Origin of the sequence: Camelimonas lactis (assembly GCF_004342915.1) — a bacterium.
GTDB classification, from domain to species: Bacteria; Pseudomonadota; Alphaproteobacteria; order Rhizobiales; family Beijerinckiaceae; genus Camelimonas; species Camelimonas lactis.
Genome location: NZ_SLWL01000013.1, coordinates 1 through 57,671, shown reverse-complemented (window position 1 = coordinate 57,671; position 57,671 = coordinate 1). Strand labels below are relative to the sequence as shown.

The following is a 57,671-nucleotide window of genomic DNA, read 5'->3' as shown; positions in this document are numbered from 1 at the left end:
CGGCAACTACACGCTCACCGTCAGCTTCGCCATTGGCGCGGACCCGGACAAAAGCCAGATCCTGGTGCAGAACCGGGTTTCCACCGCGCTGGCGCAATTGCCGGTCGTGGTGCAGAACCAGGGCGTGCAGACCAACAAGCGGTCGACCTCGATCCTCCAGATCATCGCGCTGACCTCGACGGACAAGCGCCAGGACAGCCTGTTCCTGTCGAACTACGCCACGATCAATCTGGTGGACGAACTGTCGCGCCTGCCGGGCGTCGGTTCGGTCAGCGTGTTCGGCGCCGGGCAGTACGCCATGCGCATCTGGCTTGATCCGCAGAAAATGCAGGCGCGGGGCCTCGCCCCCGCCGATATCTCCAACGCCATCAACGCCCAGAACCTGCCGATCGCCTCCGGCCAGCTTGGCGCGCCGCCCACCGTTGGCGGCAACGCCTTCCAGTACACCCTGCTGGCCCAGGGCCGGCTTGCGGAGGTCAGCCAGTACGAGAACATCATCATCAAGGCCGACAACGCCGATGGCGGCCAGGTGACGCGACTGCGCGACGTGGCCCGGGTGGACCTGGGCGCCCAGACCTACAGCCAGGACTTCCGGCTGAACGGGCAGCCGGCGGCGGGCGTGGCGATCTTCCAGCTGCCGGAGGCCAACGCCCTCGACGTCGCCGGACGCGTGGAAGCGCGGATGAAGACGCTGGCGAAGGACTTCCCGCCCGGCGTGGCGTGGACCACGCCCTTCAACACCACGCTGTTCGTGAAGGCGTCGGTCAGCGACGTCTACCACACGCTGGTGGAGGCGGCCGTGCTGGTGCTGTTGGTGATCCTGATCTTCCTGCAGGACTGGCGCGCCACTTTGGTGCCGGCCACCACCGTGCCCGTCACCATCATCGGCGCCTTCGCCGCCATGGCGGCGCTCGGCTTCACCATCAACATGTCGACGCTGCTGGCGGTGGTGCTGGCCATCGGCATCGTGGTCGACGACGCCATCGTCGTCGTCGAGAGCGTGACCAAGCACATGGAGCGGGGCCTCACGGCCCATGACGCCACCATCCAGGCCATGAAGGAGCTGACGGGCCCCATCCTCGGCATCACCCTGGTGCTGATGGCGGTGTTCCTGCCGGCGGCGTTCCTCCCCGGGCTCAGCGGCCAGATGTATCGCCAGTTCGCCCTTGTCATCGCCGCGACGGCGCTCATCAGCGCCATCAACGCCATGACCCTGAAGCCGACGCAGAGCGCCCTGTGGCTGCGCCCGCCCAAGCCCGTGCAGGATCGCAACGTGATCTTCCGGGTGTTCGAGCACGGTTACATGGCGTGCGAAAACGCCTATGTGCGGATGATGGCGCGGCTGGTGAAGCACTACCGCGTCGTCTTCGCGCTGACGGTGATCCTCGTCGGCCTTTCCGGCTACGCGCTGAGCCGTGTCCCGACCTCATTCCTGCCGGTCGAGGACCAGGGCTACTTCATCGCATCGGTGCAACTGCCCGACGGCGCCTCACTCGAACGCACCCGCAAGTCCCTGTCCGAACTGTCGGAGCGGTTCAGCAAGGTTCCGGGCGTCGTCAATGTCGTCGCCATCGCCGGCCTTTCGGCCATGAACGACAGCGCCAGCCTGGCGAATGCCGGCGTGCTCTACGTCATGCTGACGGACTGGAGCAAACGCGGCCCGGGAGAGGGCCTGCTCGGCATGTACGAAACCCTGTCAAAGACGGCGAAGGCGTTGCCGGACGGCGTCGCCACCGTGCTGCCGCCGCCGCCGATCCAGGGCATCGGCAACGCCTCCGGCTTCACCATGAAGGTGGAGCTGCGCAATGGGGAGTTCGACTACCAGAAGTTGCAGCGCATCGCCGATGCGATCACCCGGCAGGCCACAGCGTCGGGCAACTTCATGTCCGCCGTCAACACCTTCAGCGCCCAGGCGCCGCAGGTTCTGGTCAACCTCGACCGGACGCGCACCGAAATCATCGGCGTGCCGTTCAACGCGGCGGCCAACACGCTGGGCTCCTACATCGGCTCGTCCTACGTCGGGCAGTTCCTGAAGTTCGGCCGGGTGTTCCAGATCTACATCCAGGCCGACGCGCCATGGCGCATGAACGCGGACGCCATCGGCTCCCTGAAGGTGCGCAGCAACACCGGCCAGATGGTGCCGCTGGGCGCCATCTCCGACATCGACACCAGCATCGGCCCCTCGCTGATCAGCCTGTACAACATGTATCCGGCGGCGACGGTGGTCGGCGCGCCGGTGATGCACGTCAGCTCCGGCCAGGCGATGGCGCAGCTTGAAAACATCGCCGCGCAGGTGCTGCCGCCAGGAACCGGCTTTGACTGGAGCGCCCTCTCCTTCCAGGAGGCGGTGGCAGGCGGGCAGATTTACCTGGTCTATGCGCTGAGCCTGCTGCTGGTTTACCTGGTTCTGGCCGGCCAGTATGAGAGCTGGCTGGCGCCGCTGGCCATCATGCTGTCGGTGCCGCTGGCCCTGCTGGGGACGGCGGCCGGCCTGCTGGCCATCGGCATTCCCAGCAATCTCTACACCCAGATCGGCATGATCCTGCTGATCGCGCTCTCCGCCAAGAACGCCATCCTGATCGTCGGCTTCGCCCGCGACCTGCACCTGCAGGAAGGGCGGGGAGTGGCTGAGGCGGCGGTCGAGGCGGCGCGCCTGCGTCTGCGTCCGATCATCATGACGTCGCTGGCGTTCGGGCTTGGCCTGGCGCCGCTGGTGCTGGCGGACAGCGCCGGCGCCAACGCGCAGAAATCCATCGGCTTCGCCACGCTTACCGGCATGGTGGGATCGACGCTGCTGACCGTCACCGTCGTGCCGTCGGTGTTCATGGCGCTGCAGTATCTGGAAAACCGCAGGAAGCAGAAGAAACAGGCCGCGCCGGCCGTCGCCAGTCCCGGACCGGCGGAAACGTAAGGGAAAGCCGCCGGATCAGGACGCCGGGTTTTGGCCTTGCCGCCGGACCCGGACCAGGCGGCAGCCCCAAGCCGGCGGCAGCTCAAGGCAAGCGGGAGCCCAGGGCCGGCGGGAGCCTGAAGCTGGCGGGAGCCTGAGGCCGGGCCTAACGGATCGGCGCCCGCCCCCCGGCAAGACACGCGGGACGCGAAGCCCCGCGGTTTCGCGTCCGGCAACTTTCCCAGGTCAATCTGCCTGGGTCAGCAGACCGGCGATCCACACGGCCATCAATGCAATGACCGCGGTCATGGCGATAACCCCGGATGTCATGGCAGCCTCCCTGAAGCGTTGCTCATGAAATCGAGGTTACCTGGCCCGGCCGGGCCGGCGCTGTGCGGCCTCACACGGCCGGCGACGCCGGCGCGGCGTCTGGCTGGCGCTGGGCCATGCCCTGATGGTAATCCACACCGACCGCATCAAGCGCTTCATGCAGGGTCGAAAATATCCGGTTCGCGCCGAGCGCCGCGGCGACGCCGTGCCGCTCGAGATCCGCGCGCAGGCCGTTACTGACCCGTCCCAGCACGATCTGGACCCCCTGCTGTTGCAGGTCGGCGATCAGGGCGCGGACAACCTGCGCCGCCGAAAAATCAATATTGGTCGTCGCGGAGGCGTCGATCACCAGATCACGCACCGGCGCCGGCGCGCCCGCGACCAGCGCACGCGCCGTATCGGCGAAGCTGTCGGCGTTGGCGTAGAACAGATCCGCCCCGAACCGGCAAACGATCAGCCCCGGCGCCGTCTGCATACCCGCCCGCGCCCGCGCCGGCTCCCAGCGCCCGGACGCGCCCGGCGCCAGAACCGATACGTGCGGCCGGTAGGAATGGCGGACATGGCGGATGAGCGACAGGGCGATGGCGAGCAGGATGCCCTGCTCCACGCCAATGCAGGGCACGGCCACAGCCGTCAGCACCGCCAGGCCGCATTCGCCGGGGCTCTCCGCGTAGATGGCCCGCAGCCCCCTGATGTCGATCATGTTCACGGCGATGGTGAAAACGATGCCGGCGAGCACCGCATGCGGCAGATATTGCAGGGGGCCGGTGAGAAACAGCAGAATGATCGCCACAACCGCCGCGAAAGTGAGTTGCGCCACCTGGCTGCGGGCGCCGTTGCTGTCCGCCATGGCGGTCTGCGTGGGGCTGCCGTTGACGACAAAAGCGCCGGTGATCGCGGCGCCTGCGTTGGCGGCCGCCAGCCCGAGAATATCGGCGTTGATGTCTGAGCGCTCGCCATATCGGACGGCATAAACGCGGCTGGTGGCGGCGCTCTGGGCGAGAATCATCACCACGCACGACCCGGCGACGGGCAGGAGCGCGAGGGTTTCGGACCAGGAAACATCCGGCCATACCAGCGAAGGCAGCCCTCCAGGCACGACGCCGATGACCGCGACGCCATGGCCGGCGAAATCGAACCAGGCGCTGGCGGCGATCAGGCCGGCGACGACGAGCAGCGGAACCGGGAAACGCGGGATCAGCCAGCGCCCCGCCAGAATCGCGCCGACGGCAACCGCCGCCAGCCCAAGCTCAAGCGGCTGGACGTGCCCCAGCCCCGCCGCCAGTTCCTGGAGCTGGCCGAGGGTCCGGCGCGTATCGACCTTCAGCCCCAGCATGTCCGGCGCCATCGCCACGCTGACCTGGACGCCGACGCCGGTCAGAAAGCCGACCAGGGTGGTGCGGGAGAGGAAATCAGCGAGAAAGCCGAGGCGGAACAGCCGGGCCGCCAGCAGCAGCACAGCGGTTTGCAACGTCAGCATGCCGACCAGCGCCATATATTTCGGGCTGCCCATGGTCGCCATGGGCGCAAGCGCCGTGGAGAAGATTGCGGCCGTCGCCGAATCCGCCGCCACCACCAGATGTCGCGAGGCGCCGAAAATGGCGAACAGCACCAGCGGCAGCAGCACCGTATACAGGCCGGTGACCACCGGCGCGCCGGCGATGCGGGTGTAGCCGAGCACCTGCGGCGCGTTCATCGAGGCAAGGTTGATGCCGGCCATGACATCGCGCAGGGCGCCGCGCGCGGTCAGGGGGAAAACGCCTGGGAACAGCCTGGCCCGCAACCCCGGTTTGCCCTGGAACCAACGCATCTGAATCCTGCCCGCCGCCGCCATTCCCGTCGCCGACCGCCGCGCCTGACCTTCAGGCGCCAGCCTTGCATCGCCTGCCCGTTGCCCCGGTCAAGGCGCCGGACCGTTCCACTCCGGCGATGGGGACCCGGCGCCGGCCAGCGCCGCGACGGCCTCGCGGGCGATCACCTGCTCCTCATCGGTCGCCAGGACGAAAACGCCCCGCTGGCTGTCGGCGCTGGCGATGTCGAAAGCGTTGGCGGCGTTCTTCTCCACGTCCAGCCGCACCCCAAGCCACGCCAGCCGTTCGCAGATCATGGCGCGCATCTGCGGCTGGTGTTCGCCAATGCCGGCGGTAAACACCAGGGCGTCGACGCCGCCGGCGGTGGTCGCCAGCCGCGCCGCCTCTCCGGCGACGCGCAGGGCGAACAGCTCCAGCGCCTCGCGCGCTTCCGCCCGGTCGCTCGCCAGCAGGTCGCGGCTGTCGGCGCTGATTCCCGAGACGCCAAGCAGGCCGGACCGGTGATAGAGCAAATCCTCCACCTGTGGCAGCCCCTGACCCTTCTGGCCAAGCAGATACAGCAGCGCCCCTGGATCGAGCGCGCCGCAGCGGGTCGCCATGGGAACGCCGTCGAGGGTGGAAAAACTCATGCTGCTGTCGCGGCTGAGACCGTTCTCCATGACGCACAGGCTGGCGCCGGAGCCCAGATGCGCCGCGACCACCCGGCCGGCGGCGACGTCAGGCCGGCGACGCGTCAGTTCCCCGGCAATGAAGGCATAGGACAGACCGTGGAAGCCATAGCGCCGCACGCCCGCGTCATGCAGGGCGCGCGGCAGGGCGAAGCGACGGGTGAGGTCGGCGTTCGTGGCGTGGAAGGCTGTGTCGAACGACGCCGTCTGCCGGAGGCCGGGTCGCAGCCGGGCGATCGCCCGGACCAGCTTCAGGGCCTGGGGCTGGTGCAGGGGCGCCAGCGGCGTCAGGCTGTCGATGCGCGCCAAGGCGGCGGCGTCGATCACCACCGGCGCGGTGAACAGGCCGGCGCCGTGCACCACCCGGTGGCCCACCGCCGCCAGCGCATCCAGATCGAAATGCCACGACAACCTGCTGAAAGCTTCCGACAGAACCTCGTCAAGCTCCTCCCCGGCGGGCGCCGCCAGTTCGATGTCGAAATGGTCGGGCCCTTCCGTCAGCTCAAACCGCAACGGCGCGCGGCGAAAGTCGATCATCCCCTTGCCGATGCGGCGCGGGCGCAAGCCATCAGCGCCGGCGTCCAGCGCGAACAGGCCGATCTTCACCGTGGATGAGCCGGCGTTGAAGGTAACGAGCAGTTTTCCGTCCATCGCCGCGCTCCTGGACATGAATGCCGCGGGAGGTGAACGCCGCGGAACGTGAATGGCGCTGGATCTGGACGCCGCAGGACATGGTCGCCGCCGCCGTCCCGACCGCACGGCGACACAACCGCGCCGGCCGCAAAATCCCACCGGGGCAGGACCGGCGCGGACGGGTCGCCGGGCCATCGTCATTTGGCCGTCTGGCATTTGGCCATCGGCCACTCGGCGACGCCAACGGTGCGCTTTTCTCTACCTGGATTGTTACTTTACCGCCCGGCCGGGTCAATCATCGTGGGTCCGCACCGTCATTTCGCCCGCTTTCATTGTGAAGCTGCGCCAGACACGCGGAACCGTTTGGTGGGCGAACAGCTGTTCCACATTGAAATCACCCCACGCCGGTGTAGCCTGATCCCGGCGTGATTCGGCGCATCGCATATCGGAGTTCCGCAGCAATGGCTTCTTCTGGCAAGCGCTGGGCAATACTGGCGCTCGTAATTGCCGTTGCGGCAGGCGGGTATTACGCTTGGCGCAAGTTCGGCCCCCAGGATCTGCCGCCAGGCATCGCCAGCGGCAATGGCCGCATTGAGGCCGTCGAGATCGACATCTCGACCAAATCGCCGGGCCGCATCAAGGACATTCTCGTCGATGAAGGCGATTTCGTCGAAGCGGGACAGGTGCTGGCGCGGATGGACACCGAGCAGCTCGAAAGCCGGCGCAAGCAGGCCGAGGCGGAGAAGCGACGCGCCGAGATCAGCATCGAAACCGCCGGAAACCTGGTGAAACAGCGCGAAGCCGAGCGCGAGGCCGCCGCCGCCGTGGTGGCGCAACGGGAGGCGGAGCTTGACGTCGCCTCGCGCAAATACCAGCGCTCGCAGCGCCTCATCCGCACCAACGCCACCAGCCAGCAGGCGCTGGACGACGACCGCGCCGCCGAGCAGGGCGCGCGCGCGGCGCTGGGCGCGGCGAAGGCGCAACTGGCGGCGACTGAAGCCGGCATCAGCGCCGCGAAAGCCCAGGTGGTGGACGCGAAGGCGGCGGTGGACGCCGCCCAGGCGGCCATCACCACCATTGTCACCGACATCAACGACAGCACCCTCAAGGCGCCGCGCTCCGGGCGAATCCAGTATCGCGTCGCCCAGCCTGGCGAAGTGCTGTCCGCTGGCGGTCGCGTCCTCAACCTGATCGACGTCGGCGATGTGTTCATGACCTTTTTCCTGCCAACCGCCCAGGCGGGACGCGTGGCGCTCGGCAGCGACGCGCGCCTGGTGCTCGACGCGGCGCCGCAATACGTGATCCCGGCCAGGATCAGCTTCGTCTCCGACGTGGCCCAGTTCACGCCGAAATCGGTGGAAACCGAGGAGGAGCGACAAAAACTGATGTTCCGCCTGAAAGCGAAGATCCCTGGGGAACTGCTGAAGAAATACGTGCGCCAGGTCAAAACCGGCCTGCCCGGCATGGCCTATGTCAAGGTCGACCCCGCCGCTGAATGGCCTGCCCACCTCGCCAAAACGGTTCAGTAGTCATGACGGACCCGGCGGCGATGCGCCAGCAGCAGAGCGGACCGCAACCAGCGGCGGAAGCGCCCGCGGTCCGCCTGCGCAATGTCAGCCTTTCCTATGGCGCGACGCAGGCCCTGAAAGACATCACCCTGGATATTCCAGGCGGCTGCATGGTCGGCGTCATCGGACCGGACGGCGTCGGCAAATCAACGCTGATGTCGCTGATCGCCGGCGCCCGCGTCATGCAGCAGGGGCAGATCGAAAGCCTGGGCGCCGATATTGGCGACGCCCGGCAACGGCAGGAGGTGTTGCCGCGCATCGCCTACATGCCCCAGGGGCTTGGCAAGAACCTTTATCCGACGCTGTCGGTATTCGAGAACGTCGATTTCTTCGGCCGCCTGTTCGGCCATAACCGGGCCGAGCGCGAGCGGCGCATCGCCGAACTGCTGGCCCATACGGGCATGTCCCGTTTCGCCGATCGCCCGGCCGGCAAGCTCTCCGGCGGCATGAAACAGAAGGCCAGCCTGTGCTGCTCGCTGATTCACGATCCCGACCTGCTGATCCTGGACGAGCCGACCACGGGCGTTGATCCCCTGTCGCGCCGCCAGTTCTGGGAGCTGATCGACATCATCCGCGCCGGGCGCGCGGGCATGAGCGTCATTGTCTCCACCGCCTACATGGAGGAGGCCGCGCGCTTCGACTGGCTGATCGCCATGAACGCCGGCGAAATCCTCGCCACCGGTTCACCGCAGGAACTGCTGGACCGGACCGGCGCCGCCGACCTGGACGCGGCTTTCGTGGCGCTGTTGCCGGAAGAGGCGCGGCGCGACCACCACGAGGTGGTCATTCCGCCCCGTCCCGCCAGCGAAACGGCGGAGATCGCCATCGAAGCCGAGCATGTCACCGTGAAGTTCGGCGATTTCACCGCCGTCGATGACGTGAGTTTCCGCATCCCGCGCGGCGAGATCTTCGGTTTTCTCGGCTCCAACGGCTGCGGCAAGACCACGACCATGAAGGTGCTGGCCGGCCTGTTGCCGGCAAGCGCGGGCGTGGCGCGGCTGTTCGGCGGCGAGGTTGACCCAAAGGACATGGCCGTGCGCCAGCGCGTCGGCTACATGAGCCAGGCGTTCTCGCTCTACACGGAGCTGACCGTCAGCCAGAACCTGAAGCTGCACGCGGAGCTGTTCGGCATGGAGGCCGCGGCCATCGGCCCGCGCATGCGCGAACTGGCCAGCCGGTTCGATCTTGAGGACGTCATGGACGCCCTGCCGGACGATCTGCCGCTGGGCGTGCGCCAGCGGCTGTCGCTGGCCGTCGCCATCATCCACGGCCCGGACATCCTGATTCTCGATGAACCGACGTCCGGCGTCGATCCGGTGGCGCGCGACAATTTCTGGCGGATTCTGTCCGACCTGTCGCGCCGGGACAACGTCACGATCTTTGTCTCCACCCACTTCATGAACGAGGCGGGCTGGTGCGATCGCATTTCGCTGATGCACGCCGGGCGCGTGCTGATCTCCGATACGCCGGAAGCGATCACCAGGACCTACCACGCCGACACGCTGGAGGACGCCTTCATCGCCTGCCTGGAAGAGGCGGTGAAGCAGACGGACCCCGCCGCCGGACGACCGCCCGCCACGGAGGGGGAAACGGAGGCGGCGACGCCCGAACACGCGAGCCATATCCGGCGCGGCTTCGATCTGCGGCGGATGCTGGCCTACTCCCGGCGCGAGGCGCTCGAACTGCGCCGCGACCCCATCCGCGCCACGCTGGCGATCATCGGCACGGTGCTGCTGATGTTCGTCATCGGCTACGGCGTCAACATGGACGTGGAGAACCTCAGCTTCGCCGTTCTGGACCGGGACAACACCACCACGAGCCGCGATTACGCCCAGCAGATTTCCGGCTCACGCTATTTCACCGAGAAAGCGCCGCTCACCAGTTACGAAGAGCTGGACCGGCGCATGCGCAACGGCGACATCAGCCTGGCCATCGAGATTCCATCAGGTTTCGCCAGGGACGCGGCGCACGGCCGCCCCGTCGAGATCGCCGCCTGGATTGACGGCGCCATGCCGCAACGGGCCGAAACCATTCGCGGCTACGTGCAGGGAATGCACGCCGCCTGGCTGCAACAGAAGACGCGGGAACTGCTGGGCGCCGCCGCCAACGCGGGCGCGTTCGAGGTGGCCATCCGCTATCGTTACAACCCGGACCTGCAAAGCCTGGTGGCCATGGTGCCGGCGGTCATCCCCCTGTTGCTGCTGATGATCCCCTCCATGCTGTCGGCGCTGGCGGTGGTGCGGGAGAAGGAGCTGGGCTCGATCATCAACTTCTACGTGACGCCGGTGACGAAGCTGGAGTTCCTGCTGGGCAAGCAGGCGCCCTATGTGGGGCTGGCGTTCATCAACTTCCTGACGATGACGGCGTTCGCGGTGTTCATCTTCAAGGTGCCGCTGACAGGCAGCTTTCTGACCCTGGCGGCGGCGGCGCTCATCTATGGCTTCATCACCACCGGCATGGGCCTGGTGATCTCCACCTTCATCCGCAGCCAGATCGCGGCGATCTTCGCCACCGCGCTGATCACGCTGATCCCCGCCGTGCAGTACTCCGGCATCATCGATCCGGTATCATCGCTGCAGGGCATCGGCGCCTTCATCGGGCAGGTTTATCCGGCGACCTATTTCGTGACGATCTCGCGCGGCGTGTTCTCAAAGGGCCTCGGCTTTGGAGACCTGGCCGGCTCCTTCATTCCCCTGCTGATCGCGGCGCCCGTGCTCACCGGCCTTGGCGTCGCGCTGCTGAAGAAACAGGCGGGCTGACATGCGCATCGCCAATGTGGCCCGGCTGGGCGTGAAGGAACTGCGCGGCCTCGGACGCGATCCGATGATGCTGCTGCTGATCGTCTACGCTTTCACCCTGGCGATCTACACCGCCGCGAAAGCCATGCCCGAGACGCTCAACCAGGCGGCCATCGCCATCGTCGATGAAGACAATTCGCCGGTGTCCGCCCGCATCGCCACGGCGTTCTATCCGCCCTATTTCACGCCGCCCCGCCACATCTCCACCCATGAGATGGACCGGCGCATGGACTCCGGCCTCGACACCTTCGCCATCGACATTCCCCCCAACTTCCAGCGCGACCTGCTGGCGGGGCGCTCCCCGGCGATCCAGCTCAACATCGACGCCACGCGCATGAGCCAGGCCTTCACCGGCGGCGGCTACATCCAGTCGATCCTGACCAGCGAAATCGCCGAATACCTGAACCGGCGGCGCAGCATCACCGCCCTGCCGGTGGAGCTGACCCTGCGCGCCAGGTTCAATCAGGAGCTGAACAAAAGCTGGTTCGGCGCCATCAACAACATCATCTCGTCGATCACCATGCTGTCGATCATCCTCACCGGCGCGGCGCTGATCCGGGAGCGGGAGCACGGCACCATCGAGCACCTGCTGGTGATGCCGGTGACGCCGGCCGAGATCATGGTGAGCAAGATCTGGTCCATGGGCCTGGTCGTCCTGCTGGCGTCCGCCATGTCATTGACGTTCGTGGTCCAGGGAGCCCTTGGCGTCCCCATCGAAGGCTCGACGCTGCTGTTCCTGGCCGGCGCGGCGCTGATGCTGTTCGCCACCACCAGTCTCGGCATCTTCCTGGCGACCGTGGCGGGCTCCATGCCGCAGTTCGGGCTGCTGCTGATGCTGGTGCTGATTCCGCTGCAACTGCTTTCCGGCGGCGTGACGCCGCGCGAAAGCATGCCGGAGATCATCCAGACCATCATGCTCGCGGCGCCGAACACGCATTTCATCATCCTGTCGCAGGCCATCCTGTTTCGTGGGGCCGGTTTCGAGGTGGTGTGGCCGCAGTTCCTGGCGCTCGCCGGCATCGGGGCCATCCTGTTTTATTTTTCATTGCAGCGGTTCCGGCGCTTCCTGCGGTAGGCGCTGGAACAGCTGGCCGGACGCGCGTGACAGGACGCGATTTCGCGTCCGTTCCTGAACTGACGGAGGCAGCCATGAGCGAGATCCACAGTCACCATGGGGAGCCGGCGCTTGACGCGACGGAACTGTCGCTGATCGACCGCTACTGGCGCGCCGCCAACTACCTGTCGGTGGGCCAGATCTATCTGATGGACAACCCGCTGCTGCGCCAGCCGCTGGCGCCGGAGCACATCAAGCCGCGCCTGCTCGGCCACTGGGGCACGACGCCAGGGCTCAATTTCATCTACGCCCACCTCAACCGCATCATTACCCGGCGCGACGCCAATATCATCTACATCTGCGGCCCCGGCCACGGCGGGCCGGGCATGGTGGCCAACACCTGGCTGGAGGGCGTCTATTCCGAGATCTACCCGCATGTCAGCGCCGATGAAGCGGGCATGCGCCGGCTGTTCAAACAGTTCTCCTTCCCTGGCGGCGTGCCCAGCCACGTGGCGCCGGAGACGCCGGGCTCGATCCACGAAGGCGGCGAACTCGGCTATTCCCTGGCGCACGCCTATGGCGCCGCCTTCGACAACCCGGACCTGGTGGTCGCCTGCGTCGTTGGCGACGGCGAGGCTGAAACCGGGCCGCTGGCCACCGCCTGGCATTCCAACAAGTTCCTCAACCCGGTCCGGGACGGCGTGGTGCTGCCGATCCTGCATCTGAACGGCTACAAGATCGCCAATCCAACCGTGCTGGCGCGCCTGTCAGACGATGATCTGCGCGCCCTGTTCACCGGTTATGGCTATGAGCCGGTGTTCATCGAGGGCCATGAGCCCGAGGCCATGCACCAGCTGATGGCGGCGACGCTCGACCGGATCTTCGACCGCTTCGCCGACATCCGCCGCGCCGCGACGCTGGAATCGCCCGAGCGGCCGCGCTGGCCGATGATCATCCTGCGCAGCCCCAAGGGCTGGACCGGACCGAAGTTCGTCGACGGCAAGATGGTCGAAAACACCTGGCGCGCCCACCAGGTGCCGGTTGACGCCTGCCGGACCAACGCCGGCCACCGCCAGATTCTGGAGGACTGGCTGAAAAGCTACGATCCCCACGACCTGTTCGACGACAGCGGCGCCCTCAGGCCGGAGTTGAAGGCGCTGGCGCCAAAGGGGGTGCGGCGCATGGGCGCCAATCCGCACGCCAATGGCGGCCTGCTGACCCGGCCGCTGGTCACGCCGGATTTCCGCCAGTACGCCGTAGCCGTGGCGGAGCCGGGCGACCGGGAAGACCAGGCGACGCTGATCCTCGGTCAATATCTGCGCGACGTCATGCGCCTCAACGCCGGCACAGCGAATTTCCGCGTCTTCGGCCCCGACGAAACCGCCTCCAACCGCCTGTCGGCGGTGTTCGAGGCCACGGACCGGGTGTGGATGGCGGAGACGCTCGACAGCGACGAACATCTCTCCGCCGACGGGCGGGTGATGGAAATCCTCAGCGAGCACATGTGCCAGGGCTGGCTCGAGGGCTACCTGCTCACCGGCCGCCACGGCTTCTTCTCCTGCTATGAGGCCTTCATCCACATCATCGACTCCATGGTCAGCCAGCACGCCAAATGGCTCCAGGTGTCGCGCGAGCTGGAATGGCGCAAGCCGGTGCCGTCGCTGAACTATCTGCTGACATCCCACGTCTGGCGGCAGGATCACAACGGCTTCTCCCACCAGGATCCGGGCTTCGTCGATCTTGTCGCCAACAAGAACCCGGAGATCGTGCGGGTGTATTTCCCGCCGGACGCCAACACCCTGCTGTGGGTGGGCGATCACTGCCTGAAAACCTGGGACCGGGTGAACGTCATTGTCGCCGGCAAGCAGCCGGAGCCGCAGTGGCTGACCATGGATGAGGCCGTCCGCCACTGCGAGGCGGGCGCCGGCGTCTGGCGCTGGGCGGGAACCGAGGACGGCCTGGAGCCGGACGTGGTGATGGCCTGCGCCGGCGACGTGCCGACCAAGGAGACGCTGGCGGCCATCGACCTGCTGCGCCAGAACCTGCCGCACCTGCGCATCCGCATGGTCAATGTGGTGGACCTGATGACGCTGCAGGACCCGCAACACCACCCGCATGGCATGTCCGACGCGGAATTCGACCGGCTGTTCACGTCCGACCGGCCCGTGATTTTCGCCTATCACGGCTATCCGTACCTGATCCACCGCCTCGTCTACAAACGCCGCAACCACCCCAATTTCCACGTGCGCGGCTACATCGAACAGGGCACGACGACAACGCCGTTCGACATGACCGTGCTGAACGAGCTCGATCGCTACCATCTGGCGATCGAGGCGATCCGCCGGCTGCCGATCCTGGAGGAAAAAGGCGCGGCGGTGATCGCCGGCTTCGAGGAAAAGCTGCGCAAGCACCACGACTGGATTCGCGAACACGGCGAGGACATGCCCGAGGTGCGGGAATGGCGCTGGACCTGGGGCAGGGGCGAGACCGCGTCAGGCTAGAGCACGGGAACGGGCGCGGGAACGGGCCTCTGGCGTCATGGAAAACGGGGTATGGTCAACCGGTTGTGGCAAGCTCCGGGCATGAACGGGGTTTGCCCGGGCGGCAGATTGCAGGGGCGTTCCCATGTCCGGTCTTGTCAGCTTCGACAGCCTCATCGCACGGCTGGGGCTTGCCCTCGCCATCGGCCTGCTCGTCGGCCTGGAGCGCGGCTGGCGCGAGCGCGCCGAGCCGGCCGGCAGCCGCACGGCGGGCATCCGCACCTACGGCGCCGTGGGGCTGCTTGGCGGCGTCACGGCGGCCCTGTCGCAGGCGCTGGCCACTCCGGCGGTGCTGGTGGCCGGGCTGCTTGGCTTCAGCGCGGTTTTCGCCTGGTTCAAACAGCGTGAGGAAGCCCAGGACGGCGGCTTCAGCGTCACCGGCGTGGTGGCGGCCATGCTGGTGTTCTCCCTGGGCGCCCTCGCCGCGCTGGGCGAGGTCCAGGCCGCGGCGGCGGGCGCAGCGCTGCTCGCCGGGTTGCTGGCCAGCCGCGAAACGCTTCATGGCCTGCTGCAGCGCCTCAGCTGGACCGAGGTGCGGTCCGCCCTGACGCTGGCGGTGATGACCGCCGTGGTGCTGCCGCTGCTGCCCAACCGGGCCATCGACCCATGGGGCGGTTTCAATCCGTGGGAAGTCTGGCTGTTCACCGTGCTGATGGCCACCATCTCGTTCATGGGCTATGCGGCGGTGCGCCTGCTTGGTCCGGCGCGCGGCATGGTGGTGAGCGGGATCGCCGGCGCGCTGATTTCCTCCACGGCGGTGACGGTGGCGCTGGCGCGACAAGCGGCTGGCGGCGAGCGGGCGGCGCCGCTGGCCGGCGCGGCCTGCCTCGCGGCGATGACCTCCCTGTTGCGGGTGGCGGCGGTGACGCTGATCCTGCGTCCCCAGATTCTGACGTCGATGGCGCCGGAAACCCTGGCGGCGGCGCTGACCTTCGCCGTCTGCGGCGGCCTGCTGCTGACGCGCGGCAAGGCAAGCAGGGCCGCCGCCACGCCTGGCAACCCCTTCGAACTGGGCTCCCTGCTGCTGTTTGCCCTGATGTTCGCGCTGATCTCGACCATCAGCGCAGCTGTGGTCGGGCGTTTTGGCGGCGGCAGCCTGGTGGCGACCTCGGCCCTGTCAGGGATGTTCGACGTGGACGTGGCGGTGCTGAGCGCCCTGCGGCTCACCGACCAGGGCGTCGCCGCGGGCGTGATCGGCCATGGGGTGCTCGCCGCTCTCTGCGCCAACGCGGTGGGGCGGCTGGCGCTGGCGATCGCTGCTGGCCCGGCCAGCTTCTGGTTGCCGCTGCTGGGCGCGACCATCGCCGCCGCCACGGCTGGCGGGTTCGTGCTGTTCACAACCGGTTAGGGTGTTTCCGGCGTCCGGGTCCCCGAAGCCGCGCAAGCTGTTTTCACGCGGTCCAGCCTCCGCAGGGTGCGGAACTGTCAGGCGTTTACAGCCCTCCCCCTTGTCGCATGTCCATGGCCGCCGCTGGCGTGCACCGGCGCACCTCACGCAACGGGCGCGCCGGCTAACTTGCTTGTGAAGCAGGATGCTTCTTGAGGGACAGGGACATGAACGCCATCAAATCCGCAAGCTCGATCATTTTCGCCACGCCCATCGGTTGGGCCATGATGGCGGTGGGCCTGATCGTGACGGTGCAGCTGGCGGGCGCCTGACCAGGACGACCGGCGACCGCCTGAAAAAAATCACAGCCAGACATGAAAAGGCGGCGCATCCGGGATGCGCCGCCTGATGACGGTCCGGGTCAGGAGCCCATCCGGCAACGCCCTGCCTGGCAACGCTCCAGCCAGGTTATTCGGCTGCCTGGCGCGCCGGCTTGCTCTGGATGACCTCGAAACCCTCGAATTCCGGATGACCAGTGGTCATCGGGCCGTTACCCGGCTGGGCGGCGCGCTGGTGCGATTTCTTGAACTGCACGGACTGGGTCCAGGCGTCGAAGTGCGCCTTCGAAGCCCACAGCGTGTAGGACGAATAGAGGATGTGATCCTCCTTCTCCGGGCCACGCAGCATGTGGAATTCGATAAAACCATCGAGCTCGTGCAGATAGGATTCGCGACTGAGCCATACCTGCTCAAAATCTCCGGCCCTGTCCTTGAGGACCTTGAAACGGTTCATGCCAATGTACATTCAGGCTCTCCTGCTCAGCCGACGGCCCCGCTTCGCTTCACCGGTCTGATCCAGACCAGCCCGACGCCAGACACACGCGGCCCCAACACATATATATTCTGACGCCGATCCTAACAGAAAACGGCGCGTGTCGCGTGACAAAACGGGGCGCAGTCGCCCCACTTCGCGCCTCAATGGGAGGCAAACCTGATCGTCAGCCCGGCCTTGGCCTGCATGCCGGCGCTTGACGTATAGTTCAGGTACTGGGTGTAACGCTTGTCAAACAGGTTCTGCACCGACACGTCCGCCCGCACCCAGTCATTGAAGCTGTAGGAGGCGAACAGATCGACAAGACCGTAACCAGGCGTCGCCAGATCCACCTGATCCGGCGGCAGATTGCGGCGACTCTTGCCGAAGACCCCGGTGACGCGGCCGCCCACCGTCAGGCGGTTATCGAGGAAGCGGAAGCCGAGCGTGCCGGAGATCCGGTTCGGCGGCACGGATGCAAGGCCATATCCGGTTTCCTGATCCTTGCCGCGCACATAGGTTCCGGCAATGGTGGTGAAGCCCCAGCCCCAGTCATAGGCTGCTTCAAGCTCGGCGCCGGTGAGGCGGACCTTGGCGAAGTTCTGATACTGCTGGTCCGGCATCAGCGCGCACATGCGCCGCGCCTGGGCTGGGGGAAGCCGCGAGCACACGGAGTTGGGCATGCCGGGAATGAAGGCGACCAGGGTCGAGGTGTCGGCGTTGGTGAAACCGATATAGTCGTCGATCTCGTTGCGGAACACCGTCGCCTTGGCGCGGAAGGTGTCCCCGGCCTTCAGCACGTCATTGTACTTCAGGTTGACGCCCGCCTCGAGATTGTGCGCCACCTCGGGCCTGAGATTCGGGTTGGGCAACATGCGGAACGCGGGGAACGGGTGATATCCCTCGATCAGCGTTTCAGTGATGGTGGGCGCGCGATAGGCCTCGGCGTAGGTGGCGTACAGTTCAAGGCCGGTGACGGGCGTGACGCCAATGGTGAACTTGGGCGACGCCCGGCCGCCGTCGCTGCCGGTCGTGGGGCTGGACAGTTCGTAATGGTCGTAACGCACGCCGCCGACCACGCGCAGCCAGCTGCTGTAGCGGATCTCGTCCTGGACATAGACGCCGAACAGGGTGCGCTCGCCGCCCGGCGTGAAGGCCGAGCCATAGCCGCCGGCGGTGTCCCAGGTGTGAACCTTGTCCCAGACACCGTCGCCGCCATAGGTCAGCGTATGGGACAGGGCGCCGGTCTGGAACTTCGACGTGTTGAAGATGTCGAAGCCGGTTGTTTTCTGGTCATAGATGATGCGGCTCAGTCCCGGCACGGCGCCGAGCACGCCATAAGTGCCGCTAGGTGAATTGGCCATGTAACGCTGCGACATCGTCGTGTCGTTGGCGTAGACCTTCATGTTGAGATCAACCAGCGGCGTCTCGGGGCTGCGGAAGCGGTAGCCCAGGGTGTAGGCGCCGGTGTTGAGCACGTTGTCAAAACGCGCGCCCTGATTGCTGGAGCCGCTGTTGCTGAACCCGTAGTTCTGGCGCAGGGCCGTCGCCGAGATTTCGTGCCCTTCGGCCGGACGGATGTTCACCTTGAACAGACCGCTGGCCACCTCGCTGCCGGTGTCGTTGATCACCGTGCCGGCGCCGTCCTTGTAATTGTAGGTCTGGCGGGTAAGGAACTGGCCATAGACATCGGCGACGCCGCCGATGCGGGCGCCGACGGCGCTGCTGGACAGGAAGCCCGCGCCGTTCGTGCCGAGCACCAGGCGCTGCTCCGCGCCGACCTTCTCGTCGGGCTTGAGCAGATCGTCGACGCCGCGCGTCTGGAACAGCACCACGCCGCCGATGGCGCCGGAGCCATAGATCGACGACACCGGACCGCGCGTCACGTCCACGCGGCTGACCAGTTCGGGGTCAAGGTAGAACTGCCCATTGGCGTTGTGGCCGCTGACGCCGTAATTCTGGCGGGCGCCGTCAACCAGCACCGCCACGCGGCCGAAGTCCTGCAGGCCGCGAATATTGATCGACTGGGCTGGATCGTTGGCGTTTTCCTGGCTCCAGACGCCGGGAATCTCACGCAACACATCGGAAATACGCGACGGATTGAACCGCTCGATCTCGTCGCGATTGACGATGCTGACGCCAGCCAGCTGGTCGATGGCTTTCTGCTCGACGCGGGTTGCCGAAACCGAAATGGTGTCAAGTTTGATTTCTTCTGCGGTCGCCACCGTGATGGCCAGAAATGACGCAGAGAGAAACAGCGCCCCGCACGCATATTTGCGCATCGCCCAGATCCCGAATGTTTGACAGTTACGGTTTCCGCCCGCGCTCTGCTGACCCTTGCAGCGGCGATCGACCGGCAACTCCTCTGCCCCTCCGTAGATTCAGGAAATACACGAGTCAAACATAATATTACTTCGAAATTATAATGATTTAAAACTGATATGCCAATTTAGATTCATTCCAGCTCCAAACTGATCCAGTTTTCAGAATGAATCTAAATTGAGCACTCCGAAATTCCTGAAAAAATTGCGGGGACGTGCTGTCGCGCGGCGACGGCAACGCCAGGCCGGCGGCATCCCGAAATTCCAATATCATATTGATAACATTATATAAAAATCAAATCACACGACGTCAGGCGCGCATCATGGGATGCGGGGCGGACCAGCGGCCGGCGCGCAACAGCGCAAAGTTTAACTGTAACTGTACGCGCCTTGCCTGTATGGAAGCGCTGGAGCGGATTGCGACCAGCGCACGCCGATGCAGACGCGTCGGCGTTTCGTCAGAACGGGGTTCACCCGGCGCCCGGCGCCGATCGATCCCACCTCATGTCAGGCTGCCAGCGCTTCACCTGTTGCGCCGGCAAGTTCTGGCTTCCTGATTCGTGTGGCTCCGGAGCACGGGCGGCGCGGCCGCCAACGCCGGAGCTGCTCCAGCGCCGGCCTGCCCGGCAACAACAACACGGGACGTCAGCCATGGCCGACCAGACAAGGCGCGATATTGCGCAACCGCCGGCGCGGGCACATGTCCCGCGCCTCACCCGACGCGGCCTGATGAGCGCGGCGCTTTCAGCAGCCCCCCTCATGCTCGCGGGGCTATCGCTGGCGACCGCCGCGGAAGCCCCTGCAAAACGGATCGTGGTGGCCGGCGGGGCCCTGACGGAAATCGCTTACGCGCTGGGACAGGCCGACAGGATCGTCGGCGTCGACACCACCAGCACGTTTCCGGCCCAGGCGCAGAAAGACAAGGCCAGCATCGGTTATGTGCGGCAGCTTTCGCCCGAGGGCATCCTGTCGCTGCAACCGGACGTGCTGCTGCTGCAGGAAGGCGGCGGGCCGCCGGAGGCGCTGACCCTGGTGTCCCAGGCCGGCGTGCGCATCGTGCGCGCGCCCGAAGCCGCGACCGAACAGGGCGTGCTTGAACGCATCGCGACGGTTGGCGCGGTCACCGGCGCCCAGGACGCCGCCGGCAAGCTTGAACAGCAGGTGCGGGACAAATTCGCCGCCCTCGCGGAAAAGCGCAAAAAGATCACGAAGCCCGCGCGGGTGATGTTCATCCTCAGCCTGCAAAATGGCCGCCCGCTGGTCGCCGGCGCCGGCGCCAGCGCCGACGGCATGATCCGTCTTGCCGGCGGCGAGAATGTCGCCAGCGGTTTCCAGGGCTACAAACCCATGACCGACGAGGCGGTGATCGAAGCCGCGCCTGACGTCATCCTGATGATGAGCGGCGGCCCGCGCCAGCATGCCGCCGGCGACGTGTTCAAAACGCCGGCGCTGTCCGCCACGCCAGCGGCGAAGACGCAGCGGCTGCTGAGCCTGGACGGCCTGTACCTGCTCGGCTTTGGTCCGCGCGCGCCGGACGCGGCGCTGGAGGTGTTCAATGCGCTCTACCCGGAGCTGAAGGAAGCCCGCTAAGCCGTCGCACAAGGGACGCGGACGCGCGGCGCACGCCGGCGCCGCCCGAGGATTGAGTCTCACCATGCAGGGATCGGAAGCGGTCGCGTTCAGGCCGGGAGTGATGTTGCTGTTCGTCACGCTGGCGCTGCTGATGGCGGCGGTCGTCGTGTTGTCGCTTGGCGCGGGCGCCGTCGACATCAGCCCCCGGCGGGTGCTGGCCATTTTCGCTGCCGGCCTTGGCCTCACCGACCAGACGGCGACGCCGCGCGAGGCGCTGGTGCTGTTCGACATCCGCGCGCCGCGCACCCTGCTGGGCCTGCTGGCCGGCGCGGCGCTGGCGGTGTCGGGCGCGCTGATGCAGGGCCTGTTCCGCAACCCCCTCGCGGATCCCAGTCTCGTGGGCGTTTCATCAGGCTCGGCGCTGGCGGCGGCGGCCTCCATCGTTGTCGGCGACCGGCTGATCGCCGCCTTCTGGCCGGCGGGAACCACCCTGCCGTTCGCCGTGCTGCCGGCGGCGGCGTTCCTTGGCGGGCTGATCACCACCACCGTCCTGTACGTCATCGCCACGCGCCAGGGGCGCACCTCGGTCACCACCATGCTGCTGGCCGGCGTGGCGCTGGCGGCGCTGGCCGGCGCGCTCACCGGCCTGCTGGTCTATGTCGCCGATGACCGGCAGCTGCGCGATCTCACCTTCTGGTCGCTTGGCAGTCTCGGCGGCGCCACCTGGACCAAGGTGGCGGCCGTGGCGCCCGCTGTGCTGCTGGTGATCGTCGCCGCCCCGGTGCTGGCGCGCGGGCTCAACGCGCTGCTGCTGGGCGAGGCCGAGGCCTATCACGTGGGCGTGGCGGTGCAGCGGCTGAAGCGGCTGGCCATCCTGCTGACGGCGCTGGCTGTCGGGGTCGCGGTGGCGGCGTGCGGGGCCATCGGTTTTGTCGGCATCGTTGTGCCGCACGTCATCCGCCTGGCCTGCGGCCCCGATCACCGGGTGCTGCTGCCGGCCAGCGCCCTGCTGGGCGGCTCGCTGCTGGTGGGCGCCGACGTGCTGGCGCGGCTGCTGGTGTCGCCTTCGGAACTGCCGATCGGCATTCTCACCGCCGCGGTCGGCGCGCCGTTCTTTCTCTGGCTGCTGCTGCGCGGCGGCAGGGGGACGTTCGCATGAGCCTGCTCACGCTTTCCGCCGCCAGCTACGGCGTGCGCGGCAAAACCCTGCTCAACCAGGCCAGCATGACGTTGCGCCCTGGGGAACTGACCGTCGCCATTGGTCCGAACGGCGCCGGCAAATCAACCCTGCTGCGCCTGTGCTGCGGCGAACTGGCGCCAACAGGCGGCCGGGTTCTGTGGGACGGCGCGGACCTCGCCAGCATCCCGCCGTGGCGGCTGGCGGCGGCGCGCGCCGTGCTGCCCCAGGCCTCCAGCCTCGGCTTTCCGTTCACGGTGGCGGAGGTTGTCCGTCTTGGCATGGAGACGGTGGGCCGCAAGCTGCCGCGCGCCGCCGCGACGGCGATCATCAACGCCAGTCTGGCCAGCGCCGACGTGGGCCATCTGACTGGTCGCAGCTATGAAACGCTCTCCGGCGGCGAGCGCCAGCGCGTGCACTTCGCCCGCGCCGTCGCCCAGCTGGCGGCCGGGCGCGCCGCGTCAGGGCGGGATGACCTGCCCCAGGCGCTGTTCCTGGATGAGCCCACCGCCAGCCTCGACATTCACCACCAGCTGCTGCTGATTCGCGAGGCGCGCCGGCTGGCCGACAGCGGCGTCGCGGTTTTCGCGGTGCTGCACGACCTCAGCCTGGCGTCATCCTGCGCCGACGCCATCCTGCTGATGCGCAACGGCGAGATCGTCGCCCAGGGCGCGCCGGACATGGTGCTGACGCCGGACTGGGTGCGGCAGGTGTTTGGCGTCGAGACCGAGGTTCTCCAGGCCAGCGGCGGCGGACCTGCCTTCGCCTATCGGCTGCCGTAGCGGCGCACGAGGCGGGGCGACACAAAGACCGGGCGGCGCCAGAGACGGGCTGCTCCCGTCCGCCGACGCCCCGGCGGGCAGGAACACCCCGAAGATCGCTGGCAAAGCCGCAGGCGCCGCCTGTTCACATCCTTTTTCCGCACCAGCGGGCGCGCCTGGGGCCGCTGGTTTTTCGCGCCGGCGCGCGTAAATTTTGCAAAATTTGCATAATCCTGGATGAAATTCCGCAATTCTTCGCAGAATAAGCCCTTCCCGGAACGCCGCCGGTTGCGGATATTGCAAACCGTTCGAGCAACAATCAGACAACAAGGGTCGAGATGGGGAAGCGTATCAAGCGGCTGATGGTCGCCAACCGTTCTGAAATCGCCATCCGCGTTTTTCGCGCGGCGACGGAACTGGGCATCGAAACGGTGGCCATCTACGCGGAGGAGGACCGGCTGTCGCTGCACCGCTTCAAGGCGGACGAGGCCTACCGGGTCGGCGCCGGCAAAGGGCCGCTGCAGGCCTATCTCGACATTGATTCGATCATCGACATCGCCGTGAAAGCCCGGGTCGACGCCATCCATCCCGGCTATGGCTTCCTGTCGGAAAGCCCGGAATTCGCCGAGGCGTGCGCGGCGGCCGGCATCATCTTCATCGGCCCCACGCCCGACACCATGCGCCAGCTCGGCAACAAGGTGGCGGCGCGCAATCTGGCCGTATCGGTCAACGCGCCAGTGATGCCGGCCACCGATCCCCTGCCCGATGACGCGTCGGAGGTGCTGCGCCTCGCCGCCGGCGTCGGCTATCCGGTGATGCTGAAGGCGAGTTGGGGCGGCGGCGGGCGCGGCATGCGGCCCATCGACAACGAATCCCAGCTGCTGGACGCGGTGGCGGCGGCGCGGCGCGAAGCGAAGGCGGCGTTCGGCAAGGACGAGGTGTACCTGGAAAAGCTGGTGCGCCGCGCCCGCCACGTCGAGGTGCAGTTGCTGGGCGACGCCCACGGCAATCTGGTGCATCTGTTCGAGCGTGACTGCACCATCCAGCGGCGCCACCAGAAGGTCATCGAGCGCGCGCCGGCGCCCTATCTGAACGACGACGCTCGCGCCGCTCTGGCGGAAGCCGCCCTCGCCATCGGCCGCGCCGCCAACTATCGCGGCGCCGGCACCGTGGAGTTCCTGATGGACGCCGACACCGGCGCCTTCTACTTCATCGAGGTCAATCCGCGCATTCAGGTGGAGCACACGGTGACCGAGGTCGTCACCGGCCTCGACATCGTCAAGGCGCAGATCCGCATCGCCGAGGGCGGACGCATTGGCGTGGTGGAAGAGACGGGGATTCCGCCGCAGGAGAAAATCCGCCTCGCCGGCCACGCCATGCAGTGCCGCGTCACCACCGAAGACCCGGAGCGCGGCTTCGCGCCGGACTACGGCCGCATCACCGCCTATCGCGGCGCCTCCGGCTTCGGCGTGCGCGTCGACGGCGGCACCGCCTATTCCGGCGCCGTGGTCACGCCGTTCTACGACGCCATGCTGGAGAAGGTCACCGTCTGGGCGCCAAAGCCGGACGAGGTGATCGCCCGCATGGACCGCACGCTGCGCGAGTATCGTATTCGCGGCGTCGCCACCAACCTGCCGTTCCTGGAGGCAGTGCTGGCCCATCCCGATTTCCGGGCGATGAACTACACCACCCGGTTCATCGACGACACGCCGGAACTATTCAACCTGACGCCGCGCCGCGACCGCGCCACCAAGCTGCTGCGCTCCATCGCCGACGTCACCGTCAACGGCCACCCGGAGATGAAGGGACGCAACGGCCTCGCCGCCGACCTGCGCACGCCCGAGGCGCCGACATTTGGCGGCGCAACGCCCGACGGGACGAAGCAGCTGCTCGACCGGCTGGGTCCGCGCGACTTTGGCCGCTGGATGCGCGAACAGCAGCGCGTGCTGATCACCGACACCACCATGCGCGATGCCCACCAGTCGCTGCTGGCGACGCGCATGCGCAGCTTCGACCTGCTGCCCGCCGCCAGCTCCTACGCCAGCGGCCTGCCCGGCCTGCTGTCGCTGGAGTGCTGGGGCGGCGCCACCTTCGACGTGGCCATGCGCTTCCTCACCGAGGACCCGTGGGAGCGCCTCGCCGGCATTCGCCGGCAGGCGCCCAACCTGCTGCTGCAGATGCTGCTGCGCGGGGCCAATGGCGTCGGCTACACCAATTATCCCGACAATGTGGTGCGCCACTTCATCCGCCAGGCGGCGGAGGGCGGCGTCGACCTGTTCCGCATTTTCGACTGCCTGAACTGGGTGGAGAACATGCGCGTCGCCATCGACGCCGTGGCGGAGGCCGGCAAGATCGCCGAAGGGGCCATCTGCTACACCGGCGACGTGTTCGACCCGGACCGGGCCAAATACTCCCTCAACTACTACGCCGGGCTGGCGCGGGAGCTGGAGGCGGCGGGCTGCCATGTGCTGGCCATCAAGGACATGGCGGGCCTGCTGCGGCCACCGGCGGCGCGGGCGCTGATCAAGGCGCTGCGCGACGTCACCGACCTGCCGATCCATTTGCACACCCACGACACCTCCGGCGCGGCCAGCGCCACGGTGATCGCCGCCATTGAGGCGGGCGTCGATGCGGTGGACCTCGCCACTGACGCCATGTCCGGCGCGACCTCGCAGCCGTGCCTCGGCTCGGTGGTGGAGGCGGTGCGCGGCACGGAGCGCGACGCCGGCCTCGACGCCGACGCCATCCGCCGCATCAGCTTCTACTGGGAAGGCGTGCGGGCGCTGTACGCGCCGTTCGAGAGCGACCTGCGCGCCGGCGCCTCCGAGGTCTATCTGCACGAGATGCCCGGCGGCCAGTTCACCAACCTGAAGGAGCAGGCGCGCTCCCTCGGCCTGGACACGCGCTGGCACGAGGTGGCGCGGGCCTATCGTGAGGCTAACGACCTGTTTGGCGACATCGTCAAGGTGACGCCGTCGTCCAAGGTGGTGGGCGACATGGCGCTGATGATGGTGGCCCAGGGGCTGACGCCGGCCGACGTGCTCGACCCGGAGCGGGAGATCGCCTTCCCCGCCTCGGTGGTGGAGATGCTGAAGGGCGACCTCGGCCAGCCGGTGGGCGGCTGGCCACAGGCCCTGCAGAAGAAGGCCCTGCGCGGCCAGCAGCCGATCACGGTGCGGCCGGCCTCGCTGCTGGGCGAGGCGGACCTCCCGGCGGCGCGCAAACAGGCGGAAGCCGAGGTCGGCCGGCAGATCGACGATCAGGAGCTGGCCTCCTGGCTGATGTACCCCAAGGTGTTCGCCGACTACGCCCGGATGGCCGACGCCTACGGGCCGCTGTCAGCGCTGCCGACGCCGGTGTTCTTCAACGGCATGAAGGCGGGCGATGAGATCGTCGCCGAGATCGAGCCGGGCAAGACGCTGATCATCCTGCTCCAGGCCATTGGCGAGGCGGAGCCGGACGGGCACGTGAAGCTGTTCTTCGAGCTGAACGGCCAGCCGCGCGTTATCCGCGTCGCCGACCGCAGCCGCGTCGTCGCCACGGCGCGGCGCAAGGCCGATGACGGCGATCCCAGCCACGTGGCGGCGCCGATGGCCGGCGCGGTGTCGTCCATCGCCGTGCGCAAGGGCCAGAAGGTGGAGGCCGGCGCGCCGCTGCTGACGCTGGAGGCGATGAAGATGGAAACCACCCTGGCCGCCCCGCGCGCCGGCGTCGTCACCGACGTGGCCGTGGCCGTGCGCGACAATGTGGAGGCGCGCGACCTGCTGCTGCTGCTGGAGTAGGCTTCGGCAGGCGGCGCCCCTCGCGCCGCCTTGCCATCACGGTCATTCAGGCGCCGCCAGCGACATCAACCGCACAACCGCGCCATGCCCGGGCTTGTCCCGGGCGTCCACGAAAGCCGCGCGCCCTGCAATGGGACGCCTGTTCTGCGCCGGCCAAAGACATGGATGCCCGGGACAAGCCCGGGCCTGACGGCTGGGGGCCCCAACAGGGCCAAACGCCGGACCGCCTGCAAACCGGTCCGGCGGCCTGCGCCTGCGCGCTGCCTGACCATACTTCACCGCGCCCGGCGCACGCCGGGCAGGACGTAGCGGCGCTCCAGCCAGCGGGCGGCGACGACCACCACCGAGACCAGCGCCAGATAGACCGCGCCGGCGACCAGATAGGCGTCGAGGAAGCGGAAACTGCGGATGGCGAGGTCCTGCATCTGGGCGAAGAATTCCGCGTACTGGATCAGGAAGGCGATGGAGCTGTCCTTGAGGTTGAGGATGACCTGATTGGTCAGCGCCGGCACCGACAGGCGCATGACCTGCGGCAGGATCACCAGCTGGAAAACCTGGAGGTCGCTGAACCCCTGGGCGCGCGCCGCCTGCAATTCATCCGGGTCGAGCCCGCGAAACGCCGTCATCAGATAGCGGGCGTTATAGGCCGCCACGTTCAGGGTGAAGCCGATGACCGCCACGGTGAACGGCGTCAGCTTCAGCCCCCATTGCGGCAGGCCATAGTACATCAGGAACAGCAGCACGATCAGCGGCGTGCCGATGAAGAAGGAAATATAGCCTTCCGTCAGGCGCCGGCGCAGGGGGCCGCCGCTGATCGCCAGGTAGAACACCACCACGCCGCCGGCGAGGCCGGTGACGCTGATGACCGCCGCCAGCAGCAGCGTATTGCCGAGGCCCGACAACACCTGCGGCCAGTACTCCAGCATCAGCGCGAGGAAGGAGGCCATCGCTCAGCGCTCCGCCAGGCCGGCCGGCCCGGATGGGCCAGCAGGCTGCGCCTGGTCCATGGGCTGCGCCGCGTCTATTGGCTGCGCCGTTTGCGCCTGCCGCAATTCCTGATGGAAGAAGGCGCGGACGCGCGGATCGGCGTTGGGGCCGAACAGCTCGTCCACCTCACCTTCAGCGTGGATGCGGCCCTCATCGAGGAACATCACCCGACCGCCGGCGGCGCGGGCCAGATAGAGGTCGTGGGTGACGCACAGCATCGACACGCGCTCGTCGCGCAGCTGGTGCAGGATGTTCACCACCTCCCGCGACATCAGCGGGTCGAGCGCTGACGTCGGCTCGTCGAAGAACAGCACCGCCGGGTCCATCGCCAAAGCGCGGGCGATGGCGACGCGCTGCTTCTGGCCGCCAGAGAGCTGGGCGGGATATTTGTGGGCGTGCGCCTGCATGTCCATGCGGGCGAGCTGGCGCAGCGCCCGTTCGTCGGCTTCCGCCGCGGGCATGCGGCGCAGGTGGCGCAGCGCCAAAGTGACGTTCTGCAACGCCGTCAGGTGGCGGTAGAGCGCGAAATTCTGAAAGACGAAGCCGATGCGCTGGCGCAGCGCCCGCTCATCGACGCCAGGGCCCAGCACATCGCGACCTTCGAACACCACCCGCCCGCCGGTCGGCGTCGCCAGGCGGTTGAGGCAGCGCAGCAGCGTCGACTTGCCGGAGCCGGACGGACCCATGATGACCTTCAGCTCGCCCTGGGCAAGGTCGAAGCTGACGCCGTCGAGGATTATCCGCCCGTCATACTCCAACTTCAGATCCTGGACCGACAGCAGCGTCATGGCGTTCTCATCCCGTCAGGCCAGGAATGCGCGTGCGCTTTTCCAGCGCCCAGACGCCCGTGACCAGGAGTTTGTAGATCAGGAAATAGATGATCCCCACCGCCAGATAGATCTCGACGCCGCGCAGGGTCGTGGCCGACAGCGACATGGCTTCCTTCATCACGTCGGGGATGCCGACCGTGTAGGCGAAGGGCGAGTACTTCAGCACCGTGGTGAATTCGTTGATCATGCCGGGCACGGCGAAGCGCAGCATCTGCGGAATTTCAATCAGCCGCAGGATCTGGAAGCGGCTGAGGCCCATGGCTTCCGCCGCCAGCACCTCGCTGGCGTCAACGGAATCGAAGGCGCCGCGAAACACCTCCGCCAGATAGGCGCCGGCGATCACGCCGAGGCTGAGCATCATGGCGACCAGCGGCGGCACGCGCAGGCCGGCGTTGGGCAGGCCGAAGAACACGATGAACAGCAGCACCAGCACCGGCACGGCGCGGAAGATAAAGGTGAACGCGCCGAGCAGGCCCCTCAGCCATGGCGGACCGATCCGGCTGAGCATGGCGACGCCAAGGCCGACGACGACGCCGGTGAGGCTGCACGCCACCGTCACCATGATCGTGTAGCCAACGCCGCCGGCCAGCTGGAGGAGGATTTGCAGGAAGCTCATGCGGCGGGCCCGGCGCACGGCGCGCAGGCTGCGGCGGCAAAACCGGCTGGCGTCAGGAAGACTGGGGGTGCGTGCATGTGGAAGCCATTGTCCAGTTTCGCATGAATGCGATAGCCCATGCGATTCAGGGTAAATGGAACACCGCGTCGCGTTAAGAAATTGCCTCTGACCAGCGGACAGAGGCAAAAGCCGGCTCAGGCGACCGGATTTTTCGCGCCCGGACTTTTCGCGCCCGGCCCGGCCGCATCAGGGCGCGCCGGATCCGCGCGCGTTATTTCAGCCATTTGTCGATGATGGCCTGGCGCTCTTCGGGCTTCAGCTCGGTGGTCAGATATGTGTCCACGTCTTCGCGCAGCTTGCTGCCCTTGGGGAAGGCAAAACCGAAGCGGTCGAAGCCGGTAAAGACATAGCTGTCCTGGATCGGCATGGTCTTGCGGTAGACCGAGGCGACGGTGCCGTCGAGGAAGGCCAGATCGAGGTTGCCATTGCGCAGGTCGGCCAGCACCTCGTTGTAGGACGGATAGACCTTGACCTGGTCGAGCTTGTACTGGCCCTTCGGCTCAAGGGTGTTCTTGATGAAGTCGCTGTAGGCCATGCCGCGCGGATAGCCGATGCTGTACTTCTTCAGGTCATCAAGGTTGTCGATCTTGATGTTACGGTTCTTGAGACTGACGAGGTTCCAGGTGTTGTCCATGTAAGGAATAGAGAAATCCATCACTTCCTTGCGCTTGTCAGTGATGGAGATGCCCGAGAAGGCGATGTCGGCCTGGCCGGCGACCACGGCGCCCAGCATGCCCTGCCAGTCATAGGGGGTCAGCTTGATGGTGCAGCCGCGTTTCTTGCAATAGCCCTCGATCAGCTCCAGATCGAGGCCGACGGTTTTGCCGTTTTCCTCATAGAGATTGGGCGGCGACGCCGGCGTCACCGCCGCGCGGATCACCTTGCCCTGCTCTTCCGATGAGCAGCCGGCGAGGACGAGAAGACACAGACCGGCTAGAGCGGTGATTCCACGCATGTTGGCGTCGCTTTCAGACATGCGGCGTTGCGCCGCAACAGTTGACGCGGAATCGTAACAAACGGGCCGCCGGCCGGCAAGGCGGCGCTGGCCGCCGGCGCGCCTTCAGCCGGCCGCCCGGCGCAACTCCGGGCGTCGCCCCGCCGGCCTTGCCAGGCCAAAATGCGCCCGCAGGGTCGAACCGGCGTAGGCTTCGCGAAAAATGCCCTTCCGGCGCAGCAGCGGCACGACTTCGTCCACGAACACGTCGAGGCCGTCGGGAACCACATCGGGCATCAGGTTGAACCCGTCGGCGGCGCCGGCGTGGAACCAGGCGGCGATGTCGTCGGCGATCTGTTCGGGCGTCCCGACGATCAGCCGGTGGCCGATGCCGCCGCCGATGCGGCGGATGAGCTGACGCACCGTCAGGCCGTCGTTCACCGACAGTTCGACGAGGGCGCGTGAAAATGTTTGCCAGCCTTTGGCATCGACGAGCAGGGAGCCGGGCAGCGGCTGGTCCAGATCCAGCGTCTCCGGCTCCACGCCCAGCATCTTGGCGACGCGCTGCACGGCGAACTCCGGCGGAACCAGCGACCACAGCCAGTCCTCGCGGCGGCGCGCCTCCTCTTCTGTTGCGCCAATCACCGTGGCGAGACCTGGCAGAATGACGATTTCATCGCCGCGCCGGCCATAACGGGCGGCCCTGGCGCGAATGTCATCGGCGAACGCTTTGCCTTCGGGAATCGTATTGGCCACCGAGAACACCGCCTCGGCGTGGCGCGCCGCCAGTTCGCGGCCATCGTCCGAACCACCCGCCTGGACGATGACCGGATGCCCCTGCGGCGAGCGCGGCACGTTGAGCGCGCCCTGGACGCGGTAGTGACGCCCCACATGGTTCAGGTCGTGGATGCGGTTTTCGTCGGCGAACACGCCGCTGGCCTGGTCACCGACGAAAGCGCCGTCCTCCCAGCTGTTCCAGAGCCCCTTGACGACGTCGGCAAATTCGCCGGCGCGCTCGTAGCGGGCGCCGTGTTCCGCCACATCGTCGAAGCCGAAATTGCGGGAGGCGCGCGGATCGGCGGTCGTCACCACGTTAAGGCCGGCCCGGCCGCCGCTGACCAGATCGAGGCTCGCGAAGCGGCGGGCGATATTATAGGGCTCGTTATAGGAGGTGGAGGCGGTGGCGATCAGACCGATATGGCTGGTGGCGCGGGCCACCGCCGCCAGAATCACCGTGGGTTCAAGGGCGTAGAACGGTCTGTAGGCTGGACGTTCGGTGATCGCCGGCACGTCGGCCAGGAAGATCGCGTCCAGGGTTCCGCGCTCCGCCGCCTGGGCCACGCGCACATAGTGATCGGCGCTGATGAAGGCCTGCGCGCCCTGGGGCGTGGCCCGCCAGGCCGAGTTGAAGAAGCCGGCGGTGAGAATGTTGACGTTGAGGTGCAACTGCCGTGCGCTCATGGGCCGGTCTCCGGTGCGGGGGCGATCAGAAGAAGCCGAGTTTCGGCAAGGGCGTTCCCGTCAGCTCCCACGCGCCGAGCGCCTGGGCCTTCAGCGTTGCGGGATTGTGGGAGGCCAGGGTGCGGGCGTTGCGCCAGTGCCGGTCGAGATTTCTGGCGCGCTGGGTGGCGGAGGCGCCGCCCACGTCAAACAGGCGGGTGGCGCCGCGCAGGGTCAGTTCGTCTACCACCAGCTTGGCGCGCGCGGTCAGCACGGCGGCGTGGTGCGCCAGCTCCTCATCCGGCTCGCCCCGCACACGGGCGGCGGATAGGGCGTCATGGGCATCGGCAGCGGCGAGAATCAGGGTTTCTGCGGTCCAGGCATCGGCGCCAATGCGCCCGACGATCTCCTGCAGCAGCGGATCGTCCTCCGGCCGTTCGGCGCTGGAGTAATAGAAGTTGCGATCGCGGCGGCTGCGGACCAGATCGGCGGCGTCCGTCGCCACGTTGCGCAGGATGCCAGCGACAATGGCCGTCACCAGCAGCTGGGCCAGGGTATTGCTGTAAGGCAGACCAAAGCCGGAGCCCGGCTCGTCCGGCAGAACCTCATCGGCTTCGATGCGGACATTATGCAGCACGGTGGTTCCTGAACCCGTCAGGCGCTGGCCGGCGCCGTCCCAGTCATCAACCAGTTCGACGCCGTCGCGGCGGGTTGGCAGCAGCACCGACAGATTGCGGCCGTCCGGGCCGGCCGCCCGCACCAGCAGGATGTCGGAGAACAGCGCGCCGGTGCTGTAGAACTTGCGACCATTCAGGCGGAAGCCGGCGCCATCCGGCGTCAGGGCCGTGACGTAGGTGCTGACGCCGCCGCCAACCTTGCCGGCGCCCTGCTCCGTCATGGCGAGGCCCACGATGGCGCCGGCGGCGATATCAGGCAGCCACTTCAGGGCGGCCCCCCGCGCTCCGGCCGGAAGCGCGAAGCGGTCAACGAACGACAGGTGGTTGCGCAGGATGTGGGCGACGTTCGGGTCCGCCGCCGCCAGATCGAGCACGACGCGAAACAGCTCGCGGCTGCTGACGCCAAACCCGCCGCTGGCGCGCGGCAGACGCAGGGCGCCGAGCCGGCTCTCGCGGATCCGGCGGATCACGTCGAAGGGCAGGATACGGCCGCGGTCGCGGTCGGCGGCGCCGGCGCGAATCCAGGCGAACAGGTCGCCGAAATCCGGCTTTGCGGTTTCAAGCGAATGGATGGAGGCGGGGGCAGGCTGGGACATGGCGGAACCTGTCTGAAAGGGGGTGGCTATGGATCACTCCGCCGCCTGGCGACGGGACCGGACGAACTGGTTTTCGGGCCGTTTCAGCCCGAGGTTCTCGCGCAGGGTCTGACCTTCGTATTCGGTGCGGAACAGGCCGCGACGGCGCAGTTCCGGCAGCACCAGCTCGATGAAGTCGATCAGGCCGCCAGGCAGCACCGGGGCCATGACATTGAATCCGTCGGCGCCGTAACTGACGAAGCGCTCTTCAAGCTGGTCGGCGATGTCGGCGGCGGTTCCCACCAGCTGCCAATGGCCGCGCGCGCCGGCGATGCGCTCATACAGCTGGCGGATGGAGAGGTTTTCACGGCGCGCCAGTTCGGCCACCAGGGCCTGGCGGCTCTGGCTGGCGAGGGTCGGCGGCAATTCCGGCAATGGACCATCGGGATCGGATCCGCGCAGATCGACGCCAAGCTGCACCCGCAGCAGCTCAAAGCCGACCTCCGGCTGAAGCAGCGCCTGCAATTCATCGAACTTCGCCTGGGCCTCGGCGCGGGTGCGGCCGACCACCGGAAACACGCCGGGCATGATCTTCAGATCTTCCGCCGCGCGCCCGTACCGGGCCAGCCGGCCCTTGACGTCGGCGTAAAACGCCTGGGCCTCGGCCAGAGTCTGCTGCGCCGTGAAAATCACCTCGGCGGTGCGCGCCGCCAGCTCCCTGCCGGGTTCGGAAGAGCCCGCCTGCACGATCACGGGGTGGCCCTGCGGCGGTCGCGGAACGTTCAGCGGCCCCCGCACCCGGAAATGCGCGCCCTCATGGTCGAGAACGTGCATCTTCTCCAGATCGAGATAAACGCCGCTCTCCCGGTCGCGCGGGAAGGCGTCGTCCCCGAAGCTGTCCCAGAGCCCGCGCACCACGTCGGCGAATTCTTCGGCGCGCTCGTAACGGCGGGCGTGTGGAACAGGCGCGGCGTGGCCGAAATTGAGCGCGGCCTCCGGGTCGTTCGAGGTGACGAGATTCCAGCCGGCGCGGCCGCCGCTGATGTGGTCGAGCGACGCGAACTGGCGGGCAAGATTGAACGGATCGCTGAAGGTGGTCGACGCCGTGCCGATGAGTCCGATGCGGCTGGTGACCGCCGCCAGGGCCGAGAGGATGGTCAGCGGTTCAAACGGGGTTATGCCCGTGTGCGCCTTGCGGGCGGCGCCATCGGGATGCAGCAGCCGTACATTGACGCTGTCAGCCAGGAACACCGCGTCGAATCTGGCCGCCTCCGCCGCCTGGGCGAAGCGGACATAATCCTCAAGCCTGTCGTCGCGGGCAGCGGCGGGATGGCGCCACGCGGCGATGTGATGTCCTGAAATGTAATGGAACGCGCCCAGTCTGATGCGCTCGCCAGGTCTGAACTCGCCAGGTCTGCCCATCGCCATACTCCACCTGAGGCGGGCAACGCGGCCGCCCGGCTGCCCACGGGAACGCCATGTCCCGGAGCGTCATGGTGCTGGTCTGGATGGATGCAAGGCAAGTACTTGAAATAAATAATAAAATTATTTCATAAATGGCGGCAGCGACAAAAACCCTTTCTGCCAGAGCCTGTCCGCCTGCAAGTTTTCGGCGTCGGCGCGGCGCGCGCCGGCCGGCGAGACGCCAGGCCGGTGGCAACACCAATCCCCGGGGTCGCAACCCGCCTCAGCCGGGCGGAAGCTGCTGCTGTACGAGCTGCACCCAGAAAGCGGCGCCGATGGGCAGGATCGCGTCGTTGAAATCGTAATAGGGGTTGTGCAGCGCCGGGTCCGAGCCGGTTTCGCCGGCGCCGATGCAGATGTAGGCGCCGGGACGCTCCTGCAGCATGAAAGAGAAGTCCTCCGACCCCATCGACGGCCTGATGTGGGTGAGCACCTTGTCCGCACCCACCAGCGCCGCGGCGGCGCGCGCGGCGGCGGCGGCTTCGGCGGCGGTGTTCACGACGCCTGGATAGCCGCGCATGTAGGTCAGCGCGATGCGCGCGCCATGGGTCTGGGCGACGCCAGCGCAGATTTCGTTCATCGCCGCCTCAACGCGGTCCTGAACGGCGGCGTCGAGGGTGCGCGTCGTGCCGCGCAGCACCACGTTTTCCGGAATGACGTTCCAGGTGTCGCCGCCATGGATCTGGGTCACCGTGACGACAGCTGAATCAATCGCGCCGATCCGGCGGCTGGCGATCGTCTGCAGGGCGTTGATCAGGCTTGCGGCCACGACAATGGCGTCAACGCCGGTTTCGGGAGCGGCGGCGTGGCTGCCCTTGCCGGTGAGGCGGATCTCGAAACGGTCCAGGAAGGCGGTGGCGATCCCCTCGCGCACGGCAAACAGCCCGCGCGGGATCTGCGGCATGTTGTGCATGCCATAGACGGCGTCGGCCGGGAACCTCCCGAACAGGCCGTCCTCGACCATCTTCTTGCCGCCGCCCTCGTTTTCCTCCGCCGGCTGGAACACAAAATGCACCGTGCCCCTGAAGGCGCGGGCGCGGGCCAGGTGGTGCGCCGCGCCCAGCAGCATCGCGGTGTGGCCGTCATGGCCGCAACCGTGCATCTTCCCCGGCGTGAGCGACTTCCAGGCCGGGTCGCCCAGCTCCTCGAGATCGAGCGCGTCCATGTCGGCGCGCAGGGCGATGGATGGGCCTTCGCCGTTACTCAACGTGCCGACGACGCCAGTGCCGCCGAGACCGCGATGCACGGGAATCTGTATCTCCTCCAGCGCGTCCGCGACCACCTGGGCGGTGCGGTGCTCCTCGAAGGCGGTTTCGGGATGGGCGTGCAGATCATGCCGCCAGGCAAGCATGCGCGCGCAGATATCGTCGGCGATCCTGATGTCGTGGGACATGTCTGGTCCTCTTGTCCGGTTGCTTGGAGGTCCGGTTGCCTGGTTGCCTGGCGCAAATTCGTCTGTGCCGGGCGGCCGCCCGCCGATGGCGGCATGGAAGCGCGTCGCCTGCGTCAATCCGGCCGCCCGTTCCTTCGCCGGCAAGGCGGCGCAGCCCCATGGATAACGCCGCCACGTGGATATGATTGCAAGGCCGGCGGTTTGACAACGTCACGGTGTTTGTACGGCGTAACTGGCGCCATGATCCATATTCAATCTGACCGGCGGCGCGTGGCGTTCCTCATCGGCCGCCGACCGTCGGCGCCGTCGATGCGCATCGCCCTCGACACCGGCTGGAACACACGTGACGCCTGTGGCTGGCTGATTGCTGACGGTCACGTCCGGGGCGGCAGGCTGCCCTCCAGGCATGCTGGCGGCCGGTGGCGGCAAGGGCGGCCAGGCTGGCGTGGGAGGGGCTGAACGGCTTGAGGCGCCCGGGTTTTCCCCGAGCCGGCTCATCATCATGCGACGGGCGCGGCATTTTGCTGACTGGCGCTGGTTCCCGAATGGCGATGGCGTCGTCATGATCATCCCGCGCGAACGGAAGCACCGGCTGGACCGGCCCCGGGAGGATGCCCCGGCTTTGTCCCTGGCGTCCCGTGACCGGGGAATAACGCTGCTTCAGATCACCCGGCCCGGCTGGTCGCCCACGCCATCCCGCATCCGGCCGATCTCGACGGCAATGCTCCGGTAATCCAGCGGCCGTTCGCCGGTTTGCAACGCCATCCGCAGAAAACGGATGGGAAAGCGGATGGCTTCCCGATTGGGTTCGCTCAGGTCGCCGCCCCGGTCGGAAGCGCCGGCCTCGGCCCGGTCGAGCGCGCTTTCGAGGTCTGGCCGGGTCAATACGCCCTGGCGCATCAGCGTATCGCACAAGGCGGCCAGCGCCAGCAGCACGCCTTCCATTTGCAGGTTTGCAGTGTTCATGTCGCGGCTCCCTCGTGACAGGTCGGGGTTGTTGCGGCGGCGGATTATCTTTCCTTTCGCCGTGGGCAGGTGACCAGCAAGGTCACGGCCATGGCAGCATAGGCGACGGCAATAGCCCTTGGCGACAGCGCCTTTTCCCAGCCGGGCGTCAGACGTTCCGGAACCACGCCATAGTCAACCACGGCCGCAACGGCGGTCAGGCCCGCCGCATCGATGAGCGGCGCACGGCGCGGCGCGATTTTCCGCATCGCCTGAAAAATCGAGGCCCAGAAAACCGATGCGGCCAGGTGGGTGGCGAAACCGAGAACGGTGTGGCCGGCGTCGAAGCGACGGACATGGCCGGCGGGATCGCCGTGATACCAATGGCTGGTGGCGTTAAGGGGCTGAATCGCCCGTTTCCCCTCGACAAGCGCCATCCCCGCCAGCGTCGCCGTTGTCGCAACGCTCACGGCGACGCCAGACAGCAGGCTTCCCAACAGCAAGGACGGCATGGCGCGGCTCCTTTGATCCGGGCAAGACGCGGCGGCCCAGGATGCGGATCGCACACGTCCCCCCAGTCAAACGCAGCCGGGCGGTGAACGTTCCCCGAAGTCACAGCACTGGCAGACGCAACAGGTGACGCTCAGGGCCTGTGTTCCATGCCTGCCGCGAGGGCACGGGCTGCGGGAACATCGGCCTGGCGGCAAGGGTTACATCTTCGGTTACACCATTCACCCGGGCGCGACAGGATGGGGCGCCAGCCTGCAATGCGCGGGCCCGCAGTCCGTTGGCCCCCAGCATTACAGGCTGCAAAACGGCAGGCTGGACATGACCACAACGGAAACAGAGGCCGCTTCGCTTGCGGAGCTGGGCGCCGCAGAGGCCAGATGCACCCGTTGCCCCCTGTATTTGCCCGCCACCCAGGTGGTCCCGGGCGAGGGAGCGCCGCGGGCGCGCATGATGATGGTCGGCGAGCAACCCGGCGACCGGGAAGATCTGGCCGGCCATCCGTTCGTCGGGCCGGCCGGACATGTACTGGACGAAGCGCTGCAGGCTGCGGAGATACCGCGCGGCGAGGTGTTCATCACCAATGCGGTGAAGCATTTCAAATTTGTTCCGCAGGGTAAAAAACGCCTGCACAAGCGCCCCAACGCCGGGGAAATCCAGCGCTGCAAATGGTGGCTGGATCAGGAACGAAAACTTGTCCGGCCCGAGGTGATGGTGGCGATGGGCGCGACGGCGTTGCGCAGCCTGCTCGGAAGGGCGACGCCCGTGTCATCCGTCCGGGGACAGGTGAAAATCCTGGAGGACGGGACGCCGCTGATCGGCGCCGTCCATCCTTCCTATCTTTTGCGCATCCGGGACGCCGGGGAGCGGCGACGCGAGCGCGACGGTTTCGTCGCCGATCTCCGGCGCGCCTGGAGCCTGCTGGACGCCTCCTGATGCGGACGCGCTGCGCCCCGCGCGCGCGTCTTCGATTAAAGGCTTTGGTCGGGAACGTCCTGACGTGAACCAGGCTTCAGGTCGTGACATCCGCCGCATTCCGGGCGCGCCGGCGCTTGCCGCCGGTCGGAGGCGCCCGTCCGGCGCCTTTTCGCCGCGCTCATGCGCTCCTGGACGCAAGCCTGTGGCGACCAGCTTCCGGCCGTGCAGCCCTTTGCCGGCAATGAGTCTGGCGACAATGCGTTGCCGCGACGGCGACCTGGAGCATCTTCGGTGAGCCCGGTTCACGTTAAATACGCCATCTCCTTGAGTTGATGCATTTTATTTATGAATACCGGACTCCACTTTTCTCGAAAGAGCTCTAACGCGGCGTCACAAACTTCAGCGTCACCTCAGGCGGCGCCTCATCGCTGTCTTGCCGGAAATGCTCCCACAGTCGTTCGCCCAGCGGCTGCACCAGCTGGATCGTCATCTGCCTGAGCAGGATGGCGAAGGCCTGCTCATGTTCAGGAACCTGACTGCGCGCCGCGCCAGCCGCCCGCAGGCCCCGCACCTGGCTCAGCGTCATTTCCGCGAGCTGGCGCATGAATTCCGGATCGCCTCCCCCCAGTTCCAGCTCGGCGGTTTCCCGGCGGACATACAGCGCCAGATCGGGATTGGCCGCATACATCCTGGCGACGCTCGCATCGCGGGCGCGACCGAATTCCGCCGCGCCGCCCGTCACCGGCACCGCGTTCAGGGTGTCGGTGATCATCGCCATGACGTGCTCCTGCACCGCCAGCCGCAGGCCATCCTTGTTGCGGAAGTGGTGGACGACGAGCCCATGGGTCACCCCCGCCGCCTCGGCGATTTCCCGCAAGGTCGCCGCCCGCGCGCCCTTGAGCGCGAACAGGGCCAGGGCGGCGTTGCGAATACGCGCCCGGGCGGTGAGGTCGGCGTCGGGACGCTGGGCGTCCCCGGCTTTCGGGATCGAGGTCATGACGCATCTCTACCTGAAACAGGCGAATTGACCAAATGGATAGCCATTGATACAAATGGATAGTTCATAAACCGCGCCGCTCCCCATGCCCAGGCGCGAAAGGGAAAGGAAACGGCATTGCGTGAGGCTGTAATTGTTGACGCCATGCGAACGCCGGTTGGCAGACGCGGCGGCGCCCTTGCGGACTGGAAGGCCACCGACCTGCTGGCCGTCACCTTGCAACAGCTGGTGCAGCGCGCCGGCGTCGCCCCCGAGCGGCTCGATGACGTCATTGCCGGTTGCGGCCTGCAGAGCGGCGAGCAGGCCGGCAATGTGGCGCGGTGGGCCAGCCTCGGCGCCGGGCTGCCGGAAACGCTTCCCGGCATGACCATTGACCGGCAGTGCGGCTCCGGCCAGCAGGCGGTGCACCTGGCGGCCCAGGGCGTGCGCAGCGGCGAATTCAACTTCGCCATTGGCTGCGGCGTTGAGACCATGTCGCGCATTGATCTGGGGCCGTCGTTCAATCCGGCGGGAGGTCTGGGGCCCTGGTATGGTGAGCGCGCCCTCGCCCGGTTCGCGGGCAACCTGATGGCCCAGGGTCCCTCGGCGGAGCTGGTTACCCGCCAGTGGGGCCTGACCCGCGAAGAGCTCGACGCCTACAGCATGCGCAGTCACCAGCGCGCCAAAGCGGCATGGGACGCGGGCTGCTTCGACCGCCAGCTTGTCAGCATCGACGGCCGGCGCCCGGAAGGCGGCCCGGCGCCCATGCGCCGTGACGAGGGCATCCGCCCCGAAACCACCATGGAGCGTCTGGCGCAGCTGAAGCCGGTATTCGCTCCGGACGGCCTCATCACCGCCGGCAATTCATCGCAGATCAGCGACGGCGCGGCCGCCGTGCTGGTCGCCGATCGGGCCACGGCGGAGGCCATGGGGCTGCGCCCGCTCGCGGTGATCCGCTCCATGGCGGTGGCGGCCGACGACGCCCGCCTGCAGTTCACCGCCATCCTGCCGGCGGCGCGCAAAGCGCTGGCCCAGGCGGGCCTCGGCATCCACGACATCGGCCGCATCGAGATAAACGAGGCTTTCGCCTGCGCGCCGCTGATTTTCGCACGCGAGTTCGACGTCGATCCGGCCCGGCTCAATATCAATGGCGGCTCCATCGCCATGGGGCACCCCATCGGCTCTACCGGCGCCCGCCTGATGTGCGACCTGGCGCACGAGTTGCAGCGCAGCGGTGAGCGCTACGGCCTGCTCACCATCTGCGAGGGCGGCGGCATGGCCAACGCCACGATCCTCGAGCGCATCGACCAGACGCACTGAGCGGCCAGGCGGGACCCGAGGACCTGTCAGGCCACGCTCTGAATGATTTGCTCCAGCGCCCGCCGGCGGACCGGCGGACGCCATCAACGATAACAACAACCAGGGAAGCCGCCCCAGCGCGGCGCAGGGAGGACACCGTGACGCTCAATCTCGTCAAGGGGCGCCCGTCCACCATGGGCGACGCCTATCCCCTCAACACCACCACGCTCATCCGCCACGCCGCGCGCACCCATGGCGAGCAGGAAATCGTCTATCGCACGCCCGACGGCGGCTGGGCCCGCACCGACTACGCCAGCACTTACCGGCGCATCCGCCAGGCGGCCGGCGCCCTGCGCCGGCTCGGCGTCAACCCAGGCGACCGCGTCGGCATTCTCGACTGGAACAGCCTGCGCCACTTCGAGCTGTACTGGGCGATCCCGGGCCTCGCCGCCGTCATGCTGCAGATGAACCTTCGTCTGGGGCCAGAGGACCTGGCCTATGTCGTGCGCCACAGCGAAGCCGCGTTCATTGCTGTCGATGAAACGCTGTTGCCGGTCGCCGAGGCGATCGCGCCGCTATGCCCTGGCGTGAAGGGCTGGATTGTCATGACCGGCAAGCCCCTGTCGGAGATCAGGACATCGCTGGCGCCGCTGCATCATTATGAGGACCTGCTGGCGGCGGACGCTGGCGACATCGACTGGCCGCTGATCGACGAAACCTCCGCCTACAGCGCCTGCTACACCACCGGGACCACCGGGCGCCCCAAGGGCGTCTATTATTCGCATCGCGCCATTTACCTGCATTCCATGGCGATGGCCTCGGCCGTTGGCGCGACGTTCGACGACTGCACCATGCTGATCACCCCCATGTTCCACGGCCAGTGCTGGGGGCTGCCGCAGATGGCGACGATGATGGCCAACAAGATCGTGCTGCCCGGCCGCTACATGGCGGAGGACACGGGGCCGCTCACCGAGGCGATCATCCGGGAAGAGGTCACCATCACCAATGGCGCGCCCGCGATCTTCCAGCCAATGCTGGAGCACATTCGCGCCAGCGGGCTGAAGCCGGACTTCAGCAGGCTGCGGTTGATGTCGGGCGCGACGGAGCCGCCGCTGGCGATGATGCGCGGTTTCTACGAAGAAACCGGCGCCGAGGTGATCCACGCCTATGGCGCGACCGAAACCACGCCGCTGGTGACGATCAACCGTTTCAAGCGCGGCCTGCGCCGGTCCATGGACGCGGAGCAGCTGTGGGATCTGAAGCGCAAGCAGGGCCTGCCAATGGTTGGCGTCGACGTGCGTCTGTCCGACGATGAGGATGTCAACGACCTGCCGCATGACGGCGCCCATGTGGGCGAAATCTGCGTGCGCGGCCCGTGGATCACCACGCGCTATCATGACATGCCCGACAGCGCAGACCGTTTCACCCCCGACGGCTACTGGCGCAGCGGCGACGCCGGAGTCATTGACGGCAATGGCTACCTGAAGCTCACCGACCGCATCAAGGACGTCATCAAGAGCGGCGGCGAGTGGATCTCGTCCATCGACATGGAGAACGCCATCATGGCGCATCCGGCGGTGCTGGAGGCCGCCGTCGTTGGCGTGCCGCATCCCAAATGGCAGGAGCGCCCCGTCGCTATCGTCGTCCTGCGGGCGGGGCATGAACTCACCGCCGACGGGCTGCGCGCCCATCTCGCCGCCAGTTTCGCCAAATGGCAACTGCCGGAAACGGTCGTCTTCTCCGACAGCGTGGCGCGCACCAGCGTCGGCAAGGCGGACAAGAAACGGCTGCGCGCCGATTACGCGCATATCCATGAAGGGAGCGAACAGTGAGCGAGCCGACAGTCCTGAAGGAATTCCGCGACGCCACCGCCATCTTTACCCTCAACCGGCCCAAAGCCCTGAATGCGCTCAATGACCAGCTGATGCGCGAGATGGCGGCCGCGTTGCAGGAAGCGGACAGGGACGACGCCATTCGGGCGGTGGTCATTGCCGGCTCGGAGCGCGCGTTTTGCGCCGGCGCCGACATCACCGGGCTCGACGGCGTCGCGGTGAACGACGTGCTGGACCCCAACGGTTTCGGACGCGGCATGTTCGATATCCTGGGCGGCTATCGCAAGCCGCTGATCGCGGCGGTGCGCGGGCTGGCGTTCGGCGGCGGCTGCGAACTGGCGCTGGCCTGCGACATTGTCGTCGCCGGCGACAACGCCCGTTTCGGCGTGCCCGAGGTGGCGCTCGGCCTGCTGCCGGGCGGCGGCGGCACCCAGCGGCTGATCCACGCCATGGGCAAGCAGAAAGCCATGAAAATGCTGCTCACCGGCGACCCCATCACGGCGCAGGAGGCTTACGCGGCGGGCCTGGCCAGCGAGCTCGTGGCCGACGCGGAATGCATGGAGCGTGCGCTCGCCATCGCCACGCGCATTGCCCGCAATGGTCCGCTGGCGGTGCAACTGGCCAAGGACAGCGCCCGCGCCGCCCTGGAGATGGGCCTGACCCAGGGGCTCGCCATGGAGCGCCGCAACTTCATGCTGCTGTTCGGCACCGCCGACAAACAGGAAGGCGTCAGCGCCTTTCTGGAGAAGCGCAAGCCCAGCTTCACCGGCAAGTAACCGCAAGCATTTGACCGCAAGAACAGCTTCAGGAAGGGCGGGGCCCGCCTTTCCTGAAGAAGATACAAATCGACAGGTGAGCCCGGACGGCCAGATCGCTCGCCTGGAACGCCAGTGCTCCAGCCAAAAACAGACGACGCAATCTGGCCAGCGCCGGATCACGCCTCAGGGAGAAATCACCCATGAGCTACCGCTCCCCATGGATGAATGAGGAACTCGACCAGGTGCGGGACACCGCCAGACGGTTTCTCGAAACCGAGTCAGCGCCCCACCACGCCCGCTGGGCGAAGCAGCACATGATCGACCGCACGTTCTGGAACGCCGCGGGCGACCTTGGCCTGCTCTGCATCAGCTGCCCCACGGAATACGGCGGCGGCGGCGGAACCTTCGCCCATGAGGCCGTCGTCATGGAGGAGCAGGCGCGGGTTGGCGATGACGCCTGGAACTACTCCGTGCACAGCACCATCGTCGCCCACTACTTCGCCGCCTATGGCGCGGAGGAGCAGAAGCGCCGCTGGCTGCCCAAGCTGGCCTCGGGCGAATTCGTCGGCGCCATCGCCATGACCGAGCCCGGAACCGGCAGCGACCTGCAGGGCGTGCGCACCCATGCCCGTCGCGACGGCGACGCGCTTGTGGTCAACGGCGCCAAGACTTTCATCAGCAACGGCACGCACTGCGACCTGCTGATCATCGTCGCCCGCACTACGGACGCGCCCGGCGGCAGGGGCCTCTCGCTGCTGGTGGCGGAAACCCGTGACCTCCCGGGCTTCTCACGCGGACGGGAGCTGGAAAAGATTGGCGCCAAGGGCGGCGACCTGCGCGAACTGTTCTTCGAGGACATGCGCATTCCGGCCGAGAATGTTCTGGGCGGCGAGGAAGGCAAGGGTTTCGTGCAGTTGATGAAGCAGCTGCCGCAGGAACGCCTGTGCATCGCCGTGACCGCCGCGGCCGCCTGTGAACGGGCGGTGGAACTCGCGGTTCAATACGCAAAAGAGCGTGTGGCGTTCGGCCAGAACCTGCTGTCGTTCCAGAACACCCGCTTCGTGCTGGCCGAATGCCGGACAGAGGCCTACGCGATCCGGACGTTCGTCGATCACTGCATTGGCCTGCACCTGGAAGGCAAACTCGACGCGGCCACCGCATCGATGGCGAAGTATCTGGCGACCGAAAAACAGGGGCAGATTGTCGACCGCTGCCTGCAGGTTTTCGGAGGCTATGGCTACATGGAAGAATACCCCATCGCCCGCATGTATACGGCGGCGCGCGTCGCGCGCATTTACGGCGGCTCCAACGAGATCATGAAAGAGCTGATCGCCAGAACCCTCTGATGGGAGCCCCCTCCGATGCTTGCCCCTCCGGACGCCAGCGCGTGAAGACGCCGGCAGCCTCATTGGGTTTCGCCATGAACTCCCGGACAAAGCGCATGCCCTTCTCCGGCGTCATCCTGGCCCGCCGGCCTGTCAGCCGGCGGGCGTCTTTATGTTTGAGGCGCGCCGGCGACCCAGGCATTTCCAGGAAAATGGACTCCACCTTTCACCCGGAATAGCGTCCAACCGGAAAGACAGAGCGCTTCCGGCCACCGGATACGCTCCAGCGCGATCACGGCGTCGACGCAGCCCCTGCCCGCCGGGCCGTCGTCACCATTGAATTCCTGTATCGCGACGCTCCACTCCCTCCCGAACCTATATGCGCATGATTCAGGGTTGACGCAGCGCGCATCATACTGTTTGGTATATTTATATAACATAAAGTATGGATCCGTGTGGATCGGGGGACGAAGCATGCGTTTTGCGGGCAAATTTCTGGCGGGCTGCGCTATGGCGCTCCTGTCCGGCGCGGCGGCGATCGCGGAAACAAAACCACCGTTGAAAATTGGCGTTCTGGACGACCTGTCCGGGCCGTATGAAGATGTTTCGGGCAAGGGCTCGGTGATCGCCGCGCAACTGGCGGCCGAGGACATGAAGGAAGTGCTTGGACGCAAGGTCGAGATCGTTTTCGCCGACCACACCAACAAGGCTGACGTCGGCGCGCCGATCGCCAAGCGCTGGTTCGACGTGGACGGCGTTGAGATGATTACCGGCCTTGGCAACTCGGCGGTTGCCCTTGCGGTGCGCAACGTCGCCGCCAACGCCGGCAAGATCGACATTATCACCAACGCCGGCAGCAGCGACCTGAGCGGCAAGTTCTGCACGCCCACCTCGTTTCACTGGGTGTATGACACCTACGGCCTGGCAAAGACCATCGGCGCCGCCACGATCCGCAGCGGCGCCAAAAGCTTCTACATGATCCTCGTGGACTATGGCGTCGCCAACGCCTTGCAGCGCGATGGAACCCGGTTCGCCACGGATGCCGGCGGCAAACCCGTCGGCAGCATCCGCGTGCCGCTGAACAACAAGGACTACTCGTCGTTCATCCTGCAGGCCCAGGGCAGCGGCGCCGACGCCATCCTGCTTGGCATTGCCGGCGCCGACCTGGTGAACTTCATCAAGCAGGCGCGTGAGTTTGGCGTTTCCCAGGACAAGACGAAAATGGCGTCGTTCCTGTCCTACATCAACGACGTGCGCGGTCTTGGCATTGACGCCGCCCAGGGTCTGCTGCTTTCCGAGGCGTTCTATTGGGACCAGGACGACAAGACCCGCGCGTTCGCCAGGCGCTTCCATGAGCGCGCCAAAAAGATGCCGAACAGCATGCAGGCGGGCGTCTACAGCGCCGTCAGCCACTATCTGAAGGCGGTGCAGGCCGCCGGAACCACCGAAACCAAAGCCGTGGTCGCCAAGATCAGAAAACTGCCGGTCAATGATTTCATGTCGGACAATGTCAAGGTGCGCGAGGATGGCCGCGCCGCGCGCCCCATGTACCTCTACCAGGTGAAAAAGCCCGGCGAGCCGAAGGGCGAATGGGATGTGATGGTCCCGATCCAGAAGCTGTCGGCTGAAGAGGCGACGCGCCCGCTGTCAGAAAGCGAATGCGCCTTCGTGCAGAAGACCGGCGGACAGCAGGGCAAATGACCTGAACAGCAAACGGTTTCCGCCGGGTCCGCCATCCTCCCTGTTGGCCCGGCGGCGCCCTGCCGGCCAGACGAGCGCCCGTCTGGCCGGCATTTTATTAACGGCAGGCAATCGTCGCGGGTTCGCGTGAATGTCGGCCCCCTATCGCCAGATGGTTTCCATCCGGGCTTCGGCCGGCTGGAAGGCCCTGGGGGCGGGCGTCGCCATACAGCGATTTCTGATGGCGATTTCTGGTGATGACGACAAACCGGCAATCTGGAGCGCGACGCCCCGGCCCGCGCGGGCCATTGCCGCTCCGCCGTTACCTCAGCCGTTCGTTCGGGCCGCCGCCAGCGCGGGATGATAGCCCACGAGATTGAGCGCCAGCTGGGCGAGCGACGCCGCCAGATCTTCTGGCGACATGCGCCCCTTGTCCGAATACCAGCGATGCACCCAGCGCACCATGCCGCTGACCGCCAGCGAGGCGATGCGCGGGTCATCGACATGGAAATCGCCGCTGGCGACGCCTTCGGCGATCAGGCTGGCCAGTTTGACGTCGAATTCCCGCTGTTTGGCGCGGATGTCAGCGATTTTCTCCGGCGTGAGGTTCTTTTCTTCCTCAAGCAAGATCGCCGTGAACCGCTGGCGCTCGATGTTGCTGCGCACGTAAACGGTCACAAACGCCCGCAGCCGCTCGACGGGCGAACCATCGGTGTTGTTCAGCGGATCGGCGACGTCCTCGTAGAGATCAAAGAACGCCTGGTCAAACCAGTCTTCAAGGATCGCATATTTATTTTTGAAATAGGTATAAATAAACGGCTTGGTCACGCCGAGCGCAGCGCCAATATCGTCGATCGTTGTTTTCTGAAAACCCTTTTCATAAAAGAGCTTCGTCGCGGCCGACAGGATCAGCTCACGCTTGTATTCCCTGACCTGCTTCTTGACGCTCATGACAACCTTCCGGAGCAGCTCCGGGCGCTGCATTTCCTGTCAGATACAGCGAACCCGCGCGGAGCGCCAGTCCCGGGGGGCGAGGCCGGGACGGGTCCATCGCGGTGGACGGACCTGCCCCTGCCTGACGGCGGCGCCATTGCATGGAGGCGGCGTTTTCCGCGCCGTCCGGCCCTGCCGGCGAACGCTTCCGAACGCCCCGCCCACTGAAAACGCGCCAGCCGGCATTCCCCGCCGCTGGCGAAGCGGTGATTGGACCTCAGGCGGATGTCATCTCGTCACGGGCGCGCCTGGCCAGCATCACCCGCTGCACCTTGCCGGAAGCGGTCATCGGCAAGCTGTCCACGACCATGAGATGACGCGGGATCTTGAAGCTGGCGATCTTGCCTCTGCACGCCTTCTGAACATCCTCCAGCGTGCAATCCATGCCCGGCTTCAGGACCACGTAGGCGCATGGGGCCTCGGCGAGACGTTCGTCCGGCACGCCCACCACGGCCACCTGTTCGATCGCAGGCACAAGAGCAAGCAATTCCTGCTCCAGCGCCGCTGGCGAAACGTTCTCGCCGCCGACCTTGAGCATTTCCTTGTAGCGGCCGAGGAACTGCATGAAGCCGTCCGGTCGCAGGAAACCGCGATCGCCGGAATGCAGCCAGCCGTCGGCGTCGATGGTCTTCGCCGTCGCTTCCGGGTCGCGGAAATAGCCACGCATCACCGTGTAGCCGCGCGCCAGGATTTCGCCCTCAACGCCCGCTGGCCGGTCCGCGCCGGTTTCCGGATCGACGATCCGCACCTCGAGCCCCGGCATCGGCCGGCCGGAAGTCGTGGTGCGCTGCTCCAGGCTGTCGTCCAGGGTGCTCATGAAGACGTAGCAGCCAACTTCCGACATACCCCAGCCGGACACCGTGGCGCACAGCGCGTCCTGCGCCGCGGCGGCGACAGCGTTGGAATTCTCCATGCCGGCCGGCAGGGTGCCGAACCTGAGGCTGGAAACATCGCGCGGTTGCCGGGACTGGATCCTGAGAACGTCGGCGTAATGGGTCTCGAAGCCATGCATCGCCACCACGCGCTCGCGGGCGATGAGATCCAGAACCTCCGCCGGGTCCCAGGCGTCCATCACCACCTGATGCGTGCCGATCAGCAGCCCGGCGACGAGGTTGTCGGACAGCCCGTAAGTGTGGAAGGCGGGCAGAAAGGCCAGAACCGCCTCCCCCGCCTTAACCGGCCACAACAGGTGCCGCTCGAAAATATTTCGCACGATGCTGTGGTCGTGCATCACGCCCTTGGGATTTCCGGTCGTGCCCGACGTGAAAATGATGAGCGCTATGTCCTGCGGCGACACCATGGCGGCGGCCGCCTCCAGCTCGTGCGGCGAAACCTCGCCGGCCCTGGCGAGAAAGCGCTCCCAGGAGGTTGGCGCGTCGCCCGGCGCGTCGCCAACGATGACAACGTCCCTGAGGTGCGGAAAACCCTCCGCGCCGTTGAATTGCTTGCCGTCAAATCCCGGCAGCGCGCCCTTCAGCATGCCGGCGTATTCCACCGGGCCTGAACGCTCCACGACGAACAGCATCCTGCATTCGGCAAGTTGCAGGGCGTAGGACACGTCGTATTCGCGATAGCGGGTATTGAGCGGCGCGACGATGGCGCCGATGCGCTGGGCGGCGAGGAAGATAACCGGAAACTCGATCCGGTTGGTCATCCAGACGCCAACGACCTCGCCCTTGCGCACGCCATGCGCCAGCATCGCCCTGGCGGCCAGATCGACCTGCCTGTCCAGTTCCGCGAAAGTCAGCCGCCGGTCGCGGAAGCTGATCGCGGTCGCATCAGGCCAGAGCCGGGCGGCGCGGCCGGACAGGTCGCCGAAGCGTGTGACTGTTTCTGACACGGACGTTTTCTCCCTCAGGACCACTTCATAACATTTTTTGCACATTGGCCCGGTGTCTCCGGTCCGGGCCCATGTTCCATGGCGACAGTTTACGTTGCGCGCCGGATTGTCGCCAACGGCAATACGGGCGCCTTTCCGGCGCACCGGCGGAGAGCCAGGGGGCCTGGTTCAGCAGCAACAATTTTCGCTCTGGCGCGGGCGCAAACGCGCGGCGCCATGCGGTTCCCCCTACAGGTTGGCGTTGAACTTCTGCGCCATCAGCGCCTGGGACAGGCCGCCGTCACAGTTCAGGTTCTGGCCGGTGATGAACGACGCCATGGGCGAGGCAAGAAACACAATCGTATCGGCCAGTTCGGATGGCCGCCCCAGGCGCCCCATGGGAATGCGCGCCGCGCGCTGGCTGATGTCTTCCGGCGACAGCACCGCCCGCATCAGCGGCGTCTCGACGGTTCCAGGACTGACCACATTGACGCGCACGCCGTGGTCGACCCATTCCAGCGCCATGGTTTTGGTCAGGGCGATCAGGGCCGCCTTGCTTACACCATAGGGGCCGCCGTTGGGGTAGGCGCCGATGCCGGCCAGCGAAGCGATATTGACCACCGAACCGCATGGGCTCTGGCGAAGATGCGGCAGGCAGGCGCGCGCCAGCATGATGGCGCCCTCGACGTTGACGCGGAAGCTGCGGCGCCAGACCTCCAGGTCGCTGTCCTCCACGCGCCCGGCCTTCACCAGCGCGGCGGCGTTGACAAGGATGTCCAGCCGGCCCCACGCCGCCACCCCGGCGGCGACCGCGGCGTCGATGTCCGCCTGCTCCGCCACGTCCATGGCGACGGCGACGGCTGCGCCGCCGTCGGCCACGATGGCCGCGGCGACGCGATCCGCCGCCTCCCCGCGGATGTCGGCCACGACCACCTTGCCGCCATTGGCGGCGATGATCCGGGCCGTTTCCTCGCCAATGCCGCTGCCGCCGCCGGCGACAAGGGCCGCCAGCCCGTCAAGTTGCGACTGGCGCATCCAGGCGCGCGGGCGAACCGCCACAGGGTCGCCTTCCTGCATGTGCTCTACTCCGGTTCTGGAGGGGGCGGCCGATTTCCAGGGGGTGCCAGGAATGGCCACGGCGCCGCCGTCAGCGCCTCGAAAAATGGTGTCCGCGTCTGGAAAACCTGGCCGGATTTCAGAACTCCGCCGGCTCCGGCAGGAATTTCGCCATGGACCAGCCGCCGTCCACCGGCAGCACTACGCCGTGGATGAAGCTGGCGTTCTCCGACGCCAGGAAGGCGCAGGCCTCGCCGATCTCCTCCGGCTGGCCGACGCGGCCGAGGGGCGTGCCTTCGACCATCATGCGATTCCACCATTTGTTGTTGCGGATGCGTTCGTCAGTGCCCGGGCTCCAGATCAGCCCCGGCGCCACGGCGTTGATGCGCACGCCGTCACGGCCGAACTCGGTGGCCAGCATCGTGGTGACGCCGATGACGGCGGTTTTGGTCGGCACGTAAGCGGCGCTGACGCCAACGCCCACCAGACCGAAAGCCGAGGCGATATTGACGATGGAGCCTTTTGTCTCCTTCAGCGCCGGCAGGGCGAAACGGCACAGCCGCAGCACCGGCCGCACATTGATGGCGTAATAGCGCTCGTAGTCGTCGTCCGTGGTTTCGAGGAACGGACGGGCGTTGCCGAGGCCGGCGTTATTGACCAGGGCGTCGAGGCGGCCAAAACTGGAGAGGCAGCCGGCGATCGCCTGCTCGCAGGCCGCCGCCTCGCGCAGATCACTGGTCTGGTGGACATAGTCGGCATGGTCGGCGACCGAAGCGTCGGCCGGCTTCAGATCAACGCCGAACACCCGCCAGCCGTGTTTGAGAAACACCCGGACGATGCCAAGACCGACGCCCTGGGAGGCGCCGGTGATCAGTGCGATGCGCTTCATGAGGTTTTCTTCCCTGTCGTGGGGCCGCCCGTTTCGCCGGGGCGACGTTTTGGTCATTCAGCCCGAAAGCTTCTCGCGCCGGATACGGACGCCGGCGCGCTCGCGGTCCCAGGTGGCGTCTGTCACGCCCTCCGCCCGCAACACGTATTTCTCGATTTTCTGTGTCGGTGTGCGCGGCAGGTCCGGGACGACGCGAATGTAGCGGGGGACCATGAAATGGGCGAGGCGCGGCTGCAGGAAGCCCAGCAGCTCCGCCGGATCGATGGTTGCGCCCGGCGCCGGCGCGACGATGGCCAGCACGTCGTCCTCGGAATGTTCGCTGGGCACGCCGACCACGGCGCATTCCCGCACCGCCGGATGGGCCAGAATCTCCGCCTCCACCTCGAAGGAGGAGATGTTCTCGCCGCGCCGGCGGATGGCGTCCTTCATGCGGTCGACGAAGAAGTAGTTGCCGTCGGCGTCCCTGCGGAAAGCGTCGCCGGTGTGGAACCAGCCGTTGCGCCAGGCCGCCGCCGTCGCCTCCGGATCGCCGAAATAGCCTGAGTTGAGCGCCCAGGGCGCGTCGCTGCGGACAATCAGTTCGCCGGTCTCTCCGGGCGCGACCTCGCGGTCCTGGGCGTCGACGATGCGCAGTTCGTTGCCGGGGCGCGCCTTGCCGCAGGTCCCCGGCGTCGCCGGATTGCGCTCCGAGACGATCGGCGTGTTCAGTTCGGTCATGTTGAACAGGGTCCACACATCGACGCCGAAGCGCCCGGCGAACGCCTGCGAGTCGCCCGGCAGCGGAATCATGGTGACCTTGCGCAGCGTATGCCGCCGGTCTTCCGCCGACGGCGGGCGCTTCATGAGGAAGCTCGACATGACGCCGAGCAGGATGCAGTAGGTCGCCTGCGTGGCGTGCACCGCCGGCCAGAACCCATCCGTGCTGAAATCGCCGCCAAGCCCGACGGCGCCGCCGCGATCGAGCATCAGCAGCACCGGCAGGGTCCCGCCAATGTGGAAAAACGGCAGGAAGCACAGCACGCTGTCGGTTTCGTCCAGCATGGGATATGAGGCCGGCCCGCCCATGTGCCACATGTGGGCGTAGGAGCTGACCACGCCCTTCGAACGCCCGGTCGTGCCAGAGGTATAGATGATGGATTGCGGGTCCCACGGCTCGATCGGCCGGGCCAGCGGCGGCAGTTCCGCTGCGTCGCGCGCCACGGCGGCGAGCGGCGCCAGCTCCACGCCCTCGATGACCGTATCCGCTCCGCCCTTCGCTCCGCCCTGCACGACGATGGTGCGGATGGCGCCGCGATCGACGTCCTGCAGCCGTCCCAGCAGTTCGCCGGAGGCGACCAGCACCGAGGCCCCGCCATTGGCCAGCACATGGGCAAGCACGCCGCCGCGGTAAGCGGTGTTGATCGGAACGTAGACGGCGCCGAGCCAGTTGATGGCGAACCAGACCCGGACGATACCAACCGTGTTGGGCAGCCACACATTGACGTTGTCGCCCTGCTTCACGCCGAGCGCGGCGAGGCCGGCGGCCAGCTCCTGCACCGATCGGCAGAACGCCTGGTAGGCAATGTGCGAGCCGTCCGGAAACCGCAGGAACGGCCGGTCGGGATGCAGGGCGGCGCGGCGTTCCAGCACGTAGCGCAACACCGCTTCATTGCGGTCGGGCGCGCCGACAGCGCGGCCCGGGCGATCTGCTGACTCGGTCTGCAATGCGGATAATCCCCGATGTGTGCAGGTTCTGGCCCGGGCTTAACGCCGCGCCGGCGGAGTATGGCGCCAACCTGGAAAGGCGCCGGCTCAGGCGACTTTCAGTTCATCAATGCGCGGCGCGCCCAGGTCCGCCTCGAAACGGGCGTAGGTCCACGGCCACGACACGACGTTGCCCTGCCTGTCGAAATACCAGCTGGTGCAGCCGCCGGTGGCCCAGACCGTATGTTTGATCGCCTCCGACACCTCGGCGTTGAACGCGTCGGTCGCTTCGCGGGTTGGTTCGATTTCGCGGCATTTGCCGTCCGCCAGCATCCGCACCAGCTGCATGGCGTAGCCGATCTGCACCTCCGCCGTGCGCAGGTAGGAGAAATTGCCGATGGGGCTGTTGGGGCCGCCGATGAAGAACAGGTTGGGGAAGCCCGGCGCGGCCACGGAACGGTAGGCCTGGCAGCTGTCCTTCCACTGCTCGTTCAGCGTGACGCCGTCGCGGCCTGTGATCACCGCCGGGCGGAAGAAGGCGAAAGGATCGAAGCCGGTGGCGTAGACGATGACGTCCAGCTCATGCAGCGCGCCGTCCTTGGTGCGCACGCCGCCCGGCTCGATGCCGGCGATCGGCGTATCCACCAGATGGGCGTTTTCCTTCTGGATGGCCGGATAAAACTTGTCCGAGACGATCAGGCGCTTGCAGCCGGCCTGGTAGTCCGGGGTCAGGCGGCGACGCAGCTCCGGGTCGTGAACGTTGTTCTCAAGATTCTCCCGGCAGGCGCGGGCCATTTCGGCCAGGCCCTCGTCGTTGGCGCCCACCAGCGCCGAAGCGAAACGGTTATTGAAGATGTCGTTCAGATGTTCATACAGCTGGTCCATCTTCTGCGGATCGGCGCGGAACTGCTGCTTCTTCTCTTCGGGGAAGGGATTGTTCGGCACCGGGGTGATCCACTGCGGCGTGCGCTGGAACAGCGACACCGAGGCGACCTGATCGACGATGGCCGGCACGATCTGGGTGGCGGTGGAGCCGGTGCCGATGACGCCGACGCGCTTGCCGGCGATGTCCAGGCTCTGGTCCCAGCGCGCGCTATGGAAGGCCGCGCCGGCGAAGCTGTCACGGCCAGGAATGTCCGGCAGCACCATCTGGTGCAGGATGCCGGTGGCGAGAATCACGGCGTTGTACAGGCCCTGGTCGCCCTGCGAGGTCACGACGCGCCACAGGCCGTCGCCAACATATTCCGCCGTCTTCATTTCGTTCGACAGGCGGACATGGTCGAGCACGCCAAGATCCCCGGCGACCTTGCGGAAATAAGCGTGAATCTCGGCGGCCGGCGCGTATTCGTGACTCCATTCGGCGTTGGGCGCGAAGGAATAGCGATAGAGGTGCGAAGGCACGTCACAGGCCAGGCCCGGATAACGGTTATCGCGCCAGGTGCCGCCCACATCATCGGCGCGCTCGAATATGTCGAATGCGACGCCCGCCTGCCTGAGCTGGACGCCCGTTGCAATGCCCGACGCTCCTGCGCCAATGACGGCGACCCTGAAGGGAGTGCTTCCCATGGCTGTTCTTCCCGCTTGCCTGACAGATTTCAATGAGGCGATACAACTAATTGGTACTTAAATATACCGATTAGTATGTTTCGCACAAGCCCCCCCCTTCGGCATGCGGTCTTCCAGATGAAGAATGGGAACGGACTGGTCCGCTGCTGCCCTCGGAGCGAGGACGAGGCGGACCAGTCCATTCGTGGCGCCGCCCGCCACGAGGCGGCAGCGGGATAGTTCCCGACCATAGCAAACACAGGACCCAGCGACGCTCATTTGGTCGTGGCCCTCACCGTCCTCAAAAGGGATACGTACCCAGGTGGAAGGCCCGAGCATTATCAACAGGGTTGGGCGGCGGCGAATCCAGTGCCAGCAGCGGCGGCAGTGCCATTCCCGGCTTCCTGAACGGGTTTTCCGACGGTGGCTTCACAGGCGCGGGCGGCCGCAATGATCCCAAGGGCGTCGTTCATGGGGGCGAGTACGTCTTCAGCAAGGCGGCCGTTCAGCGGAAGGGTCTACAAAATCTGGAGTCCATGCACCGAGGAGCACTGCGAGGCTATGCGGGGGCGGCTTTGTTGGCCCGCGTATTCCGACCGTTGTTGCGTCAGCCGGGCGTGGCGCGGCGCCTATCGTGAACATCACGAACAATGCGCCGTCGCAGGTTTCCGCGACCACCGGCCCCAATGGCGAGCTGAACATCAGTGTTGAGAAGATGGTCGACGGCGCGCTGGCGTCGCAGATGGGCGGCAGTGGCCGTGGTGTGTCCGCCAAGCTGCTCCAGGTCCGTATGAGCCGGGCTAACCTCCGGGGGTAATGGGATGCATGGCCGCTGGAAGGCGGCCATGCTGCTGATCTGCTTATTTGCGACGTGCCTTAGGTAGATTCCTGGCCTGACGAGCAAGCTCCGCAATTTGCTCGTCAGCCTCCTGATGGCGCAGTACTTTTCGGTGCTGATCAAATTTTGCATACTGGTCTTCGGCAAAACGCTTCGCGTCCGACGCCTTAACCGTTCCGCCAGATTTTAGGACGACGCGCCCGAGTTGGCTTGGCTGCTGATCCAAGAGCCGTGTGCATCTGCCAAAACAATCAGCCTACCAAGATCCAGCTGGTCTTCAAAAATATCTAGCAGAATGCGGTTCAGTTCTTTGATCTCTCCGTCAGTCAGATAATTTTTTGACACCGAAACGTTGGTTTTTGGATGTTATCATTCTGCCAAGTTTCCAATCCCATATTCAGAGCTTTGTAGTTTGCCCTTTCCTTCACAATCTCAGCAGGAGTGTGGGAGGTAACAGCGTAAACAAGCTTGGCTTGGGTTTTTTGATAAAAAGCACGGGCCGCTTCTGTTGTGCCGTCATAGTCTTGGCACATGGCGCAAATTCTGCGGAGTTCCGATAAACGTTGGCTGCGTCCGAGCGAATATCTCGAATGATTTCCCGGAGCTCCGCAACGCGGTCGGCATTTTCTGGTTGTTTGAATCTCGGGGCATCGATAACAAACCCCTTCTTTGCAAATTGAACCAGAATGCCCGTTGCCCACCTCCGAAAGATCGTGGCCTGGGCTGAAGACACCCGATAACCTACCGAAATCACCATATCGAGAGAGTAAATTGAGACCGGCCTGGTCGCGCCAGGGCGAGGAAGCGCAAGGTGGCTGCCTGAGCCAGAGAGATGGCCTGACACCACCAGGCCAGATGTGCCGGGGCAAGCGGAGGAGACACGCAATGGCCCGGGCGGGCATCAGAAAATCAGAAGGGTTGATATTTGGGTTGACCCCACTCGCCAAGTTGGATTTCTGCTTAAAATCAACGACCTAGGCGAATTAAATGGCGGAGAGGGGGTCCTCGCAGTGTTTGTCCAACTATTTGAAAGCATGCAGTATTTTTCGGAGGGTCGGGTGCAGCCCTAGCGCCGGTCCTAGCGATAAAATTCATGTGGATTTTTGCTGGAACTAGTCGGCAGCTTTGCGCCCCATTTCCGCCGTTCGGTTGGATGCTAGGTGTTTAGCTAGGCCCTTCCCGCAAGCCGACATCGCTTGACGCCTAGCGGGGTGCCGGTCGATTGCTTGGGCTTACGTGTTCGAATCCCGTTCGGCCCGCCACTTGCCCTCGCGAAAGCGTTCTCCCCCTCCGGCTGCGGCCGGATTTTTCCGTTGTTTTCGAGGGTTATGCGGGAGGGGCTGACCACGGCCATCTTTCCGGTCTGCTTGAGGCTGGCCAACATGTGCTGGGCAAACATCAGGTCGGCCTTCTTGCCCGTCGTAGGGCACCAGCCGAAGCGGAACCGGTCGCCAAACTGGATGCCGCGCTTGGTGTAGTTCTGGCTGAAGGGCGGATTTGCGATCACCCGGTCGAACCGCATGAGGCGGCCGTCCTCGATATGTTTCGGATCAACGAGTGTATCGCCGTTCCGGATGTCGGCGTCAGGGATGCCGTGGAGTAGCAGGTTCATCCGGCAGATGGCCCAGACCGCGCCGTTGTCCTCCTGGCCATAGAGGCTCAAGCGCCGGCCATCATGCTGCAGGGCGTATTCGTAAGGCGCCCGACGTTAGCCTCCAGCGCGTCGTCACCGACCAGCACCACCGTGAACCGCCGTCCACTATTGGCGAGCGCCTGAACGTCGAGCGCATGGCTCAGACCGTCGGTGACTACAATAATCTCCCGCGCCGCTGAACCGGCCAGCGCATATTCAATGGCCGTGCCGATCTCGGTACCGCCCTGAGGCTGACCCAGTCTTTCTATGGCTTTGGCCAATGAGACTTCTGCCTTCGAGACGCGCTCGCACGTGTGGTCGAACTGCCAGAGCTCTATCCGATCACCGGGATGCAGAGCCCGCGCCGCCTCTGCGAGGCCAGCCTTGACCGCTTCGTGTTTGGACAATCGACCGCCCGGGCCTAGCAGGGAGGCTGCGCTTCCCATGGAGCCAGACCGGTCAACCAGAACCGCAGCGTCGATATCCGCTCCCTCGATGGCATCAGGCGCGACAGAGACAGTCGCGATTCGTCCGTCAGCCGCACTGCCGCGGCTCACCCCCCAGACATCGCCCGTGACCTCGATATCCACGGGCGCATCCAGCCGAAGCCTAGTCTGCCCCTCAGCCAGGCCACGAACCCTGACGTCTGCACCGCCTGCGTCGACCTCAATCTCCGCTTCATGGGTCACTTGCGGTGAAGTGATCAGGTCGTCGGCGTCGCCGAGCGGCGAACAGCCATAGACATCCCCCAAAGTGGTGGGGATCCGGAGAAGTGCCCTGGTCCCGCCCTGGGACTGCAGCGGCATGATCCAGCGATGGGTGACGGTGATCTCGGCTCCCGGCGGGATGTGGCCGATCGACAGCATATGCACGCCGCGAACCAGTTCCTCGTGCAGGATCGACAACCGGCCCTCGTCGATGCCCTGCTCATAAGTCTCCCGCGCTACAGTCCGCGGCTCAGCACGGGCAAGTAGTGTGCGTCCCCCGATGTCCGCGGAGAGGTGGCACAGCGTGGCGTGGATCGGCACCGGGAAGGTGATGGTCGTCTCGATCGAGGTGTCCGCGCTGTTGCGGAAGCGCTGCTCACGGTTCACGAGAGCCAGCCCGCCGCGGATCGTGACCCGCATGCGCTCCCCAATCAACGGCGTGCCGGAGTGAGCCGGGCAAATTCCGCTCAGGTGCTGGGCGACGACTTGCGAGGTTTCATAGGGGCTAAGCATCCGCGCCATCCTCCGGAGCGATCAGGTCGAGAACCTGTTTGAGCGTGTGGAGTATGTCGTCTGCGTTTGGTGGCCGGACGACCTTTTGTGGATCGATGATCAGCGTGATCCCAGGGGCAATCTGGACTGGCACGCTGTCGCCCGCGGTCCCTGCGACGATTTCCTTCACCCTAGAGGCGGACAGGCCAAGCCCACGCAAGGACAGGTAGCGCCGGATGCCGCTGAGGTGATCTTCGCCATAATCTGCGTTTGCCCGGCCGCCGCGTGGCGGTGGAATGACGCCCTCTGCGACCAGAAACCGGACGAACCGCGCCGTGACGCGTTCGTCCGCTGCGCTGGCCAGAAGCTGTTTCATGTTCACTCGACGACGCCTTTTTGACAGCGTGGATGTCAAAATATGCGGGAGGCGACCACGCGTCAATCTATTTTGACATTTTTCCTGTCATAAGGGTAAGGCGCTAATCGAGGGACACTCGCCTGCCGCGAGGTGAGGGGCCATAATAGCGCAGGGACCAACATGGCGTCGGACAACGCAGGCCTTCAGCGGCGGCTCTGGCCCAAAAAGGCCCGCTTGATGTTGAACAAATCTTTCCCTTCAGTCAGCGCTCCCACCGAACTCTGACGTCACTGACGCCCCCCTCAGGTGCGGATTCCACGGATGATGGGCATCGATTCCACGCGATCGTGGGCATGGATTCCACGGCATCGTGGGCATCGATTCCACGCCTCGGGCAGCC

At 66.3% G+C, this 57,671-nt stretch carries 41 protein-coding genes and 1 pseudogene (1 of these 42 running past the window's edge); 17 read left to right on the top strand and 25 right to left on the bottom strand.

Annotated features, from left to right (window positions below; all coding sequences use genetic code 11):
- Positions 1-2,911: the 3' portion of an efflux RND transporter permease subunit gene (locus tag EV666_RS14055; protein WP_132009276.1), read on the top strand. The gene continues 257 nt to the left of window position 1, outside the view; 2,911 of the gene's 3,168 nt are visible here — the last part of the coding sequence; its start codon lies beyond the left edge, outside the window; its stop codon occupies positions 2,909-2,911.
- Between the two features lie 379 nt (positions 2,912-3,290).
- Here the strand turns inward: EV666_RS14055 and EV666_RS14050 are convergent, their stop codons facing one another.
- Both EV666_RS14050 and EV666_RS14045 read right to left on the bottom strand, forming a co-directional pair.
- The gene (locus tag EV666_RS14050) at positions 3,291-5,030 is read right to left on the bottom strand and encodes a SulP family inorganic anion transporter (RefSeq protein ID WP_132009273.1); all 1,740 of its coding nucleotides are present in this window, start codon (positions 5,028-5,030) and stop codon (positions 3,291-3,293) included.
- A 90-nt stretch (positions 5,031-5,120) separates the two neighbouring features.
- Positions 5,121-6,350 carry an acetate/propionate family kinase gene (locus tag EV666_RS14045; protein ID WP_132009270.1) on the bottom strand — a complete coding sequence of 410 codons (1,230 nt, stop codon included), beginning with the start codon at positions 6,348-6,350 and terminating at the stop codon, positions 5,121-5,123.
- A gap of 443 nt (positions 6,351-6,793) precedes the next feature.
- Between EV666_RS14045 and EV666_RS14040 the strand changes: the two genes are divergently transcribed.
- The 5 genes from EV666_RS14040 (at position 6,794) to EV666_RS14020 (ending at position 15,640) form a co-directional block, all read left to right on the top strand.
- Entirely contained in the window at positions 6,794-7,861 is a 1,068-nt protein-coding gene (locus EV666_RS14040) for an HlyD family secretion protein (protein WP_132009267.1), read from the top strand.
- Positions 7,862-7,881: 20 nt separating this feature from the next.
- Entirely contained in the window at positions 7,882-10,659 is a 2,778-nt protein-coding gene (rbbA, locus tag EV666_RS14035) for a ribosome-associated ATPase/putative transporter RbbA (protein ID WP_132009443.1), read from the top strand.
- 1 nt (position 10,660) lies between these two features.
- Positions 10,661-11,773 carry an ABC transporter permease gene (locus EV666_RS14030; protein ID WP_132009264.1) on the top strand — a complete coding sequence of 371 codons (1,113 nt, stop codon included), beginning with the start codon at positions 10,661-10,663 and terminating at the stop codon, positions 11,771-11,773.
- A gap of 74 nt (positions 11,774-11,847) precedes the next feature.
- A complete protein-coding gene (locus EV666_RS14025; protein ID WP_132009261.1) occupies positions 11,848-14,253 on the top strand; it encodes a phosphoketolase family protein in 2,406 nt (801 codons plus the stop codon).
- A gap of 124 nt (positions 14,254-14,377) precedes the next feature.
- Complete coding sequence (locus EV666_RS14020) at positions 14,378-15,640, top strand: MgtC/SapB family protein (protein WP_132009258.1); 1,263 nt, start codon at positions 14,378-14,380, stop codon at positions 15,638-15,640.
- A 447-nt stretch (positions 15,641-16,087) separates the two neighbouring features.
- Here the strand turns inward: EV666_RS14020 and hmuQ are convergent, their stop codons facing one another.
- Together hmuQ and EV666_RS14010 are read right to left on the bottom strand one after the other, a co-directional pair.
- Entirely contained in the window at positions 16,088-16,423 is a 336-nt protein-coding gene (gene hmuQ / locus EV666_RS14015) for a heme-degrading protein HmuQ (protein ID WP_132009255.1), read from the bottom strand.
- 170 nt (positions 16,424-16,593) lie between these two features.
- The gene (locus tag EV666_RS14010) at positions 16,594-18,711 is read right to left on the bottom strand and encodes a TonB-dependent hemoglobin/transferrin/lactoferrin family receptor (protein WP_132009252.1); all 2,118 of its coding nucleotides are present in this window, start codon (positions 18,709-18,711) and stop codon (positions 16,594-16,596) included.
- A 798-nt stretch (positions 18,712-19,509) separates the two neighbouring features.
- Between EV666_RS14010 and EV666_RS14005 the strand changes: the two genes are divergently transcribed.
- The 4 genes from EV666_RS14005 to pyc all read left to right on the top strand — a co-directional run bounded on the left by EV666_RS14005 (position 19,510) and on the right by pyc (position 26,042).
- On the top strand, positions 19,510-20,340 hold the full coding sequence (locus EV666_RS14005; RefSeq protein WP_245514437.1) for a heme/hemin ABC transporter substrate-binding protein: 831 nt from the start codon (positions 19,510-19,512) through the stop codon (positions 20,338-20,340).
- A gap of 64 nt (positions 20,341-20,404) precedes the next feature.
- Entirely contained in the window at positions 20,405-21,481 is a 1,077-nt protein-coding gene (locus EV666_RS14000) for a FecCD family ABC transporter permease (RefSeq protein ID WP_132009246.1), read from the top strand.
- Positions 21,478-22,281 (top strand): heme ABC transporter ATP-binding protein, encoded by an 804-nt coding sequence (locus EV666_RS13995; protein WP_132009243.1) that lies wholly within the window; start codon positions 21,478-21,480, stop codon positions 22,279-22,281. The genes EV666_RS14000 and EV666_RS13995 overlap by 4 nt, the downstream gene beginning before the upstream one ends.
- Before the next feature lie 317 nt (positions 22,282-22,598).
- Complete coding sequence (gene pyc, locus EV666_RS13990) at positions 22,599-26,042, top strand: pyruvate carboxylase (RefSeq protein ID WP_132009240.1); 3,444 nt, start codon at positions 22,599-22,601, stop codon at positions 26,040-26,042.
- Between the two features lie 275 nt (positions 26,043-26,317).
- On the opposite strand, the gene EV666_RS13985 is transcribed toward pyc, so the two are convergent.
- The 10 genes from EV666_RS13985 to EV666_RS13940 all read right to left on the bottom strand — a co-directional run bounded on the left by EV666_RS13985 (position 26,318) and on the right by EV666_RS13940 (position 36,475).
- A complete protein-coding gene (locus tag EV666_RS13985; RefSeq protein ID WP_132009237.1) occupies positions 26,318-26,989 on the bottom strand; it encodes an amino acid ABC transporter permease in 672 nt (223 codons plus the stop codon).
- A gap of 3 nt (positions 26,990-26,992) precedes the next feature.
- Positions 26,993-27,817, bottom strand: a complete 825-nt coding sequence (locus tag EV666_RS13980) for an amino acid ABC transporter ATP-binding protein (protein WP_132009234.1) — start codon at positions 27,815-27,817, stop codon at positions 26,993-26,995.
- Positions 27,818-27,824: 7 nt separating this feature from the next.
- Positions 27,825-28,475 (bottom strand): amino acid ABC transporter permease, encoded by a 651-nt coding sequence (locus EV666_RS13975; RefSeq protein ID WP_132009231.1) that lies wholly within the window; start codon positions 28,473-28,475, stop codon positions 27,825-27,827.
- Between the two features lie 271 nt (positions 28,476-28,746).
- A complete protein-coding gene (locus EV666_RS13970) occupies positions 28,747-29,511 on the bottom strand; it encodes a transporter substrate-binding domain-containing protein (RefSeq protein WP_207906419.1) in 765 nt (254 codons plus the stop codon).
- Positions 29,512-29,595: 84 nt separating this feature from the next.
- The gene (locus EV666_RS13965) at positions 29,596-30,930 is read right to left on the bottom strand and encodes an LLM class flavin-dependent oxidoreductase (protein WP_132009228.1); all 1,335 of its coding nucleotides are present in this window, start codon (positions 30,928-30,930) and stop codon (positions 29,596-29,598) included.
- Between the two features lie 25 nt (positions 30,931-30,955).
- The gene (locus EV666_RS13960) at positions 30,956-32,182 is read right to left on the bottom strand and encodes an acyl-CoA dehydrogenase family protein (protein WP_132009225.1); all 1,227 of its coding nucleotides are present in this window, start codon (positions 32,180-32,182) and stop codon (positions 30,956-30,958) included.
- Positions 32,183-32,215: 33 nt separating this feature from the next.
- Positions 32,216-33,583 carry an LLM class flavin-dependent oxidoreductase gene (locus tag EV666_RS13955; RefSeq protein ID WP_132009222.1) on the bottom strand — a complete coding sequence of 456 codons (1,368 nt, stop codon included), beginning with the start codon at positions 33,581-33,583 and terminating at the stop codon, positions 32,216-32,218.
- A 265-nt stretch (positions 33,584-33,848) separates the two neighbouring features.
- The gene (locus EV666_RS13950; protein ID WP_132009219.1) at positions 33,849-35,018 is read right to left on the bottom strand and encodes an amidohydrolase; all 1,170 of its coding nucleotides are present in this window, start codon (positions 35,016-35,018) and stop codon (positions 33,849-33,851) included.
- Positions 35,019-35,678: 660 nt separating this feature from the next.
- Positions 35,679-35,984 (bottom strand): hypothetical protein, encoded by a 306-nt coding sequence (locus EV666_RS13945; RefSeq protein ID WP_132009217.1) that lies wholly within the window; start codon positions 35,982-35,984, stop codon positions 35,679-35,681.
- A gap of 44 nt (positions 35,985-36,028) precedes the next feature.
- Positions 36,029-36,475 carry a hypothetical protein gene (locus tag EV666_RS13940; RefSeq protein ID WP_132009216.1) on the bottom strand — a complete coding sequence of 149 codons (447 nt, stop codon included), beginning with the start codon at positions 36,473-36,475 and terminating at the stop codon, positions 36,029-36,031.
- 316 nt (positions 36,476-36,791) lie between these two features.
- On the opposite strand from EV666_RS13940, the gene EV666_RS13935 reads away from it, so the two are divergent.
- A complete protein-coding gene (locus tag EV666_RS13935; protein ID WP_132009213.1) occupies positions 36,792-37,406 on the top strand; it encodes a UdgX family uracil-DNA binding protein in 615 nt (204 codons plus the stop codon).
- A gap of 361 nt (positions 37,407-37,767) precedes the next feature.
- On the opposite strand, the gene EV666_RS18795 is transcribed toward EV666_RS13935, so the two are convergent.
- Complete coding sequence (locus EV666_RS18795; RefSeq protein ID WP_132009210.1) at positions 37,768-38,385, bottom strand: TetR/AcrR family transcriptional regulator; 618 nt, start codon at positions 38,383-38,385, stop codon at positions 37,768-37,770.
- Positions 38,386-38,502: 117 nt separating this feature from the next.
- Between EV666_RS18795 and EV666_RS13925 the strand changes: the two genes are divergently transcribed.
- The 5 genes from EV666_RS13925 to EV666_RS13905 all read left to right on the top strand — a co-directional run bounded on the left by EV666_RS13925 (position 38,503) and on the right by EV666_RS13905 (position 45,279).
- Positions 38,503-39,684: a thiolase family protein gene (locus EV666_RS13925; RefSeq protein WP_245514436.1), complete on the top strand. Its 1,182-nt coding sequence runs from the start codon at positions 38,503-38,505 to the stop codon at positions 39,682-39,684.
- 137 nt (positions 39,685-39,821) lie between these two features.
- Positions 39,822-41,495, top strand: coding sequence for a long-chain-fatty-acid--CoA ligase (locus tag EV666_RS13920; protein WP_245514435.1), 1,674 nt, complete (start codon positions 39,822-39,824; stop codon positions 41,493-41,495).
- Positions 41,492-42,271, top strand: coding sequence for an enoyl-CoA hydratase/isomerase family protein (locus tag EV666_RS13915; RefSeq protein ID WP_132009207.1), 780 nt, complete (start codon positions 41,492-41,494; stop codon positions 42,269-42,271). The genes EV666_RS13920 and EV666_RS13915 overlap by 4 nt, the downstream gene beginning before the upstream one ends.
- 182 nt (positions 42,272-42,453) lie before the next feature.
- On the top strand, positions 42,454-43,599 hold the full coding sequence (locus EV666_RS13910) for an acyl-CoA dehydrogenase family protein (RefSeq protein ID WP_132009204.1): 1,146 nt from the start codon (positions 42,454-42,456) through the stop codon (positions 43,597-43,599).
- Between the two features lie 489 nt (positions 43,600-44,088).
- Positions 44,089-45,279, top strand: a complete 1,191-nt coding sequence (locus EV666_RS13905) for an ABC transporter substrate-binding protein (protein ID WP_165910027.1) — start codon at positions 44,089-44,091, stop codon at positions 45,277-45,279.
- A 306-nt stretch (positions 45,280-45,585) separates the two neighbouring features.
- On the opposite strand, the gene EV666_RS13900 is transcribed toward EV666_RS13905, so the two are convergent.
- The 6 genes from EV666_RS13900 to EV666_RS13875 form a co-directional block, all read right to left on the bottom strand.
- Positions 45,586-46,209 carry a TetR/AcrR family transcriptional regulator gene (locus tag EV666_RS13900; protein ID WP_165910026.1) on the bottom strand — a complete coding sequence of 208 codons (624 nt, stop codon included), beginning with the start codon at positions 46,207-46,209 and terminating at the stop codon, positions 45,586-45,588.
- 259 nt (positions 46,210-46,468) lie between these two features.
- Entirely contained in the window at positions 46,469-48,091 is a 1,623-nt protein-coding gene (locus EV666_RS13895; protein WP_165910025.1) for a class I adenylate-forming enzyme family protein, read from the bottom strand.
- A gap of 228 nt (positions 48,092-48,319) precedes the next feature.
- Positions 48,320-49,147, bottom strand: coding sequence for an SDR family NAD(P)-dependent oxidoreductase (locus EV666_RS13890; protein ID WP_132009192.1), 828 nt, complete (start codon positions 49,145-49,147; stop codon positions 48,320-48,322).
- A gap of 118 nt (positions 49,148-49,265) precedes the next feature.
- Positions 49,266-50,015 carry an SDR family NAD(P)-dependent oxidoreductase gene (locus EV666_RS13885; RefSeq protein ID WP_165910024.1) on the bottom strand — a complete coding sequence of 250 codons (750 nt, stop codon included), beginning with the start codon at positions 50,013-50,015 and terminating at the stop codon, positions 49,266-49,268.
- A 57-nt stretch (positions 50,016-50,072) separates the two neighbouring features.
- Positions 50,073-51,719, bottom strand: a complete 1,647-nt coding sequence (locus tag EV666_RS13880; RefSeq protein WP_132009186.1) for an AMP-binding protein — start codon at positions 51,717-51,719, stop codon at positions 50,073-50,075.
- Positions 51,720-51,806: 87 nt separating this feature from the next.
- On the bottom strand, positions 51,807-53,264 hold the full coding sequence (locus EV666_RS13875; RefSeq protein WP_132009183.1) for a flavin-containing monooxygenase: 1,458 nt from the start codon (positions 53,262-53,264) through the stop codon (positions 51,807-51,809).
- Between the two features lie 613 nt (positions 53,265-53,877).
- Between EV666_RS13875 and EV666_RS13870 the strand changes: the two genes are divergently transcribed.
- On the top strand, positions 53,878-54,060 hold the full coding sequence (locus EV666_RS13870) for a hypothetical protein (RefSeq protein ID WP_132009180.1): 183 nt from the start codon (positions 53,878-53,880) through the stop codon (positions 54,058-54,060).
- A gap of 347 nt (positions 54,061-54,407) precedes the next feature.
- On the opposite strand, the pseudogene rhuM reads toward EV666_RS13870, so the two are convergent.
- From rhuM to EV666_RS13850, 4 genes and pseudogenes are all read right to left on the bottom strand, one after another.
- Positions 54,408-54,838, bottom strand: a pseudogene (gene rhuM, locus EV666_RS13865) (RhuM family protein).
- Between the two features lie 411 nt (positions 54,839-55,249).
- Positions 55,250-55,744: an HsdM family class I SAM-dependent methyltransferase gene (locus EV666_RS18460; RefSeq protein ID WP_207906418.1), complete on the bottom strand. Its 495-nt coding sequence runs from the start codon at positions 55,742-55,744 to the stop codon at positions 55,250-55,252.
- The gene (locus EV666_RS13855; RefSeq protein ID WP_165910023.1) at positions 55,741-56,934 is read right to left on the bottom strand and encodes a VIT domain-containing protein; all 1,194 of its coding nucleotides are present in this window, start codon (positions 56,932-56,934) and stop codon (positions 55,741-55,743) included. Before EV666_RS13855 ends, EV666_RS18460 begins: the two co-directional genes overlap by 4 nt.
- Positions 56,927-57,289, bottom strand: coding sequence for a MerR family transcriptional regulator (locus EV666_RS13850; protein WP_132009174.1), 363 nt, complete (start codon positions 57,287-57,289; stop codon positions 56,927-56,929). Before EV666_RS13850 ends, EV666_RS13855 begins: the two co-directional genes overlap by 8 nt.
- Between the last annotated feature and the right edge of the window lie 382 nt (positions 57,290-57,671).

Excerpts from the sequence above, each read along its gene's own strand:
- EV666_RS13985 (WP_132009237.1), bottom strand. The coding sequence starts at position 26,989 with ATGGCCTCCTTCCTCGCGCTGATGCTGGAGTACTGGCCGCAGGTGTTG.
- EV666_RS13910 (WP_132009204.1), top strand. The coding sequence starts at position 42,454 with ATGAGCTACCGCTCCCCATGGATGAATGAGGAACTCGACCAGGTGCGG.
- pyc (WP_132009240.1), top strand. The coding sequence starts at position 22,599 with ATGGGGAAGCGTATCAAGCGGCTGATGGTCGCCAACCGTTCTGAAATC.
- EV666_RS13900 (WP_165910026.1), bottom strand. The coding sequence starts at position 46,209 with ATGAGCGTCAAGAAGCAGGTCAGGGAATACAAGCGTGAGCTGATCCTG.
- EV666_RS14000 (WP_132009246.1), top strand. The coding sequence starts at position 20,405 with ATGCAGGGATCGGAAGCGGTCGCGTTCAGGCCGGGAGTGATGTTGCTG.
- EV666_RS14010 (WP_132009252.1), bottom strand. The coding sequence starts at position 18,711 with ATGCGCAAATATGCGTGCGGGGCGCTGTTTCTCTCTGCGTCATTTCTG.
- EV666_RS13850 (WP_132009174.1), bottom strand. The coding sequence starts at position 57,289 with ATGAAACAGCTTCTGGCCAGCGCAGCGGACGAACGCGTCACGGCGCGG.
- EV666_RS13890 (WP_132009192.1), bottom strand. The coding sequence starts at position 49,147 with ATGCAGGAAGGCGACCCTGTGGCGGTTCGCCCGCGCGCCTGGATGCGC.
- EV666_RS18795 (WP_132009210.1), bottom strand. The coding sequence starts at position 38,385 with ATGACCTCGATCCCGAAAGCCGGGGACGCCCAGCGTCCCGACGCCGAC.
- EV666_RS13960 (WP_132009225.1), bottom strand. The coding sequence starts at position 32,182 with ATGTCCCAGCCTGCCCCCGCCTCCATCCATTCGCTTGAAACCGCAAAG.
- EV666_RS13950 (WP_132009219.1), bottom strand. The coding sequence starts at position 35,018 with ATGTCCCACGACATCAGGATCGCCGACGATATCTGCGCGCGCATGCTT.
- EV666_RS13975 (WP_132009231.1), bottom strand. The coding sequence starts at position 28,475 with ATGAGCTTCCTGCAAATCCTCCTCCAGCTGGCCGGCGGCGTTGGCTAC.
- EV666_RS13955 (WP_132009222.1), bottom strand. The coding sequence starts at position 33,583 with ATGGGCAGACCTGGCGAGTTCAGACCTGGCGAGCGCATCAGACTGGGC.
- EV666_RS13970 (WP_207906419.1), bottom strand. The coding sequence starts at position 29,511 with ATGTCTGAAAGCGACGCCAACATGCGTGGAATCACCGCTCTAGCCGGT.
- hmuQ (WP_132009255.1), bottom strand. The coding sequence starts at position 16,423 with ATGTACATTGGCATGAACCGTTTCAAGGTCCTCAAGGACAGGGCCGGA.
- EV666_RS14050 (WP_132009273.1), bottom strand. The coding sequence starts at position 5,030 with ATGCGTTGGTTCCAGGGCAAACCGGGGTTGCGGGCCAGGCTGTTCCCA.
- EV666_RS14040 (WP_132009267.1), top strand. The coding sequence starts at position 6,794 with ATGGCTTCTTCTGGCAAGCGCTGGGCAATACTGGCGCTCGTAATTGCC.
- EV666_RS13940 (WP_132009216.1), bottom strand. The coding sequence starts at position 36,475 with ATGCCGTCCTTGCTGTTGGGAAGCCTGCTGTCTGGCGTCGCCGTGAGC.
- EV666_RS14025 (WP_132009261.1), top strand. The coding sequence starts at position 11,848 with ATGAGCGAGATCCACAGTCACCATGGGGAGCCGGCGCTTGACGCGACG.
- EV666_RS14005 (WP_245514437.1), top strand. The coding sequence starts at position 19,510 with ATGCTCGCGGGGCTATCGCTGGCGACCGCCGCGGAAGCCCCTGCAAAA.
- EV666_RS13885 (WP_165910024.1), bottom strand. The coding sequence starts at position 50,015 with ATGAAGCGCATCGCACTGATCACCGGCGCCTCCCAGGGCGTCGGTCTT.
- EV666_RS13905 (WP_165910027.1), top strand. The coding sequence starts at position 44,089 with ATGGCGCTCCTGTCCGGCGCGGCGGCGATCGCGGAAACAAAACCACCG.
- EV666_RS13995 (WP_132009243.1), top strand. The coding sequence starts at position 21,478 with ATGAGCCTGCTCACGCTTTCCGCCGCCAGCTACGGCGTGCGCGGCAAA.
- rbbA (WP_132009443.1), top strand. The coding sequence starts at position 7,882 with ATGCGCCAGCAGCAGAGCGGACCGCAACCAGCGGCGGAAGCGCCCGCG.
- EV666_RS13855 (WP_165910023.1), bottom strand. The coding sequence starts at position 56,934 with ATGCTTAGCCCCTATGAAACCTCGCAAGTCGTCGCCCAGCACCTGAGC.
- EV666_RS13945 (WP_132009217.1), bottom strand. The coding sequence starts at position 35,984 with ATGAACACTGCAAACCTGCAAATGGAAGGCGTGCTGCTGGCGCTGGCC.
- EV666_RS13875 (WP_132009183.1), bottom strand. The coding sequence starts at position 53,264 with ATGGGAAGCACTCCCTTCAGGGTCGCCGTCATTGGCGCAGGAGCGTCG.
- EV666_RS13980 (WP_132009234.1), bottom strand. The coding sequence starts at position 27,817 with ATGACGCTGCTGTCGGTCCAGGATCTGAAGTTGGAGTATGACGGGCGG.
- EV666_RS14045 (WP_132009270.1), bottom strand. The coding sequence starts at position 6,350 with ATGGACGGAAAACTGCTCGTTACCTTCAACGCCGGCTCATCCACGGTG.
- EV666_RS14030 (WP_132009264.1), top strand. The coding sequence starts at position 10,661 with ATGCGCATCGCCAATGTGGCCCGGCTGGGCGTGAAGGAACTGCGCGGC.
- EV666_RS14020 (WP_132009258.1), top strand. The coding sequence starts at position 14,378 with ATGTCCGGTCTTGTCAGCTTCGACAGCCTCATCGCACGGCTGGGGCTT.
- EV666_RS13965 (WP_132009228.1), bottom strand. The coding sequence starts at position 30,930 with ATGAGCGCACGGCAGTTGCACCTCAACGTCAACATTCTCACCGCCGGC.
- EV666_RS13935 (WP_132009213.1), top strand. The coding sequence starts at position 36,792 with ATGACCACAACGGAAACAGAGGCCGCTTCGCTTGCGGAGCTGGGCGCC.